Below are 56819 nucleotides of genomic sequence, written 5' to 3' on the forward strand. Positions count from 1 at the left end.
GCCGGCGGCAGGTGGTCGAACTTCTCGATCTCGGGGAAGGAAATGTCCACCTGCGACTGGCCGGTGCGCTGGCGGCGCGCGATCAGGTCGGGCAGGCGGTGCAGCGTCTGCGGGCCGAACACCACGTCGACGTACGGCGCGCGCGAGACGATGCTGGCGCCTTCCTGGCTGGCCACGCAGCCGCCCACGCCGATCACCAGCTCGGGCTTGACCGCCTTGAGCGCCTTCATCCGGCCCAGTTCGGAGAACACCTTCTCCTGCGCCTTCTCGCGCACCGAGCAGGTGTTGAACAGGATCACGTCGGCGTCTTCGACGCGGTCGGTGGGTTCCAGCCCCTGGCTGGCGTTGAGGACGTCGACCATCTTGTCCGAGTCATACTCGTTCATCTGGCAGCCGTACGTCTTGACGAAAACTTTCTTCATATGCCGATCTCAGTGGTTGACCTGGGGGCATCAGGGTGTTGCAACAACGCGCGGTCGCGTGGGGCACGCCGCGCTCTTTCGGGGGACTACGATTTCTGTTTCAGCGCCTTCTGCTCCGGCTCGCTCAGCACCCAGGCGGTCAGCAACTGGCCATACAGGTCCAGCTTGTACCGCACCGGCAGCTTCTGGCCCGCCACCGCGGCGGTGGCCAGCAGCTGGTTGTCGGTGCCGAACAGGCGCACGCCCGGTGCCACGCCCACGGTCTTGCCGTCCAGCGTGGCGGTCTGCGGCGCGGAGGCCGAAGGGGCGGCGATCACCAGCCTGGCTGCCTGCGCGTCCTGCGGGATCACCCGCACCGGCTGGGCCGAGGCAGCGGCCGCGCCGAGCAGCAGGGCGGCCGCGCATGCCAGTGAAGGCCACAGGCTCCGCGAAAGCTTGACCGATTCCTGCGCCTGGCGGCGCGTATTACGACCTGCACGACCTGCTGGCATAAGGAGGACTCCGGCAATGGGATCGCCACTGTCATTCCCGCGCAGGCGGGAATCCAGCGTCTTTAAAGTCACTGGGTTCCCGCCTGCGCGGGAACGACGGTGTATTTAGCTGAGCGCCTGTATGCCTGTATGCATGCGGCGCAACCCGCCATTTTACCCTCGATGGGCGCCTCGGTGCGGGCATCGGCGGGATGCTCAGAACAGGCAGGATGCCTCTTGCAGCACACGCTGCTTCGACACCGTGCCGATCAGCTCGCGGCCGACCGTGTCCCGCACCAGCGGGATCCGGTTGATGCCGTGTGCGGCGAACACCTCCAGCGCATCGCGCAGGCGCGAGTCGGGCGTAAGCGCCGGGAAGTCGCGCTCGGCCAGCTCCAGCACGCCTTGCTGCGAGCCTTCGCGCTGGGCGCGTTGCACGGCGTGGATCGACAGCGCGCCCAGCAGGCGCCCGTCGAACTGCACCAGGTAGAGATAGCGGGTGCCGGTCTCGGCGAACTTGTCGGCCGCCTCGGCCAGGCTGGCGTTGGGGTCGAGCACGGTGGCGGTCGGGTCGCACAGCCCCGCCAGCGTCATGGTGCGCGCGTGTTCGGCTGCGGCCGACGCCTGTGCGCGCTCGGCGATCACGCTGTACAGCGACAGCGTCTGGCAGCGCGACGCCGTGTAGTACGCCGCCACCGCGCCGATCATCGACGGCAGCAGCAGCGCCGGCGCCAGCGTCATCTCGAACACCATCAGCACCGACATCAGCGGCGCCTGGCTGGTTGCCGCCAGGAACGCGCTCATGCCGACCAGCGGCAGCAGCGGCGTGGCGCCGTCGGCGACGCCATGCATGGCCAGCGCCAGCAGCTGTCCCAGCGCCGCGCCGACGAACAGCGACGGCGTGAACACCCCGCCGACCGCACCCGAGCCCATGCTGATCACCGTGGCCAGCAGCTTGGCCAGCAGCACCCCTGCCACCGGCACGCTCAGCGGCTGTTCCTGCAGGATGGTCTGGATGGTGTGGTAGCCGTTGCCCACCACCTCGGGCACGGCCATTGCCAGCACGCCGACCAGCGCCCCGCCCAGCGCCAGCCGCGCCACCGGCCCGCCCGGCACCGCGGCGAAGCGGCTGCGGGCGAAGCCAGACGCGCGCATGAACAGCGCCCCGACAATGCCGGCCGCCACGCCGAGCCCGGCTGCCGCCAGCAGGATATGCGGGCGCAGGTCGGGGGCGATATCCAGCCCCGGATACAGCGGCTGCAGCCCGCCGTGCCACTGGCTGACCATGGCGCCGGCTACCGACGCAAGGAACAGCGGTATCAGCCGCTGGACGGCTAGTGCACCAAACACCACTTCAGCGACAAAGACGGCGGCGGAGAAAGGGGTGTGGTAGACGGTGGCCAGGCCCGCCGCGGCGGCGCAGGCGGTCAGCATGCGGCGCATGTTCGAGCCGCCGCCGCGCTCCAGCCGCGTGGTCGGGAACAGCGAGCCGCACAGCGCCGCCAGCTGGATCATCGCGCCTTCCTTGCCGACCGAGCTGCCGCTGACGATCGAGAAGAACGAGGACATGGCCCGCAGCAGCGTGATCCGCACCGGCAGCCGGCCGCTGCCGTTTGCCACCGCTTCCATATAGTCGGTCGCGCCGCTGTGGCTGCGGGCCAGCCGGTTGGACAGGACCAGCAGCGCGCCGGCCAGTGCGCCGCCCACTGCCGGTACCACCACGCGCCAGCCCAGCGCCAGTGCGGCGAAGACGACCACCACGTCGGCATGGCTCGAAAACAGCACCACGCCGGCACCGTCCAGCGCTTCCTTGAACAGCGTGGTCGCAATGGCCGCCACGATGCCGACCGGGATGGCGGCAAACAGGGTGACTTCCTGGTCTTCGAGGAAACGCAAGCGCATGGCGGGCTCCGGGGCGCAGCGGGGTGCCGGGGCAGGCAGGGCGTGACAGCGGCGGCCGGGGGGCGGCCGCCTGCAGAACCAGCCATGATAGCGCAGCGCCACCTGGCCCGCGCCCTTGTGCGCCGCCGCGCATGTGGCGCTGCCGCATGTGCAGAACCGGCTTGCGATGGACTGGTACACTAGCGACCTTTCCCGCGGACGGGCCACTGGCCTGCCAGGCCGGGCTACCCGGCCCTCCTGTTACCGATACCGAACATCGATTACACGAGCCATCCCGCGATCGGCGCACCGCGTGCGCAGGGATGGCCGAAGCAGCAATTCATGTCTTTTTCCGAACTCGGCTTGTCCGAAAAGATTGTGCGTGCGGTGGCCGAACAGGGCTACACCTCACCGACTCCCATCCAGGCGCAGGCAATCCCCGCCGTCCTCAAGGGCGGCGACCTGCTCGCCGGCGCCCAGACCGGCACCGGCAAGACCGCCGGCTTCACCCTGCCGATGCTGCACCTGCTGTCCGAGTCCGCAGCGGCCCGCGCCGCCGGCAACGCGCCGCGCCCCGGCAAGCCGCCGGTACGCGCGCTGGTGCTGACGCCGACGCGCGAACTGGCCGCGCAGGTCGAGGAAAGCGTGCGCAACTACGGCAAGTACCTGCGCCTGCGCTCGATGGTGATGTTCGGCGGCGTCGGCATCAACCCGCAGATCGAGCAGCTCAAGCGCGGCGTCGATATCGTGGTGGCCACGCCGGGCCGCCTGCTCGACCATGTGGCCCAGCGCACCGTCGACCTGTCGCAGGTAGAGCTGCTGGTGCTCGATGAAGCCGACCGCATGCTCGACATGGGCTTCATCCACGATATCCGCAAGATCCTCAACGTGCTGCCGGCCAAGCGCCAGAACCTGCTGTTCTCGGCGACGTTCTCGGACGATATCCGCGCGCTGGCCGACCGGCTGCTGAACAATCCCGCCTCGATCGAGGTGGCGCGGCGCAACACCACCGCCGAGACCGTCGACCAGCGCGTCTACCCGGTCGACCGCGAACGCAAGCGCGAACTGCTGGCGCACCTGGTGCGCCAGCACGACTGGCACCAGGTGCTGGTGTTCACCCGCACCAAGCACGGCGCCAACCGCCTGGCCGAGCAGCTGACCAAGGACGGACTGTCGGCGCTGGCGATCCACGGCAACAAGAGCCAGTCGGCGCGCACGCGCGCGCTGTCCGAGTTCAAGGCCGGCACGCTGCGGCTGCTGGTGGCGACCGATATCGCCGCGCGCGGCATCGACATCGACCAGCTTCCGCACGTGGTCAACTTCGACCTGCCCAACGTGCCCGAGGACTACGTGCACCGCATCGGCCGCACCGGCCGCGCCGGCGCCGAGGGCGAGGCGATCTCGCTGGTCTGCGTGGACGAGCACGCGCTGCTGCGCGATATCGAACGCCTGATCAAGCGCAGGATCGAGCAGACCGTGCTGCCGGGGTTTGAAGTCGACCCGAGCATCGCCCCCGAGCCGATCCAGAAGGGCCGCCAGCAACGCGGCGGCGGGCAGGGGCAGGGGCAAGGGCAAGGGCAAGGGCAAGGGCAAGGGCAAGGGCAAGGGCAAGGGCAAGGGCAGGGCCGTGGCCGCAGCCAGGCACGCCCGGCCAATGCCGACGGCGAGCCGGCACAACGCGCACGCGCGCCGCGCCAGACTCAGGACGCACCGCGCCAGGGCCAGGGTGGCCAGCCGCGTCAGCGGCAGGCCGAAGGCGGCCAGCGCCGCGGCGGTGGCAACGGCAACGCCGGCAACCATGGTGGCGGCAACGGCGGCGCACGCAGCGGCGCACCGCGCCAGGGGAGCCAGGAGCCGGCACGCGGACAGCAGCGTGCCGCCGCCCAGCCGGCACGCCAGCCGCACGATGCCGCCCCGGCCCCCGCGCGCAACCGCCGCCCGGCGCCGCAGGCCGCGCTGCTCGGCGGCAACCGCAACCGCGACTGACACCATGACCGCGTCCACCGCCCCGGCCGATTCCGGTATTCCTTATGCCGGCCTGACGCCGGAGCTGATGCTGGACGCAATCGAAAGTGCCGGCCTGCGCCCCGACGGGCGCCTGCTGGCACTGAACAGCTATGAGAACCGGGTGTGGCAGGCCGGCATCGAGGACGCCGCGCCGGTCATCGCCAAGTTCTACCGCCCCGGCCGCTGGACCGACGCGGCCATCCTGGAAGAACACGCCTTCGTGCAGCAGCTGGCCGATGCCGAGATCCCGGCCGTGCCGGCGCTGGCCTTGCCGGCCGGTGCGCCGGACGCCGGCACGCTGCGCTACCACGCCGGCTTTCGCTTTGCGGTGTTCCCGCGCTGCGGCGGCCGCGAGCCCGCGCTCGACCGCAAGGACACGCTGACCTGGCTCGGCCGCTTTATCGGCCGTATCCACGCCGTCGGCGCGGCGCAGCCCTACCAGGCCCGGCCCGCACTGGATATCGATACCTTCGGCGTTGCCCCGCGCGACTGGCTGCTGGCCAGCGGCTGCATTCCCGCCGACCTGCTGCCGGCGTGGCAGTCGGTCGCCGAGCTTGCGCTGGACGGCGTGCGCCGCTGCTACGAACGCGCCGGCGACGTGCCGCTGCTGCGCGTGCATGGCGACTGCCACCGCGGCAACGTGCTGTGGATCGACGAAGACGATGCGCGCGGCGGCAGCCACGGCGCGCCCGGCCCGCATTTTGTGGATTTCGACGACAGCCGCATGGCGCCGGCGATCCAGGACATCTGGATGCTGCTGGAGGGCGACCGCGCGGCGATGCAGGACCAGCTGGCCGACATCGTGGCCGGCTACGAAGACTTTGCCGAATTCCGCACGCGCGAACTGTGGCTGGTGGAGGCGCTGCGCACCCTGCGCCTGCTGCACTACAGTGCCTGGCTGGCCAGCCGCTGGGCCGACCCCGCGTTCCCGGCCGCATTCCCGTGGTTCGGCACAGCCCGCTACTGGCAGGACCGCATCCTGGAACTGCGCGAACAGGTCGCGCTGATGGACGAAGCGCCCCTGTGGGGCGCCTGAAAAAACGATCCGCGGCGCCGGACGCGCCGCGTGTCCTGGGATTGCCTGACTTCTGCCTTACTTCTTCTCGGGCGCCTTGACCAGCAGCACCGGGCAATCCGCCTGCGCCAGCACGCGTCCGGCCACCGAACCGATCACCGCATCGAAGAAGGAACCGCGGCCATGCGTGCCCATCACGATGGCTTCGGCATTCACCGAACGCGCATAGGCAATGATGCGTTCCGGCGCGAAACCGTGCAGCGCATGCTGCTCGAACGGCACGCCGGCCGCCGACAGGATCTCGCTGACACCCGCCATCGCCTTGTCGCTGGCCTCCTTGTGCCAGTCGTCGATGGTCTCCTTGCTGACAAAGGCGCGCACCTGGCCGCTCACTTCCGGCGCCACATGCACGACATGCACGGTAAAGCCGCTCTGCAGCAGCTTGCCTTCGGCAATGAAGCGCGCCGCGGCATCGCTGAAGGCCGAGCCATCGGTGGCGAGCACGATATTGGTCATGACGGGAATCTCCTGGATTGGGGGCTGTCGTTGGGGATTGTCGGGACGAGCCAGGTTGAAGAACACCTCCTGACGCTGCCGCCGTGGGGCGTCGGCGCCATCTGAATACGATCATCGCAGCTAGTTTCCCGCTGTGACCCGACTTAGATCAAGTTCGTTCGGAAAACTACGATGCCGCTACCGCCTCGCGTGCGATAACCGGCCGCATGGCAAATCCGTCAACCCGGCTGGCAGTTTCGGCCATTGCCGCCCCGGCGCGGGGGCGCGTAGCATGGCTCGCGAGCCCCGTGACAGGCCGGACAGGCTGACTTACCGACGCGGCGCACGACACATCCCATACAGGCTGGCCCGGGACCCCGAATCCCGGCGCCCGGCGCACGGCAACCGGAGACAAGACAATGAGTGAGCATGGCAAGCTGCTGCCCCTGCGCGGCATCAAGGTGGTGGAATTCGAAGGCATCGGCCCCGGCCCGCTGTGCGGCGCCATGCTGGCCGGCCTCGGCGCCGAGGTAACGCTGGTGACCCGCCCGGTCGCCCCTGACGCGCGCCGCATCCTGCGCGGCCAGGCCGTGCCGCCGGAGATGGAACTGGAGCACGGCAAGCAGGTCGTGCAGCTGAACCTGAAATCGCCCGAGGGCGTCGCCGCGGCGCTCGACCTCGTGGCAGGCGCCGATGCGCTGATCGAAGGGCTGCGCCCGGGAGCGATGGAGCGGCTGGGCCTGGGCCCCAAGGCCTGCCACGCCCGCAATCCGCGCCTGGTGTACGGCCGCATGACCGGCTGGGGGCAAAGCGGCCCGCTGGCGCAGAGCGCCGGCCATGACCTGAACTACATCGCGCTGACCGGCCTGCTGTCGATGGCCGCGCGCGACGATGGGCTGCCGATGGTGCCGCCGACCGTGATGGGCGACGCCACCGGCGCGCTCGGACTGGCCTTCGGCCTGACCAGCGCCATCCTGAGCGCGCGTGCCAGCGGCGAGGGCTGCGTGGTTGATGCGGCGATCACCGACATCGTTGCCATGCTCGGCTCGCTGGTGCAGGTGTCGCGTGCCGCCGGCACGCTCGGCGGCCCCCAGCCCAGCCCGTTCCACGATTCGCCGTTCTATGACGTCTACCGCTGCGCCGACGGCCGTGCCATCACGCTGGGCGCACTCGAGCCGCAGTTCTACCGCGAACTGCTCCAACGGCTGGAACTGGCCGACGTCGATCCCGCCACGCAATACGACCGCGCCCAGTGGCCCGCCCTGAAGGCGCGCATCGCCGCCTGCATCGCGGCGCAGCCGAGCCAGCACTGGGAGGCGCTGCTGGGCGGCACCGATGTTTGCTTCGCGCGCGTGCTGACGTTGGACGAGGCCGCCCGCCATCCGCACAACCAGGCGCGCGGCACCTACCGGATGTTCCGGCAGGGCGAGCGCGAGGTGCCGCGCTCGGCCCCGGCGCCGCGCTTCCTGCCCGCCGGCACGGAGTGAAGTGCTGGACGCCGCCAAGTCCTGACGCGCGGGCCGGCCCGGCTACGCCTGGCTGTCCACCCCTGCGGAATTGCCTGATCGCCGCGCAGATTCCGCTGCTCCCGAGCAGCGAGTATTCCGCGCTTCAACACGCAGCATGGCCCTTAACCTTGGCAGTTCCCCCAAGCTGTCAAGGAGTTCCAATTGCACCACGCGCTGATCGTCGACGAGCCTTCCCGGTTCCGCACGTCGCTGTCCGGCCAACTGGGGGCGGCCTTGGATGCCGCCGAAGTGCTGGAAGCCGACGGCGTGCGCGATGCCTTCCGGCTGGTGCGCGATCACCGCCCCGGGCTGGTGCTGGTCGATGTCGAGTATTTCGGCAATCCCGGCGTCGATTTTGTCCGGCGCGTGTCGGCGACCTTTCCCGCGGTACACGTGCTGGTGCTGTCCGGCACCGACGCCACCGCCGCCCCGGTGCGGGCGCTGCGCGCCGGCGCGCACGGCTTCGTGGTCAAGCACCGCGGCGTGCCCGAGGTGCTGCAGGCCGCGCGCGGCGTGCTGAGCGGCTACCTGGTGTTCCCCATGCACACGCTGGAAGCCGCGCGCCAGCTCGGCGACGCCCTCGACTCCGGCATCCCGCGGCTCAGCAATCGCGAAATCACCATCCTGCAATACCTGGCGCGCGGCCATTCCAACAAGGCGATTGCCGCGGAGCTGCTGATCAGCAGCAAGACGGTCAGCACGCACAAGGCCAATATCATGGCCAAGCTCAATGTCAGCTCGCTGGTGGAGATGGTCGACTATGCGCGGCGCCACCAGCTGGTGTGGTGAAGGGCTGCATCAGCGCGTGCAAAGCGCGTCCCTGACGAGCATCGCCGCCGCCTCATTGCCGGGCTTGCCGAGGTCGTAGTGCAGCGTGCAGGCATCGCCGCCGGCCTGGCTCCACCGCGCCGTCAGCGTGCCGGCATCCTCCGCCAGCCCGCGCACCAGCACGCGGCCAGCCTGCGCCACGGTCCCGACCGGCTTGCCATCGGCATTGAACACTTCGGCGCCGAACGGCACCGGTGCGCCATCCGGCAGGCGCGTGCGCAGGATGGCCGCGCGGCCGGGATTTTCGGTTTCGAAGCGCACCCGCACCACGGCGCCCGCGGTGGGCGCGATCCGCTGCTGCGTCGACTTGAGTGCGACCTCCAGCGGCAGGCCCTGCGGGTCGATCTCGATTTCGTTGCGCGCGAACGGCACCAGGTTCGATACCACGGCATGGCCCCACGGGTCGACACGCAGCCCCGCGCCATTGGCCAGGCGCGCGCCTGCGGCGTCCTTGGCCTCGACCACCGCGACCGTATCGCCGAGGGAAGGCGAAAACGCCACGCCATCCGCATAGGCCACGATGCCGCCGGAAATGCCTGCGCCGGTCTGCGTATAGGCGCTACTCCTGGACGCGCTGGCGGTCATCGTTGCAAACGGCGAGACATAGGCGACGCTGCCGCCGATACTGTTCGAACTGCCGGAGCCGCCGCCGGTATGGCCGGCATTGAGCGCGTAGCTGAAGGCATTGTCGCTGCCGAGCGTGCCGGTCACCGTCTCCTGTGCCGTGAAGGTGCCGTCGGAGCCGCGCTCGACGCTGGTCAGCGAGTAGGGAGCATGTGCCGACTTGCCGAGCGGCAGGCCGACGGTCAGCATCACGCGGGTGTCCCACTTGCCGGTGGCGACATTCAGCTGCCGCGACGCCGACACGCCGTAGGCGATGGCGCGGTAAGCATTGTTGTAGCCGGCCTGGAACTGGCTGACGGTGCCGCTTCCCTGCCAGTAGCTCTGCACCGATCCGGTCAGGTAGAAATTGCCATATCCGGGCGGCAAGGCCTGGTTGATGCTCAGCTGCAGCTTGCCGCGCGCGGTCGGCAGGCTCGGTAGCCTCCCCGCCTCGTCAAGCGCGAGCCAGGACATGGCATCGGCGAGGCCCAGGTAGCCGCGGCTGGAGTACCGGTATGCCGCTACCGAGAAATTGGTGTTGGTCGGCGCGACCAGCTTGCTGTAGCTCAGCCGCACGCTCTGGCCGCTGCGGTCCGGTTGACCCTGCAGCCGCGTGCTGGCATGCGTGATGTCTGCGCCGAAAGCGCCCAGGTCGGTATTCAGCGCGACACCTGCGACGATCGCGCCGTAGCCTTGCGCGGCCACGAAACCACCGTAGCCGGTGACCATATTGGTGAAGCCGTGCAGGTAAGTGCCCTGCAGCAGCAGCGTCGAGCCCTGCAGCACGGTGTTGCGGTACTTGCCGGCGGTGACGCTGTAGCGGCTCTGGCCGGCGCGCAGGGCGTTCACCGCGGCGGCGTAAGGCATGGTCGATACGTGCACGCTGCCGTCCGCCTCGGTGACCACGATTTCGATGTCGCCGCCATAGCCGGTCGGGTACAGGTCATCGATCTCGAACGGCCCCGGCGCCACCGTGGTCTCGTAGAGGATGTTGCCTTGCTGGCGGATCTGCACGCGGGCGTTGCTGCGCGCGATACCGCGCACGATGGGGGCATAGCCGCGCAGCGATTCGGGATACATCCGGTCGTCGCTGGCCAGGCGCACGCCGCGAAAGCCGATGCTGTCGAACAGGGCGCCGTCGGTAAAGGCATCGCCGATCACCAGCTGGCTTTTCCAGGGCGCAATGGCGCGCTGCAGGTTGGTCAGCACGCTCTGGTAGCGCGTGCCTTGCCGTTCGTCGCGGTTCAGGCTGCCCTGGTGGCTGAAGCGCCATGGTCCCACGTTGATGCCGGCGTTCAGGCCCACATAGGCCTGCGTGGTCGACAGGCTGGATGCGTCGGAGTGATAGATGTTGGCGTTGTACTGCAGGCGCGCCGCCGGCACGCCGTCGTCCCAGTTCTCCGGGCTGACGTAACCGCGCGCGCGGCGCACCATCGCGGCCTGCGGCACGCTGACGTCGAGCCGCTGCTCGCCGTTGTCGAAGCTCGCGGTGGCGTCGGCGATCAGCGCCGGCAGCGGCTGGCAGCCGTCGCCGTCCAGCGATGCAGCAGCCGGCAGCCTGGCCAGGTCGACGCCGATGCGCTCCAGCAGGCTGCGATCGAAGCATGGCACCGCAGGGGCAGCGGGGTCGCCGGACTGGCGCAGCTCCACGTCGGCGCGGCCCAGCCAGATTTCGTTGACATACAACTCGGCACGGTAGTGGCCGGGCAGCGCCGGATTGCCCTTGCTGAAGCGGCTCAGGTCCGCAACGCCGCCCGCCGTGCCCTGCAGGAAGGTATCGCTGAATTCCACGTCCTGCGGGGAGCGGGCAGGAAGCGGGCTGGTGTCAGGCTGTCCGGCTGCGCCTGCGCCGCTGGCGAACAGGGCCAGCAGCACGGCAGGAAGCGGACACAGGCGAAACGGGACGTGGCGGGGAGGGAGTGGCAGCATGGCACTGGCGTGTCGACGATGGCCGCACGCAGCCGCCGGCAGCCGGCGCGGCGGCTGCCGAGAGGGCGTAACGGACCGTGGGGTTGAGTGAGGGCTAGCGGGAGCCCGAGGCGCTCAGCGGCGCGCTGAATTTGTCCCTGCCGCCGAAGTCGTTGATGCAGTGCACGCGTACGGTGGCGCCGGCAGGGTTGCGGACCTCGGTGTCCAGGTGGAAGGCGGTGGTGGCGCCAGGCGCAATCATGTCCAGGTCTGTCGCCTTGGCAAGGTGCTCGCCGGCGATGACTTCGACGGTGACCGGCGACACGTGGTAAGGCGTCGGGTTATGTGCCACCAGCACGGGTTTGCCGTCGCGGCTGCCCAGTTCCCAGCGCAACGCAGCCGGCGCCTCCGTGGCGTTGCCCGGCAGCCCGGCAGGGCGGAAAAACAGCTTGAAGCGCGAACGGAACGCCATTTGCAGCGAGTTGGCGCCGGCTTCATCGGCGGAAGGCTTCGGCGGGATTTCAAGCACGTTGAGCCAGAACAGCGATTCCTTGTCCTGTGGCAGCGGCTCGCCGGTATAGAGGATGCGCAGCGTCTGGCCCTTGCCCGGGTCGATGCGCGCGATCGGCGGCGTGATGGTGAAGGGAACCTCGATCGAGGTAGGCGTCGGGGTCGCCGTCCCGGCATCGACCCACGCCTGCGTCAGCGCGGGCGATTGCCCTTCGTTTGTCAGCTTTAGCGTGACTTCCTTGTCCGTGGCGCGATAGACCACGCGCGTGCCGCCGACGATGACGGAGGCGCTGACGGGCAATGCGCACGACAGCGCCAGCGCGGCCATGGCGGTGGCCAGCAAGTTTCGCAGGGGTGTGGACAGCATGTTGAGGCCGGAAAGCAGGGCTGAAGGAACCAGTCGTCGGCAGGACCGGCAAGCACAGCGGAGGGGAATGGAGCGGCACGCGCCGCCAACATGGCGCGTGCCGAAGCACCGGACCGCGCCACAAGTGCGCCAGGCCCGGAATCGGATTTGCCCTTCAGGGAAATCTCAGGAACGCGTCGGCGTCACGGATACGCGATGGTGTACATCACGCTGGAATTGGCTGCGCCCGAAGTGGCCTGGCCGGTGGCGACATACTCGGCAAAGTAGGACAGGGTGGCCGCGCCGCTGGCCAGGGGCACCGCCAGCGAATTCTGGGCGCTGTCCGCAAAGCCGGCCTTGATCTGGGAGAAGTCGGCATTGAGCAGCCCGATCTGCACGTTGGTCGCCGTGCCGGTGCCGCTGTTGATCACCAGGTTGCCGGTGCTGGCGTCGGTGGTCGGGCCCGGTTCGAAATAGGTATGGACCGCGCCGGTATCCGCATCGCAGTTCAGCGCAATGGTGAACGGGGTGCGGCCGGCGCGCGCACCAGCCGCGTCCAGCGTCTTTGCCGAGACGGTCGGCAGCGTGACCGTGAACGACTTCGAGCCGGTGCCGTTGCCATTGATCTCGCACGAGGTGGGGGTGATGTTGCCGTTGAAGGTAATGGTGCCGTCGACGGCATGCGCGGCTTGCGACGCGAAGACGATGCCGGCGGCAAGCGCCACCGGTGCAAATGCAAATTTCATGTCAGTTCTCTTGATTGTGGAAGACGGGCCGCGGCATGATTGCTGCGGCACGCGGGCGTTCCAAGGCACCGGCTGGATCGTGAAATCGGAAATGCCTTGTGAACCGGGGCCAGTGTAGGAATACGGCGATACGCCCACCGTGCGAAACTTCCGAGCGAGCTGAGCGAATTGGCCGAATTTGCCTGGTCAACTAGCCGGACTGGTGACTTGCGTCGTTCGATGTGGTCGGAAGCCGATTTGCCCTGGGCATCCGCTTCCCCGGGGCTGGCCACATTCCGATTCGACACCGTCGCCCAGCGGCCGCGGTGCGGTCCGAACGCCGCTTCCACAACACGGGTAGACTGTGGGCGTGTGCCACGAAACGGGCCCATCCCCACGATGCCTTCGTTCCCGACAGCCGCCATGCGCCTGACCGGCGCCAGTCTTGCGGCAGCCAAGGCTGCCCTCCCTTCGCTTTGCCTGGCCGCGCTGCTGCTGGCCGCCGCCGCCGGCGCCCCGGTCCTGGCCCAGCCGCCTCAGACGACCCAGACGACCCAGACCCAGCAAGCGCCACAAGCGCCGCAAGCGCCACAGGCGTCAGTGCCACAAGCCTCACCGGCGCCCCAGGGGCCACTATGGTTCGCCCAGGGCAGGCCCATACCGGAAGCCAGGCAGGCGGTCGACGCGCTGTCCAACGCGGCCGCCGATGGGCTCGATCCCCGCGACTACGATGCCGAAGCGCTGCGGCAGGCAGTGCAACAGGCGGCCACCGGGCCGGTGCTCGCATCGGATGCCGCCGCCCGCCTTGACGCCGCGCTGACCGCCGCGATGGAGCGCATGCTGGCCGACCTGCACGGCGGCCGTATCAACCCCCGCGCGGTCCGTGCCAATTTCGCGCCACAGGAAGAACGCCCGTATGACGCCGCCACGGTGCTGCGCGAAGCGGTCGCGCAACGCCGCCTGCCGGACGCCGTGCGCCAGGCCGCGCCCACTTTCCCCCTGTATGGCACGCTGCGCGAGGCATTGGCCCGCTATCGCGAGATCGCCGCGCAGCCGGTCTGGGCGCAGCCGCTGCCGGCGCTGCCCGCGGGCAAGCTGACGCCGGGACAGCCGTGGGCGGGCACTGCCGCGCTGACGGCGCGCCTGGTGGCGCTGGGCGACCTGCCGGCCGGCACGAAGCCGCCGGCGCGCTATGAAGGCGCACTCGTCAACGGCGTCAAGGCGTTCCAGTCGCGGCACGGGCTCGAGGCCGACGGCGTGATCGGCGCCGGCACGCTGGCGCAACTCAGTCTGCCCATGGCCAGCCGGGTGCGGCAGATCGAACTGACCATGGAGCGGATGCGCTGGACCCCGCTGGATGGTCCGCGCATGATCGTGGTCAACGTGCCGGAATTCATGCTGCGCGCCTACGAGATCCGCGACGGCAAGCTCGACATCAAGCTGGAGATGAAGGTGATCGTCGGCAAGGCGCTGGACACGCGCACGCCGTTGTTCGAGGAAGACATGCGCTACATCGAGTTCAGTCCGTACTGGAATGTGCCGCCGTCGATCGCCAGGCGCGAGACGGTGCCCCGCCTGCGGCGCGATCCGGCGTATTTCAACCGGCAGGGCTTCGAGTTCGTGAGCGGCGACGGCAAGGCCGTGACCACGCTGTCCGAGGACAACCTGGAGGCCGTGCTCAACGGCCGCATGCGCATCCGGCAGCGCCCCGGCCCCATGAATGCGCTGGGCGACATCAAGTTCGTGTTCCCCAACAACGAAAACATCTACCTGCACCACACCCCCACGCCGCAGCTGTTCAAGCGCGACCGGCGCGACTTCAGCCATGGCTGCATCCGCGTGGAATCCCCAGTGGCACTGGCGCAGTTCGTGCTGCAGGATATGCCGGACTGGAACGAGGCGCGTATCCGCGAGGCGATGACGCGCGGGAAGTCGAACACGGTGCGGCTGCAGCAACCGCTGCCGGTGGTGCTGGCCTATGGCACGGTCATCGCCCGGGCCGATGGTCGTGTATCCTTCCTGCCTGACATCTACGGTCACGACAAACTGCTGGACAAGGCGCTGCGGCAACGCACCGGGCGCCCCTCGCCGCCAGCCATCGCGCGCGCCCCTGCTGCCACGCAATAGGGCGCGCCCAGCACATGCAGAGGAAGTACCATGAATGACGCGACGCGCAAGGCACGCCGCCGCTTTCTACATACCACCGGAGGCCTGGCCCTGGCCGCCGGCCTGATGCCCCTGGCGCCGCGCCAGGCGCTTGCCAGCCTGCCCGATGCGCGCTCGCTGGCCTTCGACCACACCCATACGGGCGAGCGCATCAAGCTCGTCTATGCCGTCGGCGACAGCTTCGTTCCCGAGGCCCTCACGTCGCTCAACGGTTTCCTGCGCGACCACTATTCCGGCCAGGTAGGGGTGATCGATCCGCAACTGTTCGACCTGCTGTACCAGTTGCGCCGGGAACTCGGCACCAGCGAACCGTTCCAGGTCATCTCGGGCTATCGCAGCCCGGCCACCAATTCACGCCTGCGGAACTCGCGTGGGGGCGGCGTTGCCCGACACAGCCTGCACATGGACGGCAAGGCCATCGACATTCGCGTGGCCGGCGTGCCGCTGGGCGACCTGCGCGATGCCGCCAAGACGCTGAAGGGCGGTGGTGTCGGTTTCTACCAGGGCGAGCAATTCGTACACCTGGATACGGGCCGGGTACGCTACTGGTAACTGCCCGGGCAGGCCGTCACCGCTTGCCCACGATAGCTGGCCGGGCACGCCGATGCCCGGCGCGGCGGCCTTGAACAGGCCGCCCCGACAGCAGGATCTTCTTCCCCCCAACATCGACACGGAATGATCGGCAGGTCGCCCGATGACCTGCCGCAACCCCATGCGCGCCACGCGCCGATCCATATTCAACTAAGTGATATATATGAGTTGGTTGACATGGATCACTGGCTTGCCTAACATGAATCCATCAAGACGACCCACACAGAGGAGACGACGATGATTCACGTAGTGCTGCACGACGCCAAGGACACCGTGGCCGTGGCCGTGGTGGAAGGGATCCAGGCCGGCACCAGGCTGAACGCCTGGATCATGGATGAGGACAAGATCGTGACCGTGACCGCGCTGCAGCCGATCCCCATCGGCCACAAGGTGGCGCTGTGCGACATGGATCCCGACGACACCGTCTACAAGTACGGCATCGACATCGGCAAGGTAGTGGCGCCGATCAGGGCGGGCGAACACGCCCACGTCCACAACATCAAGACCAAGCGCTGGTAAGCCGCCCGGTCCCCGCCACGCATCTCCCCTTCCCATACCCGAGACCCAAGCCATGTCCGTGATCGATCAAAACACCACCTTCTGGGGCTACCGCCGCGACAACGGCCGCGTCGGCGTGCGCAACCACGTCATCATCCTGCCGCTGGACGACCTGTCCAACGCCGCCGCCGAGGCGGTCGCCGTCGCCATCAAGGGCACCATGGCGATTCCCCACCCGTATGGCCGCTTGCAGTTCGGGCCGGACCTGGACCTGCACTTCCGCACGCTGATCGGCGCGGGCAGCAATCCCAATGTTGCCGCCGTGGTGGTGATCGGCATCGAGGACGGCTGGACCAGGAAAGTGGTGGATGGCATCGCCAAAACCGGCAAGCCGGTGGTCGGCTTCGGCATCGAGGGCCATGGCGACCATGACACCATCATGCGGGCGTCGAAGGCGGCAAAAGAGTATGTGCAGTACGCCACCGCGCTGCACCGGGTGGAATGCCCGATCAGCGACCTGTGGGTATCGACCAAGTGCGGCGAATCGGATACCACCTCCGGCTGCGGCGCCAACCCGACCGTCGGCAATGCCTTCGACAAGCTGCATCCGCTCGGCACCACGCTGGTCTTCGGCGAGACCTCCGAGCTGACCGGCGGCGAGCATATCGTGGCGGCGCGCTGCGCCAACGACGAAGTGCGCCACCAGTTCATGGCCATGTTCGAGCGCTACCAGGGCATGATCGACCGCTGGAAGACCTCGGACCTGTCGGAGTCGCAGCCGACCAAGGGCAATATCGCCGGCGGCCTCACCACGATCGAAGAGAAGGCGCTGGGCAATATCCAGAAGATCGGCAAGCAGTGCACGGTCGACGGCGTGCTCGACAAGGCCGAGGCGCCGGCCCACCCGGGCCTGTGGTTCATGGATTCGTCGTCGGCCGCGGCTGAGATGGTCACGCTGTGCGCCGCCGCCGGCTATGTGGTGCATTTCTTCCCGACCGGGCAGGGCAACGTGATCGGCAACCCGATCGTGCCGGTGATCAAGCTGTGCGCCAACCCGCGCACGGTGCGGCTGATGAGCGAGCACATGGATGTCGATTGCTCGGGCCTGCTGCAGCGCGAGCTGACGCTGGACCAGACCGGCGACAAGCTGCTCGAGTGCATGCTGGCCACGGTCAACGGGCGCTGGACCGCGGCGGAAGCGCTCGGCCACCGCGAGTTCGTGCTGACCCGCATCCACGAGTCGGCATGATGAAGCGCATCTGCATCAGCGAGTTCATGGACGATGCCGCGGTGCAGGCGCTGCGGGCGGGCTTCGACCTGCGCTACGAGCCGGGTTGGGTCGACCGCCGCGCCGAACTGCTCGATGCGCTGCCCGGCGCGCAGGCGCTGATCGTGCGCAACCGCACGCAGGTCGACGCGGCACTGCTGGCCGGTGCGCCGTCGCTGCGCGTGGTCGGGCGGCTCGGGGTCGGGCTCGACAATATCGATGTCGATGCCTGCCGCGAGCGCGGCATCCGCGTGATCCCCGCGGCCGGGGCCAATGCGCGCTCGGTGGCCGAGTACGTGGTCACCACCGCGGCGCTGCTGCTGCGCGGTGCCTACGGCAGCAGCGCGCAAGTGGCCGCGGGGCAGTGGCCGCGCGCACGCCTGTCGGAGGGCAGGGAGGCACTGGGCAAGACGCTGGGGCTGGTGGGCTTCGGCGACATCGGCAGGCAGGCCGCCGCGCTGGCGCAGGCGTTCGGCATGCAGGTGGCGGCATTCGACCCGATGCTGGCCGCGGACGACCCGGTATGGGCCCGGACCGGCGTGCGCAGCGTCGCGCTCGACACGCTGCTGGCGCAGGCCGATGCGGTCAGCCTGCATGTGCCGCTGGTCCCTGCCACGCGGCATCTGCTCGATGCACAGCGGATCGCGGGCATGAAGCGCGGCGCGGTGCTGATCAACACCGCGCGCGGCGGCGTGGTCGACGAGGCCGCGCTGGCGCAGGCACTGCGCGACGGGCATCTCGGCGGCGCCGCGCTCGACGTCTTCGAGCGCGAGCCTTTGCCTGCAGGCAGCGTGCTGGCTGACGTGCCCAACCTGATCCTGACCCCGCATATCGGCGGCGTGACGCAGGAGGCCAATGCGCGGGTCTCGATGATGATCGCGCAACAGGTACGGCAGACGCTGGAGGACATGACATGAGCCGGGTGCCAATGACGCAGTTGGAGCGGATTGCCAACGCCGCCCTGCGGCGCGCGGGCGCGAGCCAGCTGCAGGCCGACGCAACGGCCGCGGCGCTGGTGCGCGCCGATGCGGCGGGGCTGGCCTCGCATGGCGTATCGCGGATACCCATGTATGTGGCGCACCTGCGCGCGGACCGTGTCGACGGCCGCGCCATGCCCACGGTGCGCGCCGCGCGCGCCAGTGCCGCGCTGGTCGATGCGGGCTGCGGCTTCGCCTTCCCGGCCTGCGACCTGGCCATTGCCGAGGCAATGGGCCGGGCCTACGAAACCGGTGTCGGTGTCGCGGCGGTCACCAACAGCCATCACTTCGGCGCGGCCGCGCTGCCGCTCGATCCGGTGGCGCGCGCGGGCATGGTGGGCATCGCCATGGGCAACTCGCCCGCAGCGATGCCTGCCTGGGGAGGGCGGCGCCCGCTGTTCGGCACCAATCCCATTGCCGCGGTGTTTCCGCGCCGGGGCCATGCGCCGGTCGTGATCGACCTGTCGCTGTCCGAGGTCGCGCGCGGCAAGATCATGGTGGCCGCGAAGCAGGGCAAGCCGATCCCGCTGGGCTGGGCCCTGGACGAAGCCGGCCAGCCGACCACCGATGCGCAGGCCGCGCTGCGCGGCTCGATGCTGCCCGCGGGCGGCGTCAAGGGCGCGATGCTGGCGCTGATGGTCGAGCTGCTGGTGACCTCGCTGGCCGGCGCCAGCTTTGGCGCCGAAGCGGATTCCTTTTTCACCGAAGCCGGCAACCGGCCGCGTATCGGCCAGCTCTTCATGGTGCTGGACCCGGGCGCGTTCGCGGGCTCCGACGCCTATGCCGGACGTGTCGAAGCCCTGTTGCAGGCGATGCTGGATGACGCGGGCACGCGCCTGCCCGGTGCGCGGCGCGATGCCGCGCAGGCCGATGCGCAGGCCCATGGCATAGAGATCCCCGATGCCCTGCTCAGGGAGCTGCGCGAACTTGCGGAAGAACTTGCGGAAGAAGCGGTACAGGAGGGCAAGGCCTAGCAGTTTTCGATTCGATTCCCACCACGAAAGCGGACCCGACACAGAACGGGCCAGCGACCACAAAACGGAGACACACCATGGTTCGAGGTTTGATTCGCACCGCGCTCAGGTACGGAGCCGGCGCGCTTGTCGCGTTGTCCGCAGTATCCACGCTCACCGGACTGGCCTCGGCGCCGGCCGCCGCACAGGGCACGGCGCAGGCGTCGGTGCCCGCCCACGACTATCCAGGCAAGCCGATCCGCTATGTGGTCCCGTTCGCGGCCGGGGGCCTGACGGACATCATGGCGCGCCTGGTCGGGCACCAGCTCGCGGAGGAGTGGAAGCGGCCCGTGGTGGTCGACAACAAGCCCGGCGGCAACGCGAACATCGGCGCCGACCAGGTCGCGAAGGCACCCGCCGACGGCTATACCTGGCTCGCGGTCACGCTGACCCATGCCTCCAATGTCACGCTGTTCCCCAGGCTGCCGTTCAGCATGCAGAAAGACCTGGTGCCGGTGGCGCGCATCGCCTCGTCGCCGATGCTGGTGGTGGTGCCGGCCAGTTCGCCGGTCAGGTCGATGAAGGACCTGGCCGCGGCGGCGCAGAAGGGCAAGCTCAATGCCGGCTCCAGTGGCAACGGCACGCCGCCGCACCTGACGCTGGCCCTGTTCGAGAGCCTGACCGGCGCCAGCCTGACCCATGTGCCGTACAAGGGCGGGGCGCCGTCGATGACCGACCTGATCGGCGGCCAGATCGACGTGGTGTTCTCCAATTTCCCGGAGTCGCTGGCCTATGTGAAGGGCGGCAAGCTGCGCGCGCTGGCGGTGACCACGCGCGAGCGGCATCCGCTGCTGCCCGACGTGCCGACCGTGGCCGAGGCCGGCTTCCCCGACCTGATCGTCGAGAACTGGACGGGCCTGATGATGCCGGCCGCCACGCCGAAGCCGATCGTCGACAAGGTCGCCGCGTCGGTGGCGCGCATGCTCCAGGCCGACGCGGTGCGCGAGCGCATCGTGGCGGCCGGGTTCAGCCCGGCGCCGCAGACCAGCGGCCCCTTCGCCGAATACTTCAACGGCGAGGTGACGCGGTGGGCGCGGTTGATCGAAGAGAAGCACATCCGCGCCGAGTAGTCGAACAGCACCGGGTGGCGGTGCCAGGCACAAGAGGGCCTCCGGTATGATCTGGCTTATCCAGATGAATCGGCCCGCGCACCCGGCAAGGCGGCGCGGGCCAGCGAACAGGGATTTCAACGTGGGTGCCAGATTTGATGCCGCCAGCGCGATCGGCGGCGTCCTGTACAAGGACGTCAAGCAGGCCATTCTTTCCGCCCTGGCGGAGGGGGAGTGGAAGCCGGGAGAAGCCATTCCGTCCGAGCGCAAGCTGATCGAACGCTTCGGCGTGTCGATCGGCACGTTGCGCAAGGCGATCGACGAACTGGTGGCCGAAGGCATCATGATCCGGCACCAGGGACGCGGCACATTCGTCGCCACGCACCGGCAGGAGGATCACTTCTTCCGCTTCTTCCGTATCGTGCGCCAGGACGGCCATCGCGAATACCCGACCGTACGCCTGGCCAGGTTCCGGCGCGCGAAGGCCGACAAGGACGAGGCGGCCGCGCTGGGGCTGGCCGTTGGCGAGCCCGTGTTTCGCTTCGCCAATGTGCTGTCGCTGGAAGGCACCCCGATGATGATCGATGCCATCACCGTGCCGGAAGCGCGCTTCAAGGGCCTGACGGAGAAGCAGCTGCGCGAGCGGCCCAATACGCTCTACAACTTCTACCAGGATGTCTTCGGCATCAATATCATCCGCACCGAAGAGCGGTTGCGCTCGGCACTGGCGGACGAAGACGACCACGAGCTGCTGGGTGTGCCGGTGGGCAGCCCGTTGCTGAAGATCCTGCGCGTGGCCTCGTCCTACCACGACGAACGGATCGAGTACCGGGTGTCGCGGCTGGATACGAGCCGGCATGAGTTTCTGTTGACGCAGCCGTAGGGCGTGACGCTTCCGGCATCGAGAGGAGAGGTGCCGGAAGCGTGCCTGGCAGTCCAACGTCCAAAGCAAAAAGCCGCGTTCTCTTGCGAGAACGCGGCTTTTCAAATAGATGGTGGCGAATCAGGGACTCGAACCCCGGACCTGCGGATTATGATTCCGTCGCTCTAACCGACTGAGCTAATTCGCCAACGAAGACTGAGATTATACAGGGGCTTCCGGCACTGTCAACACCCTCGTGCGAAGATTTTTTCGGGGCACCGGTGCCCACGAAAAAACGGCAGGCCGGGTTGGCCTGCCGTTGTGGTCACGGTTACGTCCCGCCGACCGTTCAGTCGTGGGCGTAGATATCCACGTCCTTGGTTTCCCGCACGAACAGCGCACCGATCACGAAGGTGAGGGCCGCGATGATGATCGGGTACCACAGGCCATAGTAGATATTGCCGTTCTGGGCCACCAGCGCGAACGAGATGGTGGGCAGCAGGCCGCCGAACCAGCCGTTGCCGATATGGTAGGGCAGCGACATCGAGGTATAGCGGATGCGGGTCGGGAACAGCTCCACCAGCATGGCGGCGATCGGGCCATACACCATGGTGACGTAGATCACCAGGATGACCAGGATCACCAGCACCATGATCGTGTTCATCTGCGCCGGGTCGGCCTTGGCCGGATAGCCGGCAGCGGACATGGCACCGCTCACCTCCTTCTTGAACGCCGCGATCTGGGCCTTGCTGGCGTCGTCGAAGCTGTGGCCGTTGGCAAGCCTGGCGTCGAGGGACTTGATCTCCTTGTCGCCGATCCTGACCGTAGCCAGCGTGCCGGCCGGGGCTTCCACCACCTCGTAGCTGGCCGAGGACTGGGCCAGGGTGCGCTTGGCGATATCGCACGAGCTGCGGAAGTCGATCTCGCGGGCGATCGGGCTGCCCTGGAACGAGCACTGCTTCGGATCCGCGGTCACCACGATCTGGGCGCTCTGCTGGGCGCGCTCCAGCGCCGGGTTGGCGTAGTGGGTCAGCGCCTTGAACAGCGGGAAGTAGGTCAGCACGGCCAGCGCGCAGCCCGCCATGATGATCCACTTGCGGCCGATCTTGTCCGACAGCGCGCCGAAGAAGATGAAGAACGGCGTGCCGATCACCAGGGCACCGGCAATCAGCAGGTTGGCCGTCTTGGCATCGACCTTGAGCACCTGGGTCAGGAAGAACAGCGCGTAGAACTGGCCGGTATACCAGACCACGGCCTGGCCGGCGGTCAGGCCGAGCAGGGCCAGGATCACGATCTTCAGGTTGCGCCACTGGGCGAAGGATTCGGTTAGCGGGGCCTTGGAGGTCTTGCCTTCGGCCTTCATGCGCTGGAACGCCGGCGATTCATTCATCGACAGGCGGATGTACACCGAGACGCCGAGCAGCAGGATCGACAGCAGGAACGGAATGCGCCAGCCCCAGACTTCGAAGTTCGGGCCGGTCAGCTCGCGGCACAGCAGGATCACGATCAGCGACAGGAACAGGCCCAGCGTGGCCGTGGTCTGGATCCACGAGGTGTAGGAACCGCGCTTGCCGTGCGGCGCGTGCTCGGCCACGTAGGTGGCGGCACCGCCGTACTCGCCGCCGAGCGCCAGGCCCTGCAGCATGCGCAGCGCGATCAGGATGATCGGGGCAGCCCAGCCGATGGTGGCATAGCCCGGCAGCAGGCCGACGATGAACGTCGACACGCCCATGATCAGGATCGTTACCAGGAAGGTGTACTTGCGTCCGATCATGTCGCCCAGGCGGCCGAACACCAGCGCGCCGAACGGCCGCACGATAAAGCCGGCGGCAAAAGCGAGCAGCGCGAAGATGAAGGCCGAGGTCGGATCCAGCCCGGCGAAGAACTGCTTGGCGATGATCGCCGCCAGCGAGCCGTACAGGTAAAAGTCGTACCACTCGAACACCGTGCCGAGCGAAGAGGCAAGAATCACCTTGCGCTCCTCGCGTGTCATCGGTGTGTTTTGGGTACCCCCTCCGGGTACCGCAACGTTTTGCACGTTTGCCATTCTTGTCTCCTCCGTCTGGATGGGATCTCGGGCGAGGCGCGGCAACATCGCGGAAAACGGCCCGTGCCGCTGGCCGGGAGCCTGAGTTGCAGAGGATTGTGGGAGGCGAAACTTACTGCGTTCTGACAGATTTCGGCGCGCAAGTGCCAAAAATGTCGGGGTATACGCTAGCCGTTTTCAGGGCTGCGCATGGTGCGGTGCAGCCAGCTTCAGCGCCTGCATGGCATTGCGGAGCGGCTCCGCCGGCATATCGCTATGCAGCATCGGAGCCAGGCCCGCGCAAGGCACCCTGCGAAGGCAGGGGGGCGGGCGCGTCAGCCTTGTCGTGTGCTTCGTCGGCGCGGTTCATGCGCCAGGCGTACAGGGCGGCCATCAGCACGTAGACCACCAGCGCCCCCTGGGCACCCACCCAGAACGAGAACGGCCAGCCGAAGAAGTCAAAGCGCAGTTCGCGCGCAAACCAGGCCACCACGAAGGTAACCACGAACCAGACTGCCAGCAGCCCGGCGATCCAGCGCAGGTTGCGATGCCAGGCCCGGCGCTGACGGGCTTCGGCGAGGTCAGGGGCGGGCACGTCGCTCATGAGGTGGGAGTTTCGGTGGGGCGGCGCAGGGTCACGCGGAAATGCGCGCCGGCCAGGCGCGGCGATTGCTGATAGACGTGGTCGGAAATCTGCACGTCGCCGCCGTGTTGCTGCACGATCTCGCGCACGATGGCCAGGCCCAGCCCGCTGCCTTCGGTATTGGTGCCGAGCACGCGGTAGAAGCGCTCCATCACGCGTTCGCGGTCGGCCGGCGCAATGCCCGGGCCGGTGTCTTCCACGTCGAGGTAGGCAAACGGCTCGAAGGCATCGGCGCTGACGCGCACCGTCGCGTGCCCGCCGCGCGGCGTGTAGCGGATGGCATTGTCGAGCAGGTTGTTGAGCATCTCCGTCAGCATCAGCCGGTTGCCCAGCACCGTCACCGGGTGGTCGTCGGCTTCCAGCCCCAGGTCGATGTCGCGCGCCCAGGCTTGCGGCAGCCAGTCCTTGACCACCTCGCGCGCCAGCGCACCCAGGTCAAGCTCGCCCATGCCGCCGGCGCCGGCCAGGTTTTCCATGCGCGCCAGCGACAGCAGCTGCGTGACTAGGTGCGCGGTGCGCTCGGAGCTGCCCGCGATCTGCGCCAGCGAGCGCCGCAGTTCTTCCGGCGACTGCTCGCGCTGCGCCAGCTCGGCCTGCATGCGCAGCCCCGCCAGCGGGGTCTTCATCTGGTGCGCGGCATCGGCGATAAAGCGTTTCTGCGTCTGCACCGACTGGTCCAGCCGCGCCAGCAGGTCGTTGAACGATCCCACCAGCGGCGTGATCTCCTGCGGCGCGGCGCGTTCGTCGATGGGACTGGTGTCGCCGGGGTTGCGCGCGCGGATGCGCTGCTGGATCGCGGTCAGCGGCGCCAGTCCGCGCGAGAGCCCGAACCACACCAGCACCACCGCCAGCGGCAGGATCACGAACTGGGGCAGGATCACGCCCTTGATGATCTCGTTGGCCAGGCGCGCGCGCTTGTCGAGTGTTTCGGCCACCTGCACCAGTACCGGCTGGTTGCCGCTGACATTGCGCAGGTCGATGTAGGTATAGGCCACGCGCACGTCGTTGCCGGCGACGCGGTCGTCGCGCAGCGACACCAGGCCGGCGTGGCCCTGGTCTTCTTCCGACGGCAGCGGCAGGTCGTGGTCGCCGGCGATGTACTCGCCGCGCTTGCCGACCACCTGGTAATAGATATTGTCGGTCTCGTCCGCGCGCAGGATCTCGCGCGCCGACAGGGGCAATTGCAGCGTGACGCGGCCGTTGACCTCGCGCAGCTGCTGCGACAGCACGATGGCACTGGCTTCCAGCGCCCGGTCGAACGGGCCATTGGCGATCGACTTGGCGACCAGGTACGTTACCGCGATGCTCATCGGCCACAGCAGCAGCAGCGGCGCCAGCATCCAGTCGAGGATCTCGCCGAACAGCGAGCGCGGCGCGGGCGTGGCGGTGCTTTCCTCCAGGTGCGGCAGTGCGTCGGCCAGTTCCTGGTCGGCGGCGTCCGGCGGCGTGGCAGGGGAGGGCGGCGGCACGGCGCGGTGCGCGCGCCGCCAGGGCAGTTGCAGCAGGCTCATCTCGACGGTGGTCGCTCGGTTGCGGTCGTGCTCGCCTGCAAGGGTGAGGCTAAGGTGCGGGCCGCGTCAATGGGGCCACATAAACCGGGCCACGTCAGTGCTGCGCCGCCACGGCCGGCTGGAATTTTTCCAGGCAGTAGCCCAGGCCGCGGACCGTGGCGATGCGGATGCCGCCCACCTCGATCTTCTTGCGCAGGCGGTGCACGTAGACTTCGATCGCGTTGTTGCTGACTTCCTCGCCCCACTCGCACAGGTGGTCGACCAGCTGTTCCTTGGACACCAGCCGGCCGCAGCGCGTCAGCAGGATCTCCAGCAGTCCGATCTCGCGCGCCGACAGGTCCAGCATCTGCTCGTTCAGGTAGGCGATGCGGCCGACCTGGTCGAAGGCCAGCGGCCCGTGCCGCATCAGCGTGGCGCCGCCGCCGGCGCCGCGGCGCACCAGCGCGCGCACGCGGGCTTCCAGCTCGGACAGCGCGAAGGGCTTGGCCATGTAGTCGTCGGCGCCCAGGTCCAGGCCCTTGACGCGTTCGTCGACGCTGTCGGCCGCGGTCAGGATCAGCACCGGCAGCATCGCGCCGCGGGCGCGCAGGCGCTTGAGCACCTCCAGGCCGGACATGCGCGGCAGTCCCAGGTCCAGGATCAGCAGGTCGAAGGCCTGGGTAGAGAGGGCCGAGTCGGCGCCCAGCCCGTCGGCAACGTGGTCGACGGCATAACCCGAGTGACGTAGCGAGCGCGTCAGGCCATCGGCCAGCGTGTCGTCATCTTCGGCGATCAGAATACGCATGGTTGTCTCCACCTGGCCGGCATAGCCGGGCGCCTTGAGAATGGGCGCGATGGGGCTTGCCAAGCATACTGTTTTTTTATACAGTACCCGCACATTCCGCTGGGGCCGCCCGGGGATGCTTCCTGAGTGATGCTTCCTGATTGGCGGCCGCGCAGACAGCCGGGCCGGCGCTGGAGCCGGCAAAAGCCGGTGCCGCGCCACATGCGGCCTATTTATACACCATTTGATTCAAGGACGACCATGGACGACAAGAAGGCAGGTGCCGGCGTGAGCGCCGAGAAGCAGAAGGCGCTTGCCGCCGCGCTCTCCCAGATCGAGAAGCAGTTCGGCAAGGGCTCGATCATGCGCCTGGGCGACGGCGAGGTCGAAAAGGACATCCAGGTGGTCTCCACCGGTTCGCTCGGCCTGGACATCGCGCTTGGCGTCGGCGGCCTGCCGCGCGGCCGCGTGGTCGAGATCTATGGTCCGGAATCGTCGGGCAAGACCACGCTGACGCTGCAAGTCGTGGCCGAGATGCAGAAGCTGGGCGGCACCTGCGCCTTTATCGACGCCGAGCACGCGCTCGACGTCAGCTACGCCGGCAAGCTGGGCGTAAACGTCGGCGACCTGCTGATCTCGCAGCCGGACACCGGCGAGCAGGCACTGGAAATCACCGATGCGCTGGTGCGTTCGGGCTCCATCGACCTGATCGTGATCGACTCGGTGGCGGCGCTGGTGCCCAAGGCTGAAATCGAAGGCGAAATGGGCGACTCGCTGCCCGGCCTGCAGGCCCGCCTGATGAGCCAGGCGCTGCGCAAGCTGACCGGCACCATCAAGCGCACCAACTGCCTGGTGATCTTCATCAACCAGATCCGCATGAAGATCGGCGTGATGTTCGGCTCGCCGGAAACCACCACCGGCGGCAACGCGCTGAAGTTCTACGCCTCGGTGCGCCTGGATATCCGCCGCATCGGCTCGATCAAGAAGGGCGACGACGTCATCGGCAACGAGACCAAGGTCAAGGTGGTCAAGAACAAGGTCTCGCCGCCGTTCCGCGAAGCCTTCTTCGACATCCTGTACGGCCAGGGCATCTCCCGCCAGGGCGAGATCATCGACCTGGGCGTGGATGCCAAGATCGTCGAGAAGGCGGGCGCGTGGTACAGCTACAACGGCGACAAGATCGGCCAGGGCAAGGACAACGCGCGCGAGTACCTGCGCGAGAACCCGGACATCGCCGAAGAGATCGAGAACAAGGTGCGTGTGGCGCTGGGCGTGGCGCCGACCAACGTCGTGCCGGCCGAAGCGCTGGAAGGCTGAGCGCCAGCCAGCCACCGGAGCAGCCGGAGGGGCCGGGGCATCGCCGATGCGCCGGCCTTTTTGTTTAGGCCCACGGTGGAAACTTCACGATTTCAATGGCCACCCGTCCCCCCCTGTCCCTGAAAGCCCGCGCCGTCGGCTACCTGTCGCGCCGCGAGCACAGCCGGGCCGAACTGGCGCGCAAGCTCGCGCCCCATGCCGAATCGCCGGAGCAGCTCGAGCAGCTGCTCGATGCGCTCGAGCGCGAGAACTGGCTGTCCAACCAGCGCTTTGCCGACAGCCTGGTCCATCGCCGCGGCGCCCGCTATGGCGCGGCCAGGGTGATGCAGGAAGCCAAGACCCACAAGCTGGGCAGCGAACAGCTGGGCGAACTGCAGGAAAGACTGCGCGCCACCGAGACCGAGCGCGCCCGCGAGGTCTGGCGCAAGCGTTTCGGCGTGCCGCCGGAGACGCCGGAGGCGCGTGCCAGGCAGATCCGCTTCATGGTGGCGCGGGGGTTTTCACGCGCGGTGGTCAGCAAGATCATCCAGGGCGCCGACGAAGCGTACGGCGACGACGCCTGAGCGTAGGCGTGCGGTATCGTCCGCATTTTTCGGCACATTGCCTGCACTGGCATCAGGGTGCTTAGCGCGCGGTCGGCGCGCGGTCGCCCGACAATGCGGCGCGACAGTCGCCGCACAAGGATGTTCCCGGGCAAACCAGCGCGGCATGTTAAACTCCACGGGTTATTCGGTGCTCCGGCGCCGCCGTTCCCAAGCCCCCAGTATTCCAGCCTGGCCATGCCTCTGTCCCAGCCCGTCAACCGCTCCCTGCGCCACCGCCGTGCCATCACGGCCGAGGCGTACCAGAGAGAGGACGGCCTGTGGGATGTGGAGGTGCGCCTGACCGACACCAAGCCCCGCGACATCGAACTTGCCGGCGACCGTATCCGGCCGCAGGGCCAGCCCCTGCACGACCTGTGGCTGCGCGTCACGATCAACGAGGACATGACGGTGCTGGATGCCGAGGCCTGCTCCGACTGGGTGCCGTACCCGTCGCAGTGCGACACCATCGGCCCGGCCTACCGCAAGCTGATCGGGCTGAACCTGCGCAAGGGCTTCCGCAAGGCGGTGCGCGAGCGCCTGGCCGGCATCAACGGCTGTTCCCACCTGACCGAAGCCGCCGGCGTGCTGCCCAGCACCGCGATCCAGGCGTTTGCCGGCGAAGTCATCAGTATCCGCGACAACGGCGAGGACGATCCGAATCCGGAGCCGCCCTATCAGTTGCACGGCTGCCACGCGCTGCGTTTCGACGGCGAGGTGGTCCGTGAGTTTTACCCGCGCTGGTATGGTCACCAGCCGACGCCCAAGGCAAGGGCCGAGGCCGCACCTGCCGCCGCAACCGCGCCTCGGGCGCCCGCCGTGGCCAATGGCGACCGCGGTGGTCAAGCCAACGACGACGGCAACGACGCTGTCCCGGCCGACAGGCCAACCGGCACTTCCGGCTGATTCTCAGGATCGGCCACCCGGACGAGAGAGTTCGTCTCCTTTTTCAGATTTCTCCCTTCTACCTTTTACGCCTACCCGAAAGGAAACACGCATGAATATCCATGAGTATCAAGGCAAGGAAATCCTGCGCAAATACAATGTGCCGGTTCCGCGCGGCATCCCCGCGTTCTCGGTTGACGAGGCCCTGAAGGCCGCAGAACAGCTCGGCGGCCCGGTGTGGGTTGTCAAGGCGCAGATCCACGCGGGTGGCCGCGGCAAGGGCGGCGGCGTCAAGGTTGCCAAGAGCATGGACGAGGTCAAGCAATACGCCTCGAACATCCTGGGCATGCAGCTGGTCACGCACCAGACCGGTCCGGAAGGCAAGAAGGTCAATCGCCTGCTGATCGAAGAAGGCGCCGACATCAAGAAGGAACTGTACGTTTCGCTGGTGGTGGACCGCGTTTCGCAGAAGATCGCGCTGATGGCGTCGAGCGAAGGCGGCATGGACATCGAAGAAGTCGCTGCCCACACCCCGGAAAAGATCCACACCCTGATCATCGAGCCGTCGACCGGCCTGACCGACGCTGACGCCGACGACATCGCCCGCAAGATCGGCGTGCCCGACGCTTCGGTTGCCCAGGCTCGCCAGGCCCTGCAAGGCCTGTACAAGGCGTTCTACGACACCGACGCCTCGCTGGCCGAAATCAACCCGCTGATCCTGACCGGCGATGGCAAGGTCATCGCGCTGGACGCCAAGTTCAACTTCGACTCGAACGCGCTGTTCCGTCACCCGGAAATCGTCGCCTACCGCGACCTGGATGAAGAAGACGCCAACGAAATCGAAGCCTCGAAGTTCGACCTGGCCTACATCTCGCTGGACGGCAACATCGGCTGCCTGGTGAACGGCGCCGGCCTGGCCATGGCCACCATGGACACCATCAAGCTGTTCGGCGGCGAGCCGGCCAACTTCCTCGACGTGGGCGGTGGTGCCACCACCGAGAAGGTGACCGAAGCCTTCAAGCTGATGCTGAGCAACAAGAACGTGCAGGCCATCCTGGTCAACATCTTCGGCGGCATCATGCGTTGCGACGTGATCGCCGAAGGCGTGATCTCCGCTTCCAAGGCCGTGCACCTGACGGTGCCGCTGGTCGTGCGCATGAAGGGCACCAACGAAGACCTCGGCAAGCAGATGCTGGCCGACTCGGGCCTGCCCATCATCTCGGCCGACACGATGGAAGAAGCCGCCCAGAAGGTGGTGGCCGCTGCCGCTGGCAAGTAAGCCGTCGCACGAACGCAACCATACGCGAACGCGCGCGGTGCGCGGGGCTCACTGAGCCCTTGCGCGCGCCGCGCGTAGCCAAGCAAAGGATTACAGCATGTCGATTCTGATCAACAAAGACACCAAGGTCATCACCCAGGGCATCACCGGCAAGACCGGCCAGTTCCACACCCGTGGCTGCCGCGACTACGCCAATGGCAAGAACGCCTTCGTAGCAGGCGTGAACCCCAAGAAGGCCGGCGAAGACTTCGAAGGCATTCCCATCTACGCCAGCGTCAAGGACGCCAAGGCCCAGACCGGCGCCACCGTGTCGGTCATCTACGTGCCGCCCGCGGGCGCCGCCGCCGCGATCTGGGAAGCCGTTGACGCCGACCTGGACCTGGTGGTCTGCATCACCGAAGGCATCCCCGTGCGCGACATGATGGAAGTCAAGGACCGCATGCGCCGCGAGAACAAGAAGACCCTGCTGCTGGGACCGAACTGCCCGGGCCTGATCACGCCGGACGAAATCAAGATCGGCATCATGCCGGGCCACATCCACAAGAAGGGCCGCATCGGCGTGGTGTCGCGCTCGGGCACGCTGACGTACGAAGCCGTGGGCCAGCTGACCGCGCTGGGCCTGGGCCAGTCGTCGGCTGTCGGCATCGGTGGCGACCCCATCAACGGCCTGAAGCACATCGACGTGATGAAGATGTTCAACGACGATCCGGAAACGGACGCCGTGGTCATGATCGGTGAGATCGGCGGTCCGGACGAGGCCAACGCGGCCAACTGGATCAAGGACAACATGAAGAAGCCGGTGGTTGGCTTCATCGCTGGCGTGACCGCGCCTCCGGGCAAGCGCATGGGCCACGCCGGCGCGCTGATCTCGGGCGGTGCCGATACCGCCCAGGCCAAGCTGGAGATCATGGAAGCCTGCGGTATCAAGGTGACCAAGAACCCGTCGGAGATGGGCCGCCTGCTGAAGGCGATGCTGTAAGGTCTCTTGCCGTTCCCGCTGCCGCGGGAAGGCCGGACATGTGATGCCCCCGCCCTCCGGCGGGGGCATTGTCGTTTGGAGTGAGTGATTCTGACGCCATGAAACCCCTGAAGATTACAAAATTGAAATCTAATCGAAAGGTTCATCGGTTAAACAGTCATGTCTGCGCTTTCAGACATCCGAAATTCCGTCAGATGACGGGGCGCGCCGTCGCATAGAACCGCCACTACATAGAACTCGAGGAGCCTTCCCGTGGAACTGCTGTCTTCCACCACTTTCTGGATTGCGTTGGGATCGATCATCCTGACCAACATCGTCCTGTCCGGCGACAACGCGGTGGTGATCGCGCTCGCCTCGCGCAACCTGCCGCCCGCCCAGCAGAAGAAGGCCATCTTCTGGGGCAGCGCCGCCGCCATCATCATGCGCGTGGTGCTGACCGTGGCCGCGGTCAAGCTGCTGAGCCTGCCCTACCTGAAGATCGTCGGCGCCGTGCTGCTGGTCTATATCGGCGTGCAGCTGCTGACCGGCGATGACGGCGAGGAAGGGCACGACGGCAAGGACAATATCTGGGCCGCGATCCGCACTATCCTGATCGCCGACCTGGTGATGTCGCTGGACAACGTGGTCGCCGTGGCCGCCGCCGCGCAGAAGGGCCCCGAGGGCAGCCAGCTGATGCTGCTGATCATCGGCCTGGGCCTGTCGATCCCGCTGATCGTGTTCGGCAGCACGCTGCTGCTCAAGGTGATGGAACGCTTCCCGGTCATCATCGTGCTGGGCGCCGCGCTGCTGGGCTACCTGGCTGGCGAGATGCTGGTCAGCGATCCGGTCGACGCCGCCTGGTTCGAAATCCACGTGCCGCACGCCCACCTGGTATTCGGCGCCGCCGGCGCGATCCTGGTGGTGATCATCGGCAAGCTGCTGAGCCGCCGGTCGGCGCAGCCGGCCTGACGGGGGACTGCATCGCACGGAAGGGCGGCCGGTTGGCCGCCCTTTTTTGTCGCCGCCTTGGCGGACGTCCCTTGTCGGTGCGATTTCCAACTAACTCATGTGAGTGATCGCACTTTTTGTCGCTTCGGCAGGTGGTAGTGCGCACAGGTGACAAAATTTGGCGAAAGCGGCGGGCTTTCCTCTGTCGGGTGACGAAATTTGTCGCTTTTTGCTCCCTACGGAAGGGGGATATGGCTGGCACGCTTACTGCTGTCTAGTCCCCCGCGTCACGAAACCGAAGACGTGCAACGCTTAACCAAAATCTCTTCGAGGGGTCAAATCATGCAACGGGTACAAAAACTGAAGAAGCTGGGCCGTCGTGTCCAGAAGGGTTTTACGCTGATTGAACTGATGATCGTGGTGGCGATTGTTGGTATTTTGGCGGCAATCGCGATTCCGCAATATGCCGACTACACCCAGCGCTCGAAGGTCTCGGGTGCTCTGGCTGGCATTTCCGCGACCAAGACTGCGACCGCAATGTGCATCCAGACTACCGGTGCTGCTGCGGGCTGCACCTCCGGCAGTAGCGATATTCCGGCAGTTATTGCCGTTGGTAATGCCGGAGCAACGATTGCCTACGTCGACGGTCTCAGCGTAACGGACGGCGTGATTACGTTGACGACTACGGGGCAAACTACCGCTCCCGCCAATATGGTGATCACTCTGACCCCGAGACTGGCTGGCGGGGCTGTTACCTGGACGATGGCAGGCACTGGTTGCTCTGTGACGACGGCGGGCCGTGGCATTAACTGCGCCGTCAACTAATTCGCATATTGCTTTGCGAGAAAGCGCCTTCGGGCGCTTTTTCTTTGCCCGCACGACAAGCTATCATGCGCCTTTCCCCAAACCAGGCGCCTCAATGCCGCCGTCCCGGACAACCCTCCCGTCGGCTGCCCTCATCGCAGCATTCGTCTTCCCGCTGCTAGTTTCCCGGCATACGCTCCCACTCGCGACGTTCTACGGCGAATGGACCGCCGCATGCTGCGCGCTCGCGCTGGTCGCGTTCCTGGCGCTTCGCAGGCCCGCCACGCCAGCGGCAACCGCGACGATCTCGCTGCCGTGGGTAGCCTTGCTGTTCTGCTGGCTCGCCGCCGTCGGCCTGACACGCACCGCTCTCGGCCACGCCGATATCACCGGTAGCGCGACCCTCACTATCCTGACCCTGTTGCTAGGCGCAGCCGTGACATGCGCCGCATGGTCATACCGTCGCAGTCCAGCATCCGCAACGCTCAACGCCGGCGACACCCTTGCCATCGCCTTCCTGATCGCCGGCCTGCTCGGCACCGTCACGCAATGGGTCCAGCTCTTCCATCTCGAGCACAGCACGTTCGGCCTCGTTTCCACCTACTTCTACGACGACAACCGCCGCCTCTGGGGCAACCTCAACCAGCCTAACCACCAGGCCACCGTGCACGGCCTGGCACTGGTCGCGTCGGTCTGGCTGGCATCGCGCGGCCGGCTGCGCTTCCCGATGTGGCTGGCCGCCGTGGCATTGCTGGAAAGCGGCATCGTGCTATCGGGATCGCGCACCGGCGTGCTGCACGTCGGGCTGGCCGCGGGCTACGCGGTGGTCGCCGCATGGCTGGCGCGCGGCACGCCGCGCGAGGCGGATCCGATGCGGCGCACGACCGGACTGCTGGTGGCCGCGGTCGCCATGATCGTGATGCTGCTGGCGCTGCAGCCAGCGATCCGCGCCGCCGGCCAGTTGCTCGACTGGCGCCTGTTCGACACCATCGCCCAACTCGAAGCCGAGGACCAGATGTCCGCGCGTGGCGCGCTGTGGGCGCATGCGCTGGCGATGTTCCGCGCGCATCCCTGGCTCGGTGTCGGCTGGGGCGAGTTCGGCTGGGCGCAGTTCATGCAGCTGCCGCAGGTCGGCGTGAAGGTGGAGATGTCCCTGCACGCCCACAATGCCGTGCTGGACCTGCTGGCCAAGACCGGCATTGCCGGCACGCTCGGCGTCGGGCTGATTCTCGCAGCATGGCTGTGGCGCGTGGTGCGGGCGCGGCTCTGGCGGGCTGAAAATGGGGAACGTCGCGAGACGGTGCTGATGCTGGCATGGCTGGCAATGCTGTGCGCGCATTCGATGCTCGAATATCCGCTGCACTACCTGTACTTCTTGCTGCCGTTCTGTTTCCTGCTGGGCTGGCTGGAGCCTGCCGCCGCCGGACCGTGGCGCGTCCCGGCCGGCGTGGCAAAGGGCTTGAGCGCGGCATTCACGGCGCTTGCCGTCGCGATCCTGGCAACCATGTGGCAAGACTACCGCCGCGCCGAGGCACGCGAGTACGCCGCCAGCGACATCCGCAACACCTTGCCGATGCCGCAATTCTGGTTCCGCCAGCATGCACAGGCCGATGCGGCAGGGCTGGCCGTCATCACGCCACAGAATGCGGCGCAACTGCTGCCCGCGCATATCGCCGCGGTGCACCTGCTGCCGACTCCCGCGATGATCGCGCGCACGGCGTGGCTGCTCGCGCTGACTGGCGATGCCGCGCAGGGCCGCCTGTGGATGGAACGGCTGCGCTGGTACTACCTGGGCGATGAGGTGACGCAATATGCCGACCTCATGAAGGCATGCCGGGAACTGTCCGAGGGCGAACGCCCGCAGGCGTTCTGCGCCTGGGTCACCGACCGCTCGCGCCGGCTCTCGGCATGGGGCCGTAACTGATCTAGTAGTACGGCACGTAATAGGCCGGCGGCGGGGGCGGCGAATAGTAGTAATACCGCGGCGCCGGCGCTGCGGCCACCCGCCCCGGGACCGGCACGCGGTTGCCGCTGGCATACATGCACTGCACGTAGGCGGCATCGTATTGCCGCTGCGTGCCATAGCCCGCGTACTGCGCGTTGCCGGCGCCAACCGCGGCGCCCGTCAGCAGGCCCACGCCGGCGCCAACCGCCGCGCCCGATCCGCCATTGAACGCCGCACCGGCCGCCGCGCCCAGCGCGGTGCCGACCACGGCGCTGCCGACCGCCGCGTTATTGGCGGCCTGCGAGGAACTCACGCCCCCGACCTGCCCGAAGGCGAACTGGCGGCAGTTGTAGTCGTCGGCGCGGAACTGGTCGAAGCTCTTGCCGGTGCCCGGCAACGCCATCACGCTCGGGCCCGAAGGCATCACGACGCAGGCGCCGAGGGTCAGGGTGGCCACGGCGAGCGTGGCGCGGGTCAGGACTCGCATGCTGCACTCCACGCTGTCAGTAGTTGGCCGGCGGCTGGGCCGGCACGCGTTGCCAGCCCCCCGGGCACGATTGCACGTAGGGGTAGTAACCTTCCGGCTGGTTGCAGTGATACCACCAGCCCTGGTCCTGCGGCACTGCCCGCTCGGGCCCCGGTGCCGGCACCGGCCCGTTGGGCCCCTGCTCGATGTATTGAGGTGGCTCGGCCGGCACGGTGACGGCCGGAGCCGGGTAGTAGTACGGCGCAGGGTAGGCAGGGTAGTAATACGGGTAGCCGCCGAACACGACGCCGGGCCCGAAATAGAAGCCCACGCCGACACGCGTCTTGATCATGCCCCCGCGTGTGTCCGCGTCATGCCAGCCGGCATCGTGGAGATCGGCCCGCCCGGCAAGGGCGGCGCCGCTCGCGGCCGTGGCCGCCAGTGCCAGTACCAGCTGGCAGAGCTTGCGCCCGTTCATGGTATTCACCTTTCCCGCGCATGGCCGAAAGGCTCGCCGCGGGCAGTGGCAGCCGGCCGCGAAATGCGCCGGCCCGCAATCGTATTGAATACCAAATTGTCGTGCGCAGGCGCCCACGGCGGCGCATGTGGAAATGCGGCGTTACCTTTATTACCGGGGAACGACAGTCCGATAGGACGCCGTGAACTGGCGCGGCACGACAAAGCAGTCGTCCCCGGATTCGCCCATGTGTGCCGGCCTATTCGGCAAACAGGTCCGGACCAAACACCTCGTAATGAATGCGCGCTTCATGGACGCCGAGATTCTTCAGTGCATCATGCTGCATGCGCATGAAGGGAATCGGGCCGCAGATGTAGTAATCGGCATCGGGCAGCAGAATCGATTTTTCGATCAGCTTGACGTCTACCAGCCCCGCGTAATCGTAGTCGCGCCCTTGCACGTCCTCCGGCAGGGGCTGGTCATAGAAAACGATGAGGTCGAAGTTCTCGTAGGTCTTCGCCGCCTCGCGCAGCTTGTCCCGCATGGCATGCACGGCACTGTTGCGTGCGCCGTGCGCGAATACGACTTTCCGCGGCGGCGCCTGCAGCGCGGTCTTGAGCATGCTGATCATCGGCGTCAGCCCCACGCCGCCGCTGATCAGCACAATGGGCGTGCTGGCGTTGACGTCGATATGGAAACTCCCGTAAGGCGTAGCCAGCTTTACCTCGTCGCCGACATTGACGTGGTCGTGCAGCAGGTTGGAAACATAGCCGGGAGGCTGGGTGCCGCCGCCTTCCCGCTTGACCGAAATCCGATAGCTGCGCCCGTTCGGCATGTCGGACAAGCTGTACTGGCGGATCTGCTGCAGGCCTAGCGCGGGCACATTGACTGCAATGCTGGTGTATTGGCCGGGTTTGAAGTTCGCTACCGGCTTGCCGTCGACCGGCTCAAGGACGAAGGACGTGATCACGCCGCTCTCCGGGCGCTTCTCGCGCACGACAAAGGATCGCCACCCCGTCCAGCCACCGGCCTGCTCGGCCGAACCTTCGTAAAGCGCGCTCTCCATGCCCATCAGGACATCGGCGAGGTTGCCATAGGCTTGCGCCCACGCGGAGATGATTTCCTCGGTCGCTGCGCTGCCCAGGACTTCCTTGATGGCCGCCAGCAGATGCTCGCCGACGATCGGGTACTGTTCCGGCTTGACGCCCAGGCTCGCGTGCTTGTTGGCAATATTGTTCAGCACGGCCATCAGGCTGCCCGGGTCTTCGATATTCTCCGCATACGCGTAGACCGCCCGCGCCAATGCCTGCTGCTGCTCGCCCCGTTCCTGGTGCGCCATGTTGAACACATTCTTCAGTTCGGGGTGCGCTTCGAACATGCGCTTATAGAAGCACTTGATAATGTCGTAGCCGTGTTCCGCCAAAACCGGCGCGGTGGCTTTCACGATGTCCTTGGTCTTCTGTGTCAGCATTGCCTCTCTCCTTTGGCAAGGTGATGGGAGCCGGGCGCGATGCGCGCTTCCCGGTGCCCTGAGCAATGTCTAGTCTAGGTGCCGTGATTGTCGTTTGGTGCGTGCTGCCCCCGGGCGGTGCCGGCATTGTCGAACTCATCTCCCATGTGATAATCGCGCGATCATGGCTGAATCGTCAAAACCCCTGAATACACGCCTCGGCGGCACCCTCAAAACCTGGAACGAGGATAAGGGGTTCGGGTTTATTGCCCCGTCGAATGGTGGTCAGGACATCTTCGTTCATATTTCGGATTATCCCAGGCAGGGCGGTCTGCCGAAGATTGGCGAGTCATTGACGTTCCTTGTCATGCTCGACAAGGACGGCAAGAAGAAGGCCATTCTTGTTCAACGGCCCGGGGGCAATCCGACGGCGCGACCCCGAAGCCGTATGCACGCACCGGTGCGCCAGGGAAAATCCATTGGCTCTCGTCTGGCTGGATGCATCGCTGTTGCCGTACTGTGCGTGCTTGGATACAAGTACTTCGCCCCGATGCCCGGCGCGTCGGAGACTTTGGCCCCTGGCGCAAATATGGCCCCGACCTCGGCAGCGTCCATCCCCTTCCGGTGTGACGGCAGGACACATTGTTCTCAGATGACCTCTTGCAACGAGGCCAAGTACTTCCTGAAGCATTGTCCAGACACTGCGATGGACGGTGATGGCGATGGCACCCCCTGCGAGTCCCAGTGGTGTACGAGCGTTTTTTCCAGATAGATCGCTCGTGTGCGCTTTGTGTGCGATAGCCCGGCAACCCGCTTCGGCGGGATCTGCGTCGAACCAAGGCTTACGAAACAGTCACCTGGTATCGCCCGCCACCCAGTCTCCCGACTTCCCGCCATGCTTTTCCAGCAGCTTCACATTGCCGATCACCATGCCCCGGTCCACTGCCTTGCACATGTCGTAGATCGTCAGCAGCGCCACCTGCACGCCGGTCAGCGCCTCCATCTCGACGCCGGTCTGGCCGCGGGTCTCGGTGCGCACGGTGCAGGCGACGGTGGCATTGGCCTCGTCGAGCGCAAAGTCGACCGCGACCTTGGTCAGCCCGATCGGATGGCACAGCGGGATCAGGTCAGAGGTGCGCTTGGTGGCCATGATCGCGGCCACGCGCGCGATGCCGAGCACGTCGCCCTTCTTGGCATTGCCGTCGCGCACCAGCGCGAAGGTGTCGGGCAGCATGGTGATGGTGCCGGTGGCCACGGCCACGCGGTGCGTGCTGGCCTTGTCGCCGACGTCGACCATATGGGCCTGGCCGGCGGTATCGAAATGGGTGAGCTGGGTCATGGCTGGGCTTTGTGCAGGAGGCCTGGGGCGGGGGTGACAACCGTCTGATGGGAACGGCCACCGGAGGCCGCTATCATAGCAACATGCCGAAACAACCATCGCTTCGCAGGTCTGCCGCACCCGGTCATTGCGCCGCGGCGGAAGCCGCGCCTGCCGGTTCCGCGTCACATCGAGGTGGCTCCGGGTCGCCCTGGCGGCGATCGCTGGCGGCGCTGCTGGCGCTGAGCATCGCGTCGCCGGCGTGGCCGCAGGCAACGCCCCGCGCGCCAGCCTCGGCTCCGGTCCCTGCAGCGCCGGCCGCGCGCGCGCCGCAGCCGGTACCGTCGCTGTCGGGCGATGCCAGCGACCAGGTCTACGACAACCTGAACCGCAGCATCAAGGCGGGCCAGAAGTCCGAGTTCGGCCTGCGCACCAACAATCCGGTGGTCGAGGGCGGCGGGGTGCAGCTGCCTGACCTGGGCGACCCGTCCACGGCATCGCTGTCGCCCGACATGGAAAAGCGCCTGGGCGACCGCATCATGCGCGATATCCGCCGCGATCCGCTGTACGTGCCGGATCCGCTGCTGTCGGATTACCTGAACGCGCTCGGCTACCGGCTGGTGCAGGCGGCGCGGCGGCAGAGCATTTCAGGCTCGACCGGCGCCGGCACCTTTGCCACCGGCTTCGACCTGTTCGCGGTGCGCGACCGCAGCATCAACGCCTTCGCGCTGCCGGGCGGCTATATCGGCGTGCATACGGGGCTGCTGGTGCAGTCCGATACCGAGTCGGAACTGGCCTCGGTGCTGGGCCATGAAATCGGCCACGTGATGCAGCGCCATATCGCGCGCGGCATCACGTCGCAGGACCAGTCGATGTGGATCGCGCTGGCGTCGATGGTGCTGGCCGGCCTGGCCGCCACGCGCAGCCCCGATGCCGCGGCGGCGCTGGCGATGGGCGGGCAGGGCGCCGCCATTGCCAACCAGCTGTCGTTCTCGCGCGGCGCGGAGCGCGAGGCCGACCGCGTCGGTTTCCAGATCATGACCGCGGCGGGCTTCGACCCGCAGGGCATGCCCGATTTCTTCGCGCGGCTGCAGCGCGTGTCCGGCATCTCGGAAAGCTCGGTGCCGTCCTATGTGCGCACCCACCCGCTGACTTCCGAGCGCCTTGCCGACATGCAGGACCGCGTGAGCCACGCCAACGCGCGCAAGGTGCCCAATACGCCCGAGTACGAGTTCGCACGGATGCGCGCGCGCGTGATCCAGGAATCGTCGCCGAGCGACCTGCAGGCCCTGCGCAACGCGCTGCGCGCGCAGCTGCCGGGCGCCTCGGCGCTGCGCGCGCCGGCGCTGCACTACGGCCTCGCCTTCACCGAGCAGCGCCTCGGCCGTGCCGCTGCCGCGGAGCAGGAACTGGCCGAGGCGCGGCGGCTGTACGGCACCATCCCCGGCGCCAGCTCGGGCAGCCCCATGCTGGACGTGATGGCGATCCAGCTGGCGCGCGCGCAGGGCCGCGTGCCCGAGGCGCTGGCGCAGGCCACGGCGTCGATGAAAGCCTTCCCGCTCTCTCATGCGGTCTCGGTCGTCTATGCCGAGACCCTGGTCGGCTCGGGCCGCTATGACGAGGCGGTGCGCTTCCTGCGCGAACGCACGCGCCAGGAAACCAGCCGCAGCGATTGGTGGGAGATGCTGGCGCGCGCGTACGCCGGCCAGGGCAAGCGGGTGCAGCAGCACCAGGCGCTGGCCGAGAAGTACGCAATGGATGGCGCCTACCAGGCCGCGATCGAACAGCTGCAGATCGCCCGCAAGGCCGGAGACGGCGACTTCTATACGCTGTCCGAGGTCGACGCCCGCCTGCACCAGCTGGAGCGCCAGTACCGCGAGGACAAGCAGGACAGCAAGGGCATACCGAACTGAGGCAGGCCCCGCCGGGGCCGGACGGCGTCAGGCTGCCGGCTGGCGCACGAAGCCGAAGCGCTTCGGCACCTCGCTTTCGGCGATGGGTTCGATCGGCAGGTCGCGGCCGCCGTGGTGGAACAGGCCGAGTTCGGTGCCGCAGGCTTCGCCATGCCAGGTGCTGCTGCCGCTGAAGGTTTCGAGGTCATGGTCGTGCAGCAGCGCGGCCTGCGTGCCGTCCACGCCGTCGACCGTCCCCGACAGCACCACGTTGCCATGCTCGTCGGCGTAGCAGGCCTGCAGCGTAAAGGGCTGCTGCGAGGTCGTGCAAAGCGCGCCCTGGTGCAGCCGCACGATCCACGGCGTGTACGCCAGCGCCACGAACACCTTCTGCGGCCCGTTCTGGAAATACCACGCGCCGCGCTCGTCGCACAGGTAGTTGCGTTCGATAAAGGCGACCAGCGCTTCGTTGCGCACCGGCTCGCCGGACAGGCCGTGCTGCTGGGCGTATTCATTGCGCAGGCGCCACTGCCCGCGCCGGTCCAGCGCGAGCCAGCCATAGGCGTTGGGCACGTTGGGCCAGCGCGCCATGGCTTGCCTGACGATGTCGTCCATCTCCGTCTCCTCTGCCGGCAAGGCGCCACGCAAGCCGCCGGCGGCTTTACATCATGCTGTCGAAAAAGCGCAGGATCCGCGCCGGCAGCCATTCGATATGGCCGCCGAAGGCTACGCCCGACTGGCTGTCGGGCAGCCACAGATGGCGCCGCCAGCCTTCATCGGGGGTCATGAAGCCGACATGGCCGCCGTGCTCCGGCTGCTCCAGCCAGACCTGCGGGCTGACGTCGGCCGGGCCGGGCAGGTGCTGCCCGGGCAGGAACGGATCGTTGCGCGCGTTGAGCACCAGCGTGGGCACGGCGATCGCGCCGAGCACCGGCTTGCTGGCGGCGCGGCGCCAGTAGTCGTCGGTATCGGCATAGCCGTGCAGCGGTGCCGTGACCACGTTGTCGAAGGCGTACAGGTCGCGGCTGGCCAGCATCGCCGCGCGGTCGAACAGGCCGGGGAACTGCCCGAGCTTGGCCAGCGACTTGCGCTTGAGGGTCTGCAGGAACATGCGCGTATAGAGCATGTTGAAGCCGGCCGACAGCGCCGCGCCGCCGGCGGCCAGGTCCAGCGGCGCCGAGATCGCGGCAGCGGCGTGCACATGGCCGGCACCGTTGCCGTCTTCGCCCAGCAACCGCAGCAGCGCGTTGCCGCCCAGCGAGATGCCGACCACCAGCAGCTTGCGGCCATCGGCGCAGTGCTGCCGGTGCACGCGCTCCAGCACCCAGCGCAGCTCGGCCGAATCGCCCGAGTGGTAGAAGCGCGGCGCCAGGTTGAGCTCGCCGGAGCAGCCGCGGAAATGCGGCACCACGCCCTGCCAGCCGCGCATGCCGAGCGCGTGCATCAGCGCCTGCGCGTAGTGGCTGTTCGAATTGCCCTCCAGCCCATGGAACATCACCACCAGCGGCGTGTCCGGCTGCACCGGGTGGGTGGTCCAGTCGAGGTCGATGAAGTCGCCGTCAGGCGTGTCCCAGCGCTCGCGCCGACAGGCGACACGCGGCGGGCGGCGTGTAAAGCGGGCGGGGATGATGGTCTGGGCATGGCCGCCGCGCAGCCACCAGGGCATGGCGATGCCGTCGCCGTAGCCGTGGCCATGCTCGTGCGGCGTGGCGGCAACAGGCAAGCGATGCGTCAGGAGGTCGGGGCGCTGCGTCATGCCAGCTCGGTGATGCGGTCTTGCGATCTTGCGTACTTGCGTTCTTGCAGTCCTGCCTGGTTGCAGCCGGGCAGCGCGGCCGGCGGGCTCAGTGCAGCGCCTGGCCGGGCGCCGCGGCTACCGCGGCCACCTGCAGGGCGTTGGCCGGGCTGCAGTGGATATGCGCCAGGCGCCAGCCTTCGTGGTTCTGCATCAGCACATAGGTGGTGTGCACGTACAGGTCGGCCTCGACCCGGTCGCTGCCAAAGCGCAGCGCCTCGGTCACGTCGAAGATCGACACGGCCATCGATGCGTGGCTGCTGGTTTCGATCGCGTCGACCAGCACCGGCTGCTCTTCCAGCAGCTGCGAGAACGCCTGGCGCAGCTGTTCGTGGCCGATCATGCGCTGGCCGTCGGGCAGCACGCAGGTGATCGAATCCTCGTCCAGCCACAGGCGCAGCGCGCCTTCGGCATCGCGCCGCTTGAGCGCCTCGCGGAAGGCTTCGACGATGTCTTCGGCAGAATCGAACAGGCGGGCAAAACGAGGCATGATGGCAGTGTCAGGGTATCAGGGCCGGTGCAGCAGCTTGCGCAGCTCAACGAAGACCATTTCGGGTTCGATCTCTTTCAGGCAGCGCAGGTGGCCCAGCGGGCACTCGCGCTTGAAGCACGGGCTGCACTCCAGCTGCAGCCACATGATACTCGCAGCCTGTGACAGCGGCGGCGTATGGCGCGGATCGCTCGAGCCATAGACCGCCACCTGCGGCCGGTTCAGCGCCGCGGTCACGTGCATCAGGCCGGAATCGTTGCAGACCGCGGCCTCGGACAGCGCCAGCAGGTCGACGGCGTCGTCGAGCGAGGTCTGCCCGCACAGGTTGCGCACGAACGGTGCGTCCTTGACGATCTCGGCGGCGATCTCGGCGTCCTTGGCCGAGCCCAGCGTGATCATCTGCGCGTACGGGTAGGAGCGGCGCAGCATCTGCGCCAGCCTGGCGAAGTGGCTGGAGGGCCAGCGCTTGGCGGGGCCGTACTCGGCGCCCGGGCAGAACGCGATCACGCGCGTGTGCGGGGCGATGCCGAAGCGCTCGGCGGTCGCCGCCATGCGCGCCGGGTCCACGCGCAGGCGCGGCTCGGGGATGTTCTCGGGCAGGCGCGCGCCGGGCTTGAGCGCGAGGCGGGCATAGTGCTCGACCATCGGCGGGCGGTGGTCGCGCGGTGGGTTGGCATGGCGCACGTTGAGCATGCCGAAGCGCGCTTCGCCACGGTAGCCGATGCGCAGCGGAATGCCGGCCAGCCACGGGATCAGCGCCGACTTGAGCGAATTCGGCAGCACGTAGGCGAGGTCGTAGCCTTCGTTCTTGAGCTGCTGCGCGAACATCAGCCGCGCCGACAGCTGCAGCTTGCCGTGCGCCAGGTCGGACGGGAACACGCGGCCGATCTCGGGCATGCGCGCGAGCACCGGCGCCACCCACTTGGGCGCGAGGGCGTCGATGACCAGGCGCGGATGGCGCGCCTTGAGCAGCGCGAACAGCGGCTGCGCCATCAGGGCGTCGCCGATCCAGTTGGGGGCGATGACGAGGGCTTTCTTCATGGGCGGGGCGCGGGGGGCCGGTTCGCCGGCACGATCGCAAACACGGGCGCCGGCACAATCGCCGGGAACAGCAACGCCCCGGGGCGCCTGCGGGCGGCCCGGAGCGTCAGGGTCGTGCGAAAACCGGCGGCTCGGGTCAGTGGTGGCCCTTCAGCACGGTGCCCGGCTTGAGCTTGTAGACGGTACCGCAGTACGGGCACTTGGCTTCGCCGGTGTCGGCCACGTCCAGGAACACGCGCGGGTGGTAGTTCCAGGCCGGGGTGCTGGCGGTGGGGCAGTGCAGCGGAATGTCTTCGGCGCCGATTTCGATGATGGTGGCGGTTTGCGTCATGGTGTTGCGGGGATTGAGGCTTGTTGTTCGTCAAAACAAGGGGCGTGCCACGCGCGCACGGCGGCGGGTGCGGGGCACGAGGGCTGGGGGCCGGTGCTCAGACCAGCGTCAGCCACTTCTTGTACTTCTCGTCGGTGCCGCCCACGGCGGCAAAGAACGCGTCCTGGATCTGCCTGGTCACCGGGCCGCGGCGGCCTTCGCCGATGACGCGGTCGTCCAGTTCGCGGATCGGCGTGACTTCGGCGGCGGTGCCGGTGAAGAAGGCTTCGTCGGCGCAGTACATCTCGTCGCGGGTGATGCGCTTCTCGCGCACCTCGATGCCCAGGTCGCGCGCGATGGTCAGCGTGGCGTCGCGCGTGATGCCGTCCAGGCACGAGGCCAGGTCCGGCGTGTAGATCACGCCATTGCGCACGATGAAGACGTTCTCGCCCGAGCCTTCGCTGACATAGCCTTCGGTGTCGAGCAGCAGCGCTTCGTCGTAGCCCAGGCCGGTCGCTTCCTGGTTGGCCAGGATCGAGTTGATGTAGTAGCCGCTGGCCTTGGCGCGCACCAGCGACACGTTGACGTGGTGGCGGGTGAACGACGAGGTCTTCACGCGGATGCCGCGCTCCATGCCTTCCTCGCCCAGGTAGGCGCCCCACGGCCACGCCGCGATCGCCACGTGGATGGTGTTGCCCTTGGCCGACACGCCCAGCTTTTCCGAGCCGATCCACACGATCGGGCGGATGTAGCAGGATTCCAGGTTGTTGGCGCGCACCACTTCGCGCGTGGCGGCTTCCAGGGTGGTCTCGTCGAACGGCATGGCCATCTGGAAGATCTTGGCGGAGTTGAACAGGCGGCGGGTGTGCTCTTTCAGGCGGAAGATGGCGGTGCCTTCGGGGGTCTTGTAGGCGCGCACGCCCTCGAACACGCCCATGCCGTAGTGCAGCGTATGCGTCAGCACGTGGATCTTGGCGTCGCGCCATTCGATCAGCTTGCCGTCCATCCAGATCTTGCCGTCGCGATCCGCCATCGACATGTCTATTCTCCCAGCGCCGTGAAAGTAGCAAAAACGACATTGTAAGCCCGGGGGGCATGGGTGCCAACGCGAGCGGCGGTGGAAAGGCCGGGGAATGGGGCGCCGCGGCGGACTAGAATCCTCATTTCCGTGCGTTTGCCGGCTCGCCGGCCGCATCGTCTGCGCCTGCCCCCGACGCCATCCGTTTCTTCGTGCCTTTGACCACACATTTCGACCCGCATGCCGAACCCGGCCAGCCTGGCTGGGAACAGGCGCTGGAAGCGCTGCGCGCACTCGCCAGCGCCGAACCTGCTGCAGCCAGCGAGGGCGGCCGGCGCCTGCTGTGGGCGCTGACGCTGGAACCGGACGGTGCGGTGGCCACCATCGAGCCGCTCGAGCAGGTGCGCGGCGCGCGCGGCTGGGGCAAGCCCAGGCCGGTGCCGCTGGCGCGCGTGGCCGAGGACGACCGGATCGAGCCGTGGGACGCACGCATCGCGCGCGCGATCCGGCGCGATGCCTCGCACAACCGGCGCTATGTGCTGGACCGCGCCGCCGCCGCCATGGCGCTGGTCGGCCATCCGGCCGTGGTGCTCGCCCACGCGCCGGCGCAGACGCTGGAGGTGGTCGAGGACGCGCCCGCGCTGGAGGCCGTGCACAGCGCCGGCCGCTTCGTGCTGCGCCTCTATCCACCGCTGCGCGAGGCGCCGGCGATGGAGGCCCTGCTGCCCGCCGCCGCGCGCCAGGAAGCCGAGGCGCTGCGCCAGGTCACGGTGCTGCGCGACGGGCCGCACCGGCTCAAGGTGCTGCGCTTCACCCCGGCGCAGTTCGACGCCGCGCGGCTGATCGGCGACGGGCTGGCGATCCCCGAGGACGGCCAGGCCCAGCTCGACCGCACGCTGCGCGCGCTGGCCGGCCATTTCCAGGTCCATGCCGACCAGGCCGCCGGCTCGCGCCCGGTCGAAGCCGAGGCGCGGCTGCGCGCCGAGGTCGCGCCCATCGGCGGCGTGGCCGGGCGCGGCATCACGATGCGGCTGGTGGTCACGCCGCTGGGCCAGCTCGGGCCGCGGCTCGCGCCGGGCGCGGGCAGGGAACGCCTGATGGCCGCGGTGCGCGGCGAGACGCTGGTTACCCAGCGCGATCTCGATGCCGAGCTGGCCAGCGTGGCCGAGGTCTTCGCCGCGCTGCCGGTGCTGGTCACGCAGTCGCCGCCGGGCGGTGAATACACGTGGACGCTGGACGATCCGGAGGATGCGCTGACCGTGCTGGAGGCGCTGCCCGGCCTGCCTGCGGTGCAGGCCGTGGAATGGCCGCGCGGCAAGGAAATCCGCATCGTCGCCGCCGACCTGCCGCAGCTCGGCGTCCATATCGAAAGCCGCGGCGCCTGGTACCGGCTGGCCGGCGAGCTGCGCGTGGCCGAAGGGCTGGTGCTGGAGCTGGGCAGGCTGATCGACTGGACCGGCAGCCACGCCGGCCGCTTCGTGCCGATGGGGCAGGGTGTCTACGTGGCGCTGACACGGGCACTGCGCGGCCAGCTGCGCGACCTGGCGTCGGTGGCCGAGCGCATCCCCGACGGCATCCGCGTGCCGCAGATGGCCACGCCGTGGCTGGACGACGTGCTGGCCGGCGCGGGCATCGATCCCGACGCTCACTTCCGCCAGCGCATCGCCCGGCTGCGCGCGGCGCGCGACACGCCAGTCACCGTGCCCGCCACGCTGGCGGCGGAACTGCGCCCGTACCAGGAAGCCGGCTACCGCTGGGCCATGACGCTGGCCGCCTCGGGGCTGGGCGCCTGCCTGGCCGACGACATGGGCCTGGGCAAGACCGTGCAGGCGCTGGCGGTGCTGGTGGCGCGCGCCGGCGGCGGCGCCGCGCTGGTGATCGCGCCCACCTCGGTGTGCGGCAACTGGGCCGCCGAGGCGCGCCGCTTCGCGCCCACGCTCAATGTCCACGTCTATGCCGAGGGGGCAGGCAATGCGCGCGACACGCTGCTGGCGCAGGCCGGGCCGCATGACCTGGTGATCGTCTCGTACACGCTGCTGCAGCAGGCGCGCCAGGATTTCTGCGCGCGCGACTGGCATACCGTGGTCGCCGACGAGGCGCAGGCATTCAAGAACGCCATCACGCGGCGCGCGCAGGCGATGTTCGACCTGCGCGCGGACTTCCGCATGGCGCTGAGCGGCACGCCGGTGGAAAACCGGCTGGCCGAGCTGTGGTCGGTGATGCGCTTCTGCAATCCGGGTTTGCTGGGCTCGCTGGCGCGCTTCAACGAGCATTTCGCCAACCCGATCGAGCGCGGCGGCGTGCGCGAGGCCCGCCAGCGCCTGCGCCGCATGATCGCGCCCTTCGTGCTGCGCCGGACCAAGGCCCAGGTGCTCGACGAACTGCCGCCGCGCACGGAACTGGTGATCCGGGTCGAGCCCGAAGCGGTGGAAGCCGCGCACTACGAAGCGCTGCGCCGGCAGGCGCAGACCCAGGCCGAAGCCGCGCTGGCGCGCGTGGAGGCGGCGCGCAAGGCCACGCAAGGCGCGCCGGCGGGGGCCAGGGCACGCGCCCTCGCGCAGGCGCAGCAGCAGTCGCAGGCGCGCATCCATGTGCTGGCGCAGATCATGCGCCTGCGCCGCGCCGCGTGCGACCCGCGCCTGGCCACGCCCGAAATCGGCAGCCAGCTGGGAGAGGGGGAGGAGGGGAAGGAGGGCGCCAAGCTGCGCGCCTTCGTGGCGCTGGCGAGCGAACTGGCCGCCAGCGGCCACAAGACGCTGGTGTTCAGCCAGTTCGTCGATTTCCTGCAGCTGCTGCGACAGGGCCTGGAGCGCGCCGGGCTGGCGCTGCAGTACCTGGATGGCGCCACGCCGGCGGCCGAGCGCACGCGCCGCGTGGCCGCGTTCCAGGCGGGCGAGGGCGATGTCTTCCTGATCAGCCTGAAGGCCGGCGGCTTCGGCCTGAACCTGACCGCGGCCGACTACGTGATCATCGCCGACCCATGGTGGAACCCCGCCGCCGAGGACCAGGCCATGGGCCGCGCGCACCGCATCGGCCAGCAGCGCCCCGTGACGGTGTACCGGCTGATCAGCGCCGGCACGATCGAGGAGCGTATCGTCGCGCTGCATCGCGACAAGCGCGCGCTGGCCGACGGGCTGCTGGAAGCGGATGACGAAAGCGCCGCCGGAACTGGCGCGCCGTTGCCGGATATCGACGAACTGGTGGGGCTGCTGCGCCGCTGAACGTCGCACCAGGCCAACCATATGCTTCCAGGGCATACCTTCAAGCGAACTGGTTCGTTTGGTTTTGGCAGGATCCTTGCTATCTTGTTGCGCTGGCCCGGGGCTCAGACCCCGGCCGCTTTTTTGTGCTGATTTTCCTGACGGTGCCCCCATGCCCACCCCCACGTCCATCTCGTCCCGCCTGCCGCGCTTGTCCATCCGTTCCACCTTCCGCCTGGCCGCGGGCATGGCCGCCCTGTGCGCCGCTGCTGCAGTGAGCGCGCCCGCCCAGGCCCAGGGCGAGTGGCCGACGCAGCCGGTGACGATCCTGATGGGCTTCACCGCCGGCTCCGGCGTCGACATGGTGGGCCGCGCGCTGCAGGAATCGCTGCAGAAGTCGCTCAAGACCACGATCATCTATGACTACCGTCCGGGCGCCGGCGGCAACGTCGCCTCCGAAGTGGTGGCGCATGCCAGGCCGGACGGCTACACGCTGCTGCTCGGCACCGCGGCCACGCACGGCATCAACCCGGCGCTGTACAAGAACCTGCCGTTCGACGCCGAAGCCGATTTCACGCCGGTGGCGCCGCTGGTCGACGTGTCCAACGTGCTGACCGTCAATCCGGCCGTGATCGACGTGAAGACGGTGAAGGAATTCATCGAGAAGGTGAAGGCCAATCCGGGCAAGTACAACTATGCCTCGACCGGCAACGGGACTGGCACGCACCTGGCCTTCGCCGAATTCAACGCCCGCGCCGGCCTGGACATGGTCCACGTGCCGTACAAGGGCGGTCCCGATGCGCTGCAGGCCGTGCTGAAGGGCGAGGTCTGCTGCATCTTCAACCAGGTGCAGAGCGTGCTGCCGCAATACCGTGCCGGCAAGGTGCGGCTGCTGGGCGTGACCACGGGCAGGCGCGTGCCGGTGATCCAGGATGTGCCGACCATTGCCGAGAGCGGCGTCGCTGGCTACAACAGCACCATCTGGTTTGGATTCTTCGGGCCCAAGGGCCTGGATCCGACGATCGCGCGCAAGATCAACGACGCGGTCAAGGTCGCGCTGGAAACGCCGTCGATCCGGCAGAAGCTGGTCGATGCCGGCAATACGCCGCGGATCGAGTCGGTGGAGCAGTTCAAGGCTACCGTCAAGGCGGACCGGCAGAAGTGGGCGGGGGTGGTGAAGACGGTGGGGGCTTCGATCGATTGAGGTTGCGACTGAGGTTGTGACTGAGGTTGCGACTGAGGTTGCATAAGGGGCTTCACTTCGTTGAGGCTCCGGCCCTCACCCCCGCCCCTCTCCCGCAGCAGGCGGGAGAGGGGAGCAAACAGGCGGCCGGTGACAGGTTTGCGGCCTAACCCCTAAGCCCTGACGCCCAACCTCGTCAGCAAATGCGCCAACTGGGCCTGCGTCCCAGTGGCAGTCTTGTTGAAAATCGCCTTCAACTGCGTCCGCCCGGTCTCCCGCCGGATCCCGATCTGCTCGCAGGCTTCAGGCAACCCGATCCCCGCTGACAGCTGCAGCGCCAGGCGCGTTTCCGCCGGCGTCAGCCCATACAAGTCCCGCAGCACGGCCGGCAACGTCATCGGGGCAACCCCCGGCTCATGGATCGCCACCAGCACGCTGGGCCGCTGCCAATCCATCGACAGTTGATGCGCCGGCGGCAAAGGCAGCAGAATCACCTGCGCCTGGCGCCCACTGCCATCCACTGCCCGCAGCGCCTGCGCCGGCTGCGGATTACCCGGATCGCATGCCGCCTTCAAGGCTTCGGCAAACGGCCGCGACAGCCGCCATTCTTCGGCACGCCCTCCGGCCGCCGACATCGCCGCCGCGCTGGTCTCGATCGACACCGCCGGCAGCAGCCGCCGCACCCACGCCTCTCCGGTGCTGTTGGCAAGCAGCGTCTTGCCATCGTCGCGCAATATGATCACGCCAAACGGCAGCCGCTCCAGCAACTGGCTCGACGCATGCGCCAGCGCCGACACCTGGTGCGTGCGGTCGCGCAGCGCCATGGCGTGGCGCACATGCGGAATCGCCCAGTCGAGCGCGCGCGCGTCCTCCGGTGAATACTGGTTGCCGCCCAGCGGCCGCTGCAGCGACAGGAACACTTCATAGTGCGGCTTGCGCTCGATCAGGCAGGCCATCACCGACGATTGCTCGAACTGGTGCAGGAATTCGCCGTAGAACGGCGACTGGCGCATGGTCTGCGGGCTGAGTTCGCGAGAGTCGATATACCAGTTGCCCACCGACATGCGCTGGGCAAAGGGCAGGGCCGGATCGATGCTTTCGTAGTATTCGCTATAGGCGGCCACCGCTTCGGGCACGGGATTGACCACCTGGTTCACCAGCACGCGTTCATGGACCGTATCGCGCACCAGCAGCAGCGCATGCGAGCTGTCGCTCGCCTGGCAAAGCGCGCCCAGGCTGCGGCGCCAGGCGTCGGCGTCGAAGATCCCCTCGTACAGCGCGCGGATGGTGTCATGCATCGGCGTGTCGCTCATGGTTTTTCTTCTTTCTACTTTTTCATACTTTTGGTACTTCCTTCGCGCGGCTGTGCCAGGGCTGCCGGCGTGTTGCCGGCCGGCGTACCGCGCGAGGGTGGGATTCAGGCCCCTTCCAGCGCCGCGCCCAGGCGCGAAAGCAGATGGGTGAGCTGGGCCTGGCTGTTGGTGCCGGTCTTGTGGAAGACGGCCTTGAGCTGCGTGCGCGCCGTTTCGTGGCGGATGTTCAGCTGCTGGCTGGCTTCGGGCAGGCCCTGGCCGCCGGCGAGCTGGGTCGCCAGCCGCGTTTCCGCCGGCGTCAGGCCGTAGAGGTCGCGCAGCACGGGAGCCAGCAACAGCGGCGCGTTGTCGTGCTCGTGCACCACCACCAGCGCCGCCGGCTCCTGCCACTGCGCGGCAAAGGCGTGCGAGGGCGGCAGCGGCAGCACGATCACCTGCGCGCTGGCGCCGTTGCCGCTGGTGGCGCGCGCGGCCTGGGCGGCCACGGCGCGCTGCGGATCGCAAGCCGCGGCCAGCATTTCGCCGAAGGGGCGCGACAGGGTCCAGTCCGAGACCTTGCCCGCCGGGTCCAGGCGCCGCACCCAGCGTTCGCCGGCGCGGTTGCCCAGCAGCACCTGGCGCTGCGGCGAAAACACCAGCAGCGCGAAGTTGAGCCGCTCCACCAGCTGCGACGACAGCCGCGCCAGCACGGTCAGCCCCAGCGTGCGGTCGCGCATGGCCATGGCGCTGCGCATATGCGGGATGATCCAGTCCATGCCGCGGGTGTCGTCGGTCGAGAACAGCGGCTGCGTGCGTGCGCGCTGCATCGAGAAATAGACTTCGTAGTGCGGCTGGCGCGCGACCAGGCATGCCACGTAGGAGCGCAGGTCGTAGCGGTGGAAGAAATCGCGGTAGAACGGGTGGCGCGCCATGGCGCCTTCGCCCAGTTCGCGCGCGTCGACGTACCACGCGCCCGGGGTCAGCCGCGGTGCGAACTGCTTGGCCGGGTCGATGGCCTGGAAATCCGATTCGTACTCGGTGAACAACTCCACCACCGGATTGACGATTTCATTGACGGTGACCTGGTCGCGTACCGTGTCCCAGACCATCATCGAAGCGTGCGCCGTGCCGGCCATATCGGTCAGGGTGCGCAGGCTCTGCTGCCAGGCGCCCGGATCGAGAATGCCCTCGTACAAGCCACGGATCGCTCCGTGCATGTCGGCTTCTTTCATCTGATTACCCCCTGCATTCGCGACAAGACAATGCGCGGCGCCGGCTGTGCGCCCTCGCGCACGCCGGCATGCCTTGTTGTTATCCGCCTGGTGCTATCCTGGCCGTTTGCTTGATCGGCTCTGCTGTCAGTACGTGTCTGTTTAAGCAGACGTTGCATACATTACCGCACTCGGAGTAGCAGGGGGACGTTCCCTTGACCCTTCTTTCGTGGGGAGGCAAGGAATCGTACAGGCTGGCAGGAGACCTCATTGTGCGCGTGACAGCACACTGCAAGGCCATTGCCGCCTGGAATCGCCAAAGCGTTGACCGCGATCAGGTAAAATCCCCGTTTCCCCGATTTTTCAGCGAAATCTCGCGCCTTTCACCGTCATGACCACTGTCCTGCGTCTTTCCGATCTGATTTCCCAAGGCAAAATCTCCGGCAAGCGGGTGTTCATCCGCGCCGACCTGAACGTGCCGCAGGACGACGCCGGCAATATCACCGAGGACACGCGCATCCGCGCCTCGGTGCCCGCGATCGAGGCTTGCCTGGCCGCCGGCGCCGCGGTGATGGTCACGTCCCACCTGGGCCGCCCGACCGAAGGCGAATTCAAGCCGGAAGACTCGCTGGCGCCGATCGCCACGCGCCTGTCCGAGCTGCTGGGCAAGCCGGTCAAGCTGGTGCAGAACTGGGTCGACGGCGTGGAGGTCGCGCCCGGCCAGGTGGTGCTGCTGGAAAACTGCCGTGTGAACAAGGGCGAGAAAAAGAACAGCGACGAGCTGGCGCAGAAGATGGCCAAGCTCTGTGACGTCTATGTGAACGACGCCTTCGGCACCGCGCACCGCGCCGAGGCCACCACCCACGGCATCGCCAGGTACGCCCCGATCGCCTGTGCCGGCCCGCTGCTGGCCGCCGAGATCGACGCGCTGGGCAAGGCGCTGGGCCAGCCGGCGCGTCCGCTGGTGGCGATCGTGGCCGGCTCCAAGGTCTCGACCAAGCTGACCATCCTGAAGTCGCTGGCCGACAAGGTCGATAACCTCGTCGTCGGCGGCGGCATCGCCAACACCTTCATGCTGGCCGCCGGCCTGAAGATCGGCAAGTCGCTCGCGGAAGCCGACCTGGTCGGCGACGCCAAGGCCATCATCGACATCATGGCCAGGCGCGGCGCCTCGGTGCCCATTCCCGTCGACGTGGTCTGCGCCAAGGCATTCAGCGCGACCGCCGCGGCCACCGTCAAGGATGTGAAGGACGTGGCCGACGACGACATGATCCTGGACATCGGTCCCCAGACCGCCGCCATGCTGGCCGGGCAACTGAAGGCCGCCGGCACCATCGTCTGGAACGGCCCGGTCGGCGTGTTCGAGTTCGACCAGTTCGGCAACGGCACCAAGGTGCTGGCCGAGGCCATCGCCGACTCGAAGGCGTTCTCGATCGCCGGCGGCGGCGATACGCTGGCGGCCATCGCCAAGTACGGCATCGCCGACCGCGTCGGCTATATCTCCACCGGCGGCGGCGCGTTCCTGGAATTCCTGGAAGGCAAGAAGCTGCCCGCCTTTGAAGTGCTGGAACAGCGCGCAGCCGGCTGAAGCATCCGCCGGGCCTGGCGCCGTGCCGGGCCCTCGTCCTTCACCAAGGAAACCCGCGCATGACCCGTTCCACCAAGATCGTTGCCACCATCGGCCCCGCCTCCAGCTCGCTGGAGATCCTGACGCGCATGATTGCCGCGGGGGTCGACGTGGTGCGGCTGAATTTCTCGCACGGCACCGCGCAGGACCATATCGACCGCGCCCGGCTGGTGCGCGAGGCCGCGCAGGCGTGCGGGCGCGAGGTCGCGATCATGGCCGACCTGCAGGGTCCCAAGATCCGCGTCGGCAAGTTCGAGCACGGCAAGATCACGCTCAAGCCGGGCGACCCCTTTGTCCTCGATTCCGCCTGCCAGCTCGGCAATGAAGAACGCGTCGGCCTGGACTACCAGGACCTGCCGCGCGACGTCGGCCCGGGCGACCTGCTGCTGCTCAACGACGGCCTGATCGTGCTGGTGGTGGACCGCGTGCTGGGTACCGAGATCTTCACCACCGTGCGCATCGGCGGAGAGCTGTCCAACAACAAGGGCATCAACCGCCAGGGCGGCGGCCTGTCGGCGCCGGCGCTGACGGCCAAGGACATGGACGATATCAAGACCGCCATGGCCCTGGGCGCGGACTATGTCGCGGTCAGCTTCCCGAAGAACGCCACCGACATGGAAATGGCGCGCCAGCTGGCCGCCGTGGCCGGACAGCCGCACGGCCACAAGGCCCGCATGATCGCCAAGATCGAGCGCGCCGAGGCCATTCATCCGGGCGTGCTGGAAGAAATCCTGCAGGCGTCCGACGGCATCATGGTGGCGCGCGGCGACCTCGCCGTGGAAGTCGGCAACGCCGCCGTGCCCGCGCTGCAGAAGCGCATGATCCGGCTGGCGCGCGAAGCCAACAAGCTCACCATCACCGCGACGCAGATGATGGAAAGCATGATCGTCAACCCGGTGCCGACGCGCGCCGAGGTGTCGGACGTGGCCAACGCCGTGCTGGACGGCACCGACGCGGTGATGCTGTCGGCCGAGACCGCCGCCGGGCGCTACCCGGTCGAGACCGTCGAGGCCATGGCCGCGGTCTGCATCGAGGCCGAGAAGTCCGAGGTGGTGCAGCTCGACACCGACTTCCTGAACCAGACCTTCTCGCGCATCGACCAGTCGGTGGCGATGGGTGCGCTGTTCACGGCCTATCATTTGCAGGTGAAGGCGATTGCCGCGCTGACCGATTCCGGCGCCACCGCGCTGTGGATGAGCCGTCACCGCATCCATGTACCGATCTACGCCATGACGCCCAACCTGGCCTCGCAGCGCAAGATGCAGCTGTACCGCAACGTGGTGCCGCTGCCGCTGCAATCCAGCGCCGACCGCGACACCGCGCTGGAGCAGGCCGAAGAGCTGCTGCTGGCGCAGGGCGTGGTGCAGCGCGGCGACTTCATCGTGCTGACCATCGGCGAACCGATGGGGCAGCCGGGCGGTACCAACACCCTGAAGATCGTCAGGGTGGGGCATTGAGCGCCGACAGAAGAATACAGAGACACCCCATTTTTATTTAGGAGTTAGACATGCCACTCGTTTCGATGCGCCAGCTGCTGGACCACGCAGCCGAGAACAGCTACGGCCTGCCGGCCTTCAACGTGAACAACCTCGAGCAGGTGCAGGCCATCATGCAGGCGGCCGACGAGGTCAACGCTCCGGTGATCATGCAAGCCTCGGCCGGCGCCCGCAAATACGCCGGCGAGCATTTCCTGCGCCACCTGATCGAAGCCGCGGTCGAAGCGTACCCGCACATCCCCGTGGTGATGCACCAGGACCACGGCCAGTCGCCGGCGATCTGCCAGGGCGCGATCGACCTGGGCTTTTCGTCGGTGATGATGGACGGCTCGCTGCGCGAAGACGGCAAGACCCCGGCCGAATACGACTACAACATCGACGTCACCCGCAAGGTGGTGGAACTGGCCCACGCCGTCGGCGTGACCGTGGAAGGCGAACTGGGCTGCCTGGGTTCGCTGGAAACCGGTGAAGCCGGCGAAGAAGACGGCATCGGCGCCGAAGGCGTGCTGGACCACTCCATGCTGCTGACCGACCCCGAGCAGGCCGCCGACTTCGTCAAGGCCACCCAGCTGGACGCGCTGGCCATTGCCATCGGCACCTCGCACGGCGCGTACAAGTTCACCCGCAAGCCTACCGGCGATATCCTGGCGATCAGCCGCATCAAGGAAATCCACGCCCGCATCCCCAACACCCACCTGGTGATGCACGGCTCGTCATCGGTTCCGCAAGAACTGCTGGAAGAAATCCGCAAGTTCGGCGGCGACATGAAGGAAACCTACGGCGTGCCAGTCGAGGAAATCCAGGAAGCCATCAAGTACGGCGTGCGCAAGATCAACATCGATACCGACATCCGCCTGGCCATGACCGGCGCGATCCGTCGCTTCTTTGTCGAGAACCCGAGCAAGTTCGACCCGCGCGAATACCTGAAGCCGGCCCGCGAAGCCGCCAAGCAGGTGTGCAAGGCGCGCTACCTCGCCTTCGGCTGCGAAGGCCAGGCCGGCAAGATCAAGCCGGTCACGCTGGTCGACGTCGCGCAGCAGTACAAGTCGGGCAAGCTTGCCCAGGTTGTGCAGTAAGTTTTAATCGTCGTTCCCGCGTAGGCGGGAACCCAGCGTCTTTAACGCGGCGCTGACCAAAGGCAAAAGTCACTGGGTCCCCGCCTCCGCGGGGACGACGCATTTTTAAGCGTCGGTGTTTTTTGCAGACGCTGTGCTTTACCTCCGCTCGATCGGAACCATCATGTCCAACGCTCTCTACCAGTCCTCCATCAACTCGCTGCCGCTGCTGGGCCACGGCAAGGTGCGCGACAACTACGCCGTCGGCAATGACAAGCTGCTGATCGTCACCACCGACCGCCTGTCGGCGTTCGACGTCATCATGGGCGAGCCGATCCCCGACAAGGGCCGCGTGCTGAACCAGATGGCCGATTTCTGGTTCAGGAAGCTGGCGCATATCGTGCCGAACCATGAGACCGGCATCGCGCCCGAGACCGTGGTTGCGCCCGACGAAGTGGAGCAGGTCAAGGGCCGCGCCGTGGTGGTCAAGCGCCTGAAGCCGATCCTGGTCGAGGCCGTGGTGCGCGGCTACCTCGCCGGCAGCGGCTGGAAGGACTACCAGGCCACCGGCAAGGTCTGCGGCATCGAACTGCCCGCCGGCCTGCAGAATGCGCAGAAGCTGCCCGAGCCGATCTTCACCCCCGCGGCCAAGGCCGAGATGGGCGAGCACGACGAGAACATCTCGTTCGCCGAGGTCGAAGCCCGCATCGGCATCGC

51 protein-coding genes and 1 tRNA gene (2 of these 52 cut by a window edge) are annotated in these 56819 nt (G+C 67.7%); 28 read left to right on the forward strand and 24 right to left on the reverse strand.

What is annotated here, in order from left to right; genetic code table 11:
• The 3 genes from miaB to JTE92_RS14690 form a co-directional block, all read right to left on the reverse strand.
• Positions 1–422, reverse strand: the start of a protein-coding gene (gene miaB, locus JTE92_RS14680) for a tRNA (N6-isopentenyl adenosine(37)-C2)-methylthiotransferase MiaB (protein ID WP_063236823.1). Its footprint begins 931 nt before the window's first position; 422 of the gene's 1353 nt are visible here — the first part of the coding sequence; its start codon is at positions 420–422; its stop codon lies beyond the left edge, outside the window.
• Between the two features lie 86 nt (positions 423–508).
• Positions 509–913 carry a hypothetical protein gene (locus tag JTE92_RS14685; RefSeq protein WP_063236824.1) on the reverse strand — a complete coding sequence of 135 codons (405 nt, stop codon included), beginning with the start codon at positions 911–913 and terminating at the stop codon, positions 509–511.
• Between the two features lie 195 nt (positions 914–1108).
• Positions 1109–2794 (reverse strand): ClcB-like voltage-gated chloride channel protein, encoded by a 1686-nt coding sequence (locus JTE92_RS14690; protein WP_063236825.1) that lies wholly within the window; start codon positions 2792–2794, stop codon positions 1109–1111.
• Positions 2795–3115: 321 nt separating this feature from the next.
• Here JTE92_RS14690 and JTE92_RS14695 point away from each other — a divergent pair, with 321 nt between their 5' ends.
• Both JTE92_RS14695 and JTE92_RS14700 read left to right on the forward strand, forming a co-directional pair.
• The gene (locus JTE92_RS14695; RefSeq protein WP_063236826.1) at positions 3116–4759 is read left to right on the forward strand and encodes a DEAD/DEAH box helicase; all 1644 of its coding nucleotides are present in this window, start codon (positions 3116–3118) and stop codon (positions 4757–4759) included.
• A gap of 4 nt (positions 4760–4763) precedes the next feature.
• Positions 4764–5816 carry a serine/threonine protein kinase gene (locus JTE92_RS14700; RefSeq protein WP_063236966.1) on the forward strand — a complete coding sequence of 351 codons (1053 nt, stop codon included), beginning with the start codon at positions 4764–4766 and terminating at the stop codon, positions 5814–5816.
• Positions 5817–5873: 57 nt separating this feature from the next.
• On the opposite strand, the gene JTE92_RS14705 is transcribed toward JTE92_RS14700, so the two are convergent.
• Positions 5874–6311 (reverse strand): universal stress protein, encoded by a 438-nt coding sequence (locus tag JTE92_RS14705; RefSeq protein WP_063236827.1) that lies wholly within the window; start codon positions 6309–6311, stop codon positions 5874–5876.
• Positions 6312–6709: 398 nt separating this feature from the next.
• Here JTE92_RS14705 and JTE92_RS14710 point away from each other — a divergent pair, with 398 nt between their 5' ends.
• Together JTE92_RS14710 and JTE92_RS14715 are read left to right on the forward strand one after the other, a co-directional pair.
• Entirely contained in the window at positions 6710–7777 is a 1068-nt protein-coding gene (locus JTE92_RS14710) for a CaiB/BaiF CoA transferase family protein (RefSeq protein WP_063236828.1), read from the forward strand.
• A gap of 183 nt (positions 7778–7960) precedes the next feature.
• The gene (locus JTE92_RS14715) at positions 7961–8587 is read left to right on the forward strand and encodes a response regulator transcription factor (protein WP_063236829.1); all 627 of its coding nucleotides are present in this window, start codon (positions 7961–7963) and stop codon (positions 8585–8587) included.
• Between the two features lie 9 nt (positions 8588–8596).
• Here JTE92_RS14715 and JTE92_RS14720 read toward each other — a convergent pair whose 3' ends face one another.
• The 3 genes from JTE92_RS14720 to JTE92_RS14730 form a co-directional block, all read right to left on the reverse strand.
• Positions 8597–11158, reverse strand: a complete 2562-nt coding sequence (locus JTE92_RS14720; protein ID WP_063236830.1) for a fimbria/pilus outer membrane usher protein — start codon at positions 11156–11158, stop codon at positions 8597–8599.
• Positions 11159–11252: 94 nt separating this feature from the next.
• Positions 11253–12014, reverse strand: a complete 762-nt coding sequence (locus JTE92_RS14725; protein ID WP_167525679.1) for a fimbria/pilus periplasmic chaperone — start codon at positions 12012–12014, stop codon at positions 11253–11255.
• Between the two features lie 182 nt (positions 12015–12196).
• Positions 12197–12739 carry a fimbrial protein gene (locus JTE92_RS14730; RefSeq protein WP_063236831.1) on the reverse strand — a complete coding sequence of 181 codons (543 nt, stop codon included), beginning with the start codon at positions 12737–12739 and terminating at the stop codon, positions 12197–12199.
• A 402-nt stretch (positions 12740–13141) separates the two neighbouring features.
• On the opposite strand from JTE92_RS14730, the gene JTE92_RS14735 reads away from it, so the two are divergent.
• From JTE92_RS14735 to JTE92_RS14770, 8 genes are all read left to right on the forward strand, one after another.
• Positions 13142–14845 (forward strand): L,D-transpeptidase family protein, encoded by a 1704-nt coding sequence (locus JTE92_RS14735; RefSeq protein ID WP_232353220.1) that lies wholly within the window; start codon positions 13142–13144, stop codon positions 14843–14845.
• Positions 14846–14875: 30 nt separating this feature from the next.
• Entirely contained in the window at positions 14876–15436 is a 561-nt protein-coding gene (mepK, locus tag JTE92_RS14740; RefSeq protein ID WP_063236832.1) for a peptidoglycan L,D-endopeptidase MepK, read from the forward strand.
• Positions 15437–15712: 276 nt separating this feature from the next.
• A complete protein-coding gene (locus JTE92_RS14745) occupies positions 15713–15994 on the forward strand; it encodes a UxaA family hydrolase (protein WP_063236833.1) in 282 nt (93 codons plus the stop codon).
• Between the two features lie 52 nt (positions 15995–16046).
• Positions 16047–17222 (forward strand): UxaA family hydrolase, encoded by a 1176-nt coding sequence (locus JTE92_RS14750; protein WP_063236834.1) that lies wholly within the window; start codon positions 16047–16049, stop codon positions 17220–17222.
• Positions 17222–18157 carry a hydroxyacid dehydrogenase gene (locus JTE92_RS14755; protein WP_063236835.1) on the forward strand — a complete coding sequence of 312 codons (936 nt, stop codon included), beginning with the start codon at positions 17222–17224 and terminating at the stop codon, positions 18155–18157. The genes JTE92_RS14750 and JTE92_RS14755 overlap by 1 nt, the downstream gene beginning before the upstream one ends.
• Positions 18154–19191, forward strand: coding sequence for an Ldh family oxidoreductase (locus JTE92_RS14760; RefSeq protein WP_063236836.1), 1038 nt, complete (start codon positions 18154–18156; stop codon positions 19189–19191). The genes JTE92_RS14755 and JTE92_RS14760 overlap by 4 nt, the downstream gene beginning before the upstream one ends.
• Before the next feature lie 77 nt (positions 19192–19268).
• Positions 19269–20300: a Bug family tripartite tricarboxylate transporter substrate binding protein gene (locus tag JTE92_RS14765; RefSeq protein ID WP_063236837.1), complete on the forward strand. Its 1032-nt coding sequence runs from the start codon at positions 19269–19271 to the stop codon at positions 20298–20300.
• 121 nt (positions 20301–20421) lie between these two features.
• On the forward strand, positions 20422–21162 hold the full coding sequence (locus JTE92_RS14770) for a GntR family transcriptional regulator (protein WP_063236969.1): 741 nt from the start codon (positions 20422–20424) through the stop codon (positions 21160–21162).
• A gap of 110 nt (positions 21163–21272) precedes the next feature.
• On the opposite strand, the gene JTE92_RS14775 is transcribed toward JTE92_RS14770, so the two are convergent.
• From JTE92_RS14775 to JTE92_RS14795, 5 genes are all read right to left on the reverse strand, one after another.
• Positions 21273–21349 (reverse strand) — tRNA-Met (locus JTE92_RS14775).
• Between the two features lie 141 nt (positions 21350–21490).
• Positions 21491–23188: an MFS transporter gene (locus tag JTE92_RS14780; RefSeq protein WP_063236838.1), complete on the reverse strand. Its 1698-nt coding sequence runs from the start codon at positions 23186–23188 to the stop codon at positions 21491–21493.
• A 253-nt stretch (positions 23189–23441) separates the two neighbouring features.
• On the reverse strand, positions 23442–23771 hold the full coding sequence (locus JTE92_RS14785; protein ID WP_063236839.1) for a DUF4212 domain-containing protein: 330 nt from the start codon (positions 23769–23771) through the stop codon (positions 23442–23444).
• Entirely contained in the window at positions 23768–25321 is a 1554-nt protein-coding gene (locus tag JTE92_RS14790; protein ID WP_063236840.1) for a sensor histidine kinase, read from the reverse strand. The genes JTE92_RS14785 and JTE92_RS14790 overlap by 4 nt, the downstream gene beginning before the upstream one ends.
• Before the next feature lie 94 nt (positions 25322–25415).
• Positions 25416–26105, reverse strand: a complete 690-nt coding sequence (locus JTE92_RS14795; RefSeq protein ID WP_063236970.1) for a response regulator transcription factor — start codon at positions 26103–26105, stop codon at positions 25416–25418.
• A 240-nt stretch (positions 26106–26345) separates the two neighbouring features.
• On the opposite strand from JTE92_RS14795, the gene recA reads away from it, so the two are divergent.
• The 8 genes from recA to JTE92_RS14835 all read left to right on the forward strand — a co-directional run bounded on the left by recA (position 26346) and on the right by JTE92_RS14835 (position 34780).
• Positions 26346–27401 (forward strand): recombinase RecA, encoded by a 1056-nt coding sequence (recA, locus tag JTE92_RS14800; protein WP_063236841.1) that lies wholly within the window; start codon positions 26346–26348, stop codon positions 27399–27401.
• Between the two features lie 95 nt (positions 27402–27496).
• On the forward strand, positions 27497–27964 hold the full coding sequence (gene recX, locus JTE92_RS14805) for a recombination regulator RecX (protein WP_063236842.1): 468 nt from the start codon (positions 27497–27499) through the stop codon (positions 27962–27964).
• A gap of 216 nt (positions 27965–28180) precedes the next feature.
• Entirely contained in the window at positions 28181–28888 is a 708-nt protein-coding gene (locus JTE92_RS14810; protein WP_063236843.1) for a DUF2889 domain-containing protein, read from the forward strand.
• Positions 28889–28979: 91 nt separating this feature from the next.
• Positions 28980–30146 (forward strand): ADP-forming succinate--CoA ligase subunit beta, encoded by a 1167-nt coding sequence (gene sucC / locus JTE92_RS14815; RefSeq protein ID WP_063236844.1) that lies wholly within the window; start codon positions 28980–28982, stop codon positions 30144–30146.
• A gap of 97 nt (positions 30147–30243) precedes the next feature.
• Positions 30244–31125: a succinate--CoA ligase subunit alpha gene (gene sucD / locus JTE92_RS14820; protein WP_062796940.1), complete on the forward strand. Its 882-nt coding sequence runs from the start codon at positions 30244–30246 to the stop codon at positions 31123–31125.
• A 252-nt stretch (positions 31126–31377) separates the two neighbouring features.
• Positions 31378–32073 (forward strand): TerC family protein, encoded by a 696-nt coding sequence (locus JTE92_RS14825; protein WP_063236845.1) that lies wholly within the window; start codon positions 31378–31380, stop codon positions 32071–32073.
• Between the two features lie 321 nt (positions 32074–32394).
• Positions 32395–32877: a pilin gene (locus JTE92_RS14830; RefSeq protein WP_063236846.1), complete on the forward strand. Its 483-nt coding sequence runs from the start codon at positions 32395–32397 to the stop codon at positions 32875–32877.
• A gap of 94 nt (positions 32878–32971) precedes the next feature.
• On the forward strand, positions 32972–34780 hold the full coding sequence (locus JTE92_RS14835) for a PglL family O-oligosaccharyltransferase (RefSeq protein ID WP_063236847.1): 1809 nt from the start codon (positions 32972–32974) through the stop codon (positions 34778–34780).
• Position 34781: 1 nt separating this feature from the next.
• Here JTE92_RS14835 and JTE92_RS14840 read toward each other — a convergent pair whose 3' ends face one another.
• The 3 genes from JTE92_RS14840 to hmpA all read right to left on the reverse strand — a co-directional run bounded on the left by JTE92_RS14840 (position 34782) and on the right by hmpA (position 37195).
• Entirely contained in the window at positions 34782–35288 is a 507-nt protein-coding gene (locus JTE92_RS14840; RefSeq protein WP_063236848.1) for a glycine zipper family protein, read from the reverse strand.
• A 16-nt stretch (positions 35289–35304) separates the two neighbouring features.
• Positions 35305–35745: a hypothetical protein gene (locus tag JTE92_RS14845; protein ID WP_063236849.1), complete on the reverse strand. Its 441-nt coding sequence runs from the start codon at positions 35743–35745 to the stop codon at positions 35305–35307.
• Positions 35746–35983: 238 nt separating this feature from the next.
• Complete coding sequence (gene hmpA / locus JTE92_RS14850; RefSeq protein WP_063236850.1) at positions 35984–37195, reverse strand: NO-inducible flavohemoprotein; 1212 nt, start codon at positions 37193–37195, stop codon at positions 35984–35986.
• Between the two features lie 163 nt (positions 37196–37358).
• On the opposite strand from hmpA, the gene JTE92_RS14855 reads away from it, so the two are divergent.
• Entirely contained in the window at positions 37359–37946 is a 588-nt protein-coding gene (locus JTE92_RS14855) for a cold shock domain-containing protein (protein WP_084254418.1), read from the forward strand.
• Between the two features lie 81 nt (positions 37947–38027).
• Here the strand turns inward: JTE92_RS14855 and moaC are convergent, their stop codons facing one another.
• A complete protein-coding gene (gene moaC, locus JTE92_RS14860) occupies positions 38028–38513 on the reverse strand; it encodes a cyclic pyranopterin monophosphate synthase MoaC (protein ID WP_063236851.1) in 486 nt (161 codons plus the stop codon).
• An 83-nt stretch (positions 38514–38596) separates the two neighbouring features.
• Here moaC and JTE92_RS14865 point away from each other — a divergent pair, with 83 nt between their 5' ends.
• Positions 38597–40405: a M48 family metalloprotease gene (locus JTE92_RS14865; RefSeq protein WP_063236852.1), complete on the forward strand. Its 1809-nt coding sequence runs from the start codon at positions 38597–38599 to the stop codon at positions 40403–40405.
• A gap of 27 nt (positions 40406–40432) precedes the next feature.
• On the opposite strand, the gene JTE92_RS14870 is transcribed toward JTE92_RS14865, so the two are convergent.
• The 6 genes from JTE92_RS14870 to JTE92_RS14895 form a co-directional block, all read right to left on the reverse strand.
• Positions 40433–40999, reverse strand: a complete 567-nt coding sequence (locus JTE92_RS14870; protein ID WP_063236853.1) for a DUF2946 family protein — start codon at positions 40997–40999, stop codon at positions 40433–40435.
• A 46-nt stretch (positions 41000–41045) separates the two neighbouring features.
• Entirely contained in the window at positions 41046–42140 is a 1095-nt protein-coding gene (locus JTE92_RS14875; protein ID WP_063236854.1) for a YheT family hydrolase, read from the reverse strand.
• An 88-nt stretch (positions 42141–42228) separates the two neighbouring features.
• Positions 42229–42669, reverse strand: coding sequence for a YybH family protein (locus JTE92_RS14880; protein WP_063236855.1), 441 nt, complete (start codon positions 42667–42669; stop codon positions 42229–42231).
• Positions 42670–42687: 18 nt separating this feature from the next.
• Positions 42688–43710, reverse strand: coding sequence for a lipopolysaccharide heptosyltransferase II (waaF, locus tag JTE92_RS14885; RefSeq protein ID WP_063236856.1), 1023 nt, complete (start codon positions 43708–43710; stop codon positions 42688–42690).
• Positions 43711–43846: 136 nt separating this feature from the next.
• A complete protein-coding gene (locus JTE92_RS14890) occupies positions 43847–44041 on the reverse strand; it encodes a zinc-finger domain-containing protein (protein WP_013955639.1) in 195 nt (64 codons plus the stop codon).
• 97 nt (positions 44042–44138) lie between these two features.
• A complete protein-coding gene (locus JTE92_RS14895) occupies positions 44139–45059 on the reverse strand; it encodes a branched-chain amino acid transaminase (protein WP_063236857.1) in 921 nt (306 codons plus the stop codon).
• Between the two features lie 191 nt (positions 45060–45250).
• Here JTE92_RS14895 and JTE92_RS14900 point away from each other — a divergent pair, with 191 nt between their 5' ends.
• The gene (locus JTE92_RS14900; RefSeq protein ID WP_063236858.1) at positions 45251–48259 is read left to right on the forward strand and encodes a DEAD/DEAH box helicase; all 3009 of its coding nucleotides are present in this window, start codon (positions 45251–45253) and stop codon (positions 48257–48259) included.
• Positions 48260–48410: 151 nt separating this feature from the next.
• Complete coding sequence (locus JTE92_RS14905) at positions 48411–49442, forward strand: Bug family tripartite tricarboxylate transporter substrate binding protein (protein WP_063236859.1); 1032 nt, start codon at positions 48411–48413, stop codon at positions 49440–49442.
• A 152-nt stretch (positions 49443–49594) separates the two neighbouring features.
• On the opposite strand, the gene JTE92_RS14910 is transcribed toward JTE92_RS14905, so the two are convergent.
• Positions 49595–50734 (reverse strand): helix-turn-helix transcriptional regulator, encoded by a 1140-nt coding sequence (locus JTE92_RS14910; RefSeq protein WP_063236860.1) that lies wholly within the window; start codon positions 50732–50734, stop codon positions 49595–49597.
• A 104-nt stretch (positions 50735–50838) separates the two neighbouring features.
• On the reverse strand, positions 50839–51945 hold the full coding sequence (locus JTE92_RS14915) for a helix-turn-helix transcriptional regulator (RefSeq protein WP_063236861.1): 1107 nt from the start codon (positions 51943–51945) through the stop codon (positions 50839–50841).
• 370 nt (positions 51946–52315) lie between these two features.
• Between JTE92_RS14915 and JTE92_RS14920 the strand changes: the two genes are divergently transcribed.
• The 4 genes from JTE92_RS14920 to JTE92_RS14935 all read left to right on the forward strand — a co-directional run.
• On the forward strand, positions 52316–53512 hold the full coding sequence (locus tag JTE92_RS14920; protein WP_063236862.1) for a phosphoglycerate kinase: 1197 nt from the start codon (positions 52316–52318) through the stop codon (positions 53510–53512).
• A gap of 59 nt (positions 53513–53571) precedes the next feature.
• A complete protein-coding gene (gene pyk, locus JTE92_RS14925) occupies positions 53572–55008 on the forward strand; it encodes a pyruvate kinase (RefSeq protein ID WP_063236863.1) in 1437 nt (478 codons plus the stop codon).
• A gap of 50 nt (positions 55009–55058) precedes the next feature.
• Positions 55059–56123, forward strand: coding sequence for a class II fructose-bisphosphate aldolase (fba, locus tag JTE92_RS14930; RefSeq protein WP_063236864.1), 1065 nt, complete (start codon positions 55059–55061; stop codon positions 56121–56123).
• Between the two features lie 163 nt (positions 56124–56286).
• Positions 56287–56819 carry the 5' portion of a phosphoribosylaminoimidazolesuccinocarboxamide synthase gene (locus JTE92_RS14935; RefSeq protein WP_063236971.1) on the forward strand. Its footprint extends 376 nt past the window's final position, so only the first 533 of its 909 coding nucleotides appear in the window; its start codon is at positions 56287–56289; its stop codon lies beyond the right edge, outside the window.

Origin of the sequence: Cupriavidus oxalaticus (assembly GCF_016894385.1) — a bacterium.
Classification (GTDB): Bacteria; Pseudomonadota; Gammaproteobacteria; order Burkholderiales; family Burkholderiaceae; genus Cupriavidus; species Cupriavidus oxalaticus.

Coding starts and splice junctions, on each gene's coding strand:
- JTE92_RS14720 (WP_063236830.1), bottom strand. CDS start 11,158: ATGCTGCCACTCCCTCCCCGCCACGTCCCGTTTCGCCTGTGTCCGCTT.
- JTE92_RS14705 (WP_063236827.1), bottom strand. CDS start 6,311: ATGACCAATATCGTGCTCGCCACCGATGGCTCGGCCTTCAGCGATGCC.
- JTE92_RS14880 (WP_063236855.1), bottom strand. CDS start 42,669: ATGCCTCGTTTTGCCCGCCTGTTCGATTCTGCCGAAGACATCGTCGAA.
- JTE92_RS14690 (WP_063236825.1), bottom strand. CDS start 2,794: ATGCGCTTGCGTTTCCTCGAAGACCAGGAAGTCACCCTGTTTGCCGCC.
- JTE92_RS14790 (WP_063236840.1), bottom strand. CDS start 25,321: ATGAGCCTGCTGCAACTGCCCTGGCGGCGCGCGCACCGCGCCGTGCCG.
- JTE92_RS14890 (WP_013955639.1), bottom strand. CDS start 44,041: ATGACGCAAACCGCCACCATCATCGAAATCGGCGCCGAAGACATTCCG.
- JTE92_RS14750 (WP_063236834.1), top strand. CDS start 16,047: ATGTCCGTGATCGATCAAAACACCACCTTCTGGGGCTACCGCCGCGAC.
- JTE92_RS14710 (WP_063236828.1), top strand. CDS start 6,710: ATGAGTGAGCATGGCAAGCTGCTGCCCCTGCGCGGCATCAAGGTGGTG.
- JTE92_RS14910 (WP_063236860.1), bottom strand. CDS start 50,734: ATGAGCGACACGCCGATGCATGACACCATCCGCGCGCTGTACGAGGGG.
- JTE92_RS14785 (WP_063236839.1), bottom strand. CDS start 23,771: ATGAGCGACGTGCCCGCCCCTGACCTCGCCGAAGCCCGTCAGCGCCGG.
- recA (WP_063236841.1), top strand. CDS start 26,346: ATGGACGACAAGAAGGCAGGTGCCGGCGTGAGCGCCGAGAAGCAGAAG.
- JTE92_RS14915 (WP_063236861.1), bottom strand. CDS start 51,945: ATGAAAGAAGCCGACATGCACGGAGCGATCCGTGGCTTGTACGAGGGC.
- hmpA (WP_063236850.1), bottom strand. CDS start 37,195: ATGCTGACACAGAAGACCAAGGACATCGTGAAAGCCACCGCGCCGGTT.
- waaF (WP_063236856.1), bottom strand. CDS start 43,710: ATGAAGAAAGCCCTCGTCATCGCCCCCAACTGGATCGGCGACGCCCTG.
- JTE92_RS14745 (WP_063236833.1), top strand. CDS start 15,713: ATGATTCACGTAGTGCTGCACGACGCCAAGGACACCGTGGCCGTGGCC.
- JTE92_RS14830 (WP_063236846.1), top strand. CDS start 32,395: ATGCAACGGGTACAAAAACTGAAGAAGCTGGGCCGTCGTGTCCAGAAG.
- JTE92_RS14840 (WP_063236848.1), bottom strand. CDS start 35,288: ATGCGAGTCCTGACCCGCGCCACGCTCGCCGTGGCCACCCTGACCCTC.
- JTE92_RS14920 (WP_063236862.1), top strand. CDS start 52,316: ATGACCACTGTCCTGCGTCTTTCCGATCTGATTTCCCAAGGCAAAATC.
- JTE92_RS14865 (WP_063236852.1), top strand. CDS start 38,597: ATGCCGAAACAACCATCGCTTCGCAGGTCTGCCGCACCCGGTCATTGC.
- JTE92_RS14700 (WP_063236966.1), top strand. CDS start 4,764: ATGACCGCGTCCACCGCCCCGGCCGATTCCGGTATTCCTTATGCCGGC.
- fba (WP_063236864.1), top strand. CDS start 55,059: ATGCCACTCGTTTCGATGCGCCAGCTGCTGGACCACGCAGCCGAGAAC.
- JTE92_RS14855 (WP_084254418.1), top strand. CDS start 37,359: ATGGCTGAATCGTCAAAACCCCTGAATACACGCCTCGGCGGCACCCTC.
- JTE92_RS14760 (WP_063236836.1), top strand. CDS start 18,154: ATGAGCCGGGTGCCAATGACGCAGTTGGAGCGGATTGCCAACGCCGCC.
- JTE92_RS14725 (WP_167525679.1), bottom strand. CDS start 12,014: ATGCTGTCCACACCCCTGCGAAACTTGCTGGCCACCGCCATGGCCGCG.
- pyk (WP_063236863.1), top strand. CDS start 53,572: ATGACCCGTTCCACCAAGATCGTTGCCACCATCGGCCCCGCCTCCAGC.
- JTE92_RS14735 (WP_232353220.1), top strand. CDS start 13,142: ATGCGCCTGACCGGCGCCAGTCTTGCGGCAGCCAAGGCTGCCCTCCCT.
- JTE92_RS14870 (WP_063236853.1), bottom strand. CDS start 40,999: ATGGACGACATCGTCAGGCAAGCCATGGCGCGCTGGCCCAACGTGCCC.
- JTE92_RS14905 (WP_063236859.1), top strand. CDS start 48,411: ATGCCCACCCCCACGTCCATCTCGTCCCGCCTGCCGCGCTTGTCCATC.
- JTE92_RS14765 (WP_063236837.1), top strand. CDS start 19,269: ATGGTTCGAGGTTTGATTCGCACCGCGCTCAGGTACGGAGCCGGCGCG.
- JTE92_RS14795 (WP_063236970.1), bottom strand. CDS start 26,105: ATGCGTATTCTGATCGCCGAAGATGACGACACGCTGGCCGATGGCCTG.
- JTE92_RS14780 (WP_063236838.1), bottom strand. CDS start 23,188: ATGGCAAACGTGCAAAACGTTGCGGTACCCGGAGGGGGTACCCAAAAC.
- JTE92_RS14875 (WP_063236854.1), bottom strand. CDS start 42,140: ATGACGCAGCGCCCCGACCTCCTGACGCATCGCTTGCCTGTTGCCGCC.
- JTE92_RS14845 (WP_063236849.1), bottom strand. CDS start 35,745: ATGAACGGGCGCAAGCTCTGCCAGCTGGTACTGGCACTGGCGGCCACG.
- JTE92_RS14755 (WP_063236835.1), top strand. CDS start 17,222: ATGAAGCGCATCTGCATCAGCGAGTTCATGGACGATGCCGCGGTGCAG.
- JTE92_RS14695 (WP_063236826.1), top strand. CDS start 3,116: ATGTCTTTTTCCGAACTCGGCTTGTCCGAAAAGATTGTGCGTGCGGTG.
- JTE92_RS14810 (WP_063236843.1), top strand. CDS start 28,181: ATGCCTCTGTCCCAGCCCGTCAACCGCTCCCTGCGCCACCGCCGTGCC.
- mepK (WP_063236832.1), top strand. CDS start 14,876: ATGAATGACGCGACGCGCAAGGCACGCCGCCGCTTTCTACATACCACC.
- moaC (WP_063236851.1), bottom strand. CDS start 38,513: ATGACCCAGCTCACCCATTTCGATACCGCCGGCCAGGCCCATATGGTC.
- JTE92_RS14730 (WP_063236831.1), bottom strand. CDS start 12,739: ATGAAATTTGCATTTGCACCGGTGGCGCTTGCCGCCGGCATCGTCTTC.
- JTE92_RS14685 (WP_063236824.1), bottom strand. CDS start 913: ATGCCAGCAGGTCGTGCAGGTCGTAATACGCGCCGCCAGGCGCAGGAA.
- JTE92_RS14895 (WP_063236857.1), bottom strand. CDS start 45,059: ATGTCGATGGCGGATCGCGACGGCAAGATCTGGATGGACGGCAAGCTG.
- sucC (WP_063236844.1), top strand. CDS start 28,980: ATGAATATCCATGAGTATCAAGGCAAGGAAATCCTGCGCAAATACAAT.
- JTE92_RS14835 (WP_063236847.1), top strand. CDS start 32,972: ATGCCGCCGTCCCGGACAACCCTCCCGTCGGCTGCCCTCATCGCAGCA.
- recX (WP_063236842.1), top strand. CDS start 27,497: ATGGCCACCCGTCCCCCCCTGTCCCTGAAAGCCCGCGCCGTCGGCTAC.
- sucD (WP_062796940.1), top strand. CDS start 30,244: ATGTCGATTCTGATCAACAAAGACACCAAGGTCATCACCCAGGGCATC.